The organism is Nonomuraea sp. NPDC004580, from assembly GCF_040609855.1.
Taxonomy (GTDB): domain Bacteria; phylum Actinomycetota; class Actinomycetes; order Streptosporangiales; family Streptosporangiaceae; genus Nonomuraea; species Nonomuraea salmonea.
The window spans coordinates 1-57,671 of the sequence record NZ_JBEXLH010000023.1 but is presented as its reverse complement, the minus strand read 5'-3'; the positions used below and the strand labels follow the sequence as shown (position 1 = coordinate 57,671).

Below are 57,671 nucleotides of genomic sequence, written 5' to 3'. Positions count from 1 at the left end.
CTTGATGCGGTCGGGCACCTGGTAGACCGTGTCGGGCGTGACCGCCTTGGCCTCCAGCGCCGCGGCGGCCGTGATCACCTTGTTGGTGCTGCCCGGCTCGAACACGACGGCGGCGGCCTTGTTCACGAAGCTCTCCGCGGGGGCCTTGCGCCAGTTGTTCAGGTCGAGCTCGGGCGCGTTGGCCATGGCGACGATCTGAGCGGTCCGCACGTCCATGACGATGACGGTGCCGCTGTCGGCGCCCGACTTCTTCACCTGCTCGGCGATGGACTTCTGGGCGGCCCACTGGATGTCGCGGTCGATGGTGAGCCGGACGTTCCTGCCGTCCACGGGCGCCGTCTGCCGGCTGGCGGTCATCGGGATCTGCTGGCCGTCGCGGCCGGTCTCGACGCGCTGCTCGCCGTCGCGGCCGGCCAGCAGCTTGTTCTGGGTACGTTCGACGCCGCCGAGCCCGGTGCCGTCGTCGCCGACGAACCCGATGAGGCTGCCCGCGAGGTCGCCCGCCGGGTAGAGCCTGCGATAGGTCTTCTTCGCCGAGAGCGCCGGGATGCGGGCCTGCATCAGCCGGGTGGCGACGACCGGGTCGACGTCTCTGGCCAGCAACTGGTAGTGGGTGCCCGTCCTGGCGAGCTTGGCGGCGATGTCCTGCTCGCTCTTGCCGAGCTGCTGGGCCAGGATCGCGGCCGCCTTCGCCCTGATGGCCTCCGGCACCTTGGTCGGGTCGATCGACACCTCGCGGGCCTCGACCGTGACGGCCAGGTTGTGGCCGTTGACATCGGTGATCGCGCCGCGCTTGGCCGGGATCGTCACGGTGTGCAGGCGCTGCTTGGCCGCCGCGGCCTCGTACACCTTGGAGTCGAGGCCCTGCATCTGGATGAGCCGGCCCGCGAAGATGGACAGCACGAACGTCATGCCGATCAGGCCGATGTTGATGCGCCTGCGCGGGTTGCCCAGCCGCAGCACGAGCGGCGGGCGCGGCGGCGGGCGCCGCGGTCCCCTGGGCGGCGGCACGTCGGCGCCGCCCCGCGAGCCTCCTGAAGCGCCGCTGCGGGAACCGGGGAGCGGGCCGCGCCTGGCCGTGGCGCCGTCGCGCCCCCGCGCCGCCTCGGGCCGCGCACCCGCCGCCGGCCTGGGGCTCCCCGACGGGGTACGCCGCAACGCGTCCTGCCCCCGCCCCCTGGGGTCCTCATCAGCGGTACGCCGCGTCTTGCCCCCGGCCTGCCCGGCCCCTCTGGCGCCGGCGCCGGGACCCGGCCTGCCCGCCGAACCGCCCGCACGACCACCTGGGCCGCCTGGGCCGCCGGACGAACCGCTCGCACGCCCCCGATCGTCGTCACGCCCCTGCACGCGCCCACGCAGCCGATCGGCATCGTCACGGGGACCGCGCCCACGCGGCCGGTCATCGTCGTCACGGGAGCTCCGGCCACGCGGCCGGTCGTCATCGCGGCCCTGGGCCCCGCGTGACCGCGGGCGCTCGTCGTCGCGGGGACGCCTGCGGGCGCCGGGACGGTCGTCGTCACGGGCGGAGTCACGGGCGGAGTCACGGGCCTGGTCGTCGGCCGGTTCGGGGCGGCGACGGTTGCGGCCGTCGTCCGGGCCGAACGTCTCGCGGCCGAACGGCAGGTCGAGCGGGTCGAGCGGGTCGTCGCGATCGCGCGGCCGGCGCGGCGGGTTCTCCTGCGACGGCGGACGCCCCTCGCCTGAGGAGCTCCCGCGCCCCGAGCCGCGCCCCGAGTCGCGCCCCGAGTCGCGCCCGGCATCACCGCGCGACGCGCCGCCTTGACGTGCCGTCCTTCCGGGCCCGCCCGGCGTACGACGAGCGGCGCCTGGCCCTCCCTGAGAGCCGGCGCCGCCTGCGCCGCGGCCGGGACCCTGCCCCCTGCCGCCTGTTTCCCTCACCGCTGCGGATCCGCCTGGCTCACCTGGTCACCGGCGCTGCTGTAGGCGTTGACCTCGTCCCAGTCGGTGTGCTGGCCCTGCATCTCGGCCAGCTTGGCGATGTTGCCCGGCTGGGTCTTGAGCTGGTATTCCTGGTCGATCTTCTCGTTCTCGCGCTTGGCCACCGCGATCTCCTCGCGCAGCTTGGCGTCGGTGATCGTGTCCTGGGCGAGCATGGTGTTGAGCAGCAGCAGGCTCACCAGGCCGCCACAGAGCAGGCCGACGACGAGCAGCACGAACGGCGTGCGCTGCCGCCGCGCAGGCCCACGGCCGCCCGCGGGACGTGCCGCCGGCGCCTTGACGCGCGTCCGGCCCTTGGCCGCCTCGGGGCGCCCGGTGACGGGCGCCTTCCCTGGAGCCGCGGTCTTGCCCCGCGAAGGAGCGGCCGTCGTGCTCCGCTCGGGCGCCGCGGCCTTGCCGCGTGCGGGCGCGGCCTTGCCCCGCTCGGGAGCAGGCGCCTTGCCCCGCACGGGAGCGGGCGTGCCCCGCTCGGCGGTCGCGCTCTTGCCGCGCACGGGAGCAGCCCCGCGTGTGGGGGCCGGCTTGCCGCGCTCGGGCGCGGGCGCCTTGCCGCGCGCGGCGCCGGGCGTGCCGGCGCCGCCGCCGTCGAGGAGGGCGCGTTCGGCGGCGGCCTCCGCGCGTGCCCGCTCGGCGGCCGAGCGCTTGCCCCCGGCCTCGGGCCGCGTGTCGATTCGGGGCCGCGGCTTGGGCTGCTGCGACACGGCCGACCTGCGGGTGCCCGTCTTGGGCACCGCGCGGCGGACGGGAGCCTCCCGGCCGGTCTCCTGCTCAGTCGTCAACACGGATCCTCTCTGCCGCCCGTAGCCGGGCCGAGGCCGCCCGCGGGTTGCGGGCGAGCTCTTCTTCGCTCGGGAGCTCTGCTCCCCTCGTCAGCAGGCGGAACCTCGGCTGGTGAGCCGGCAGCGGGACGGGCAGCCCGGGAGGGCTGGTGTCCCTGGTTCGCGCCGTGAGGGCCTGCTTGGTGAGCCGGTCCTCGAGTGAGTGGTAGGAGAGCACGACGACTCGCCCACCCAGCGCCAGCGCGTCGAGTGCCGCGGGCAGCGCCGCCTCCAGGGCGGACAGCTCCGCGTTCACCTCGATGCGCAGCGCCTGGAAAGTCCTCTTGGCGGGGTTTCCCCCGGTGCGCCGGGTCGCGGCGGGGATGGCCTCGCGAACGATCTCCGCGAGCCGCTTCGTTGAGGTTATTGCCTCTTTGGCACGTTCTTTGATGATCAGGCCCGCGACACGCTGGGCGAATCTCTCCTCGCCGTAGTCGCGCAGGATGCGGCTCAGCTCGGCGGCGGAGTAGGTGTTGACCACCTCTTCCGCCGTCAGCTCCTGCGAGGTGTCCATGCGCATGTCGAGCGGCGCGTCGTAGGAGTAGGCGAACCCGCGCTCGGCCTCGTCGAGCTGCGGCGAGGAGACCCCGAGGTCGAACAGCGCCGCGTCGATCGTGGTGCGCCCGGCGCGCGCGAGCACGTCGGGCAGGTCTGCGGACGAGGCGTGGACCAGGGTGATGCGGTCGGCGTAGGGGCTCAGCCTGCGGGTGGAGTGTTCGATCGCGAAGGGGTCGCGGTCGATGCCGATCAGGTGCAGCGCGGGATGCGCGGCGAGCAGCGCCTCGGAGTGGCCGCCGAGGCCGAGGTTGGCGTCGACGACGACGGGGGCGGGGCCGGACAGCGCGGGGCCGAGCAGCTCCAGTACGCGGTCGAGCATCACCGGAACGTGACCGCCCTTGGCTACGCTGTCGTCCATCTCCAACCCCCCTCTCGCGTCCTTGCTCGCGGATGACGCGTTCATCGGTCGATCGCCGGTCCTTCCTGGGTCCCCACCCGGCGCCGCCCGGCCAGGTCCCCATCCGCACCCTCTTCGTGGACGCCCGCCATCTGACACCGGGGAAGGTGCATCAGCTGGCGGACAGTGGTTGCGGGTGGAGACCTCGCCGAACGACATCACCGACGGATCGACCGTGGTTCCTACAAGATCCCTGGCAGCACCTCCTCCGACAGTTCGGCGAACGCCTGCTCCTGTGCGCTGAGATAGGTGTCCCAGGCCTGCGCGTCCCAGATCTCCAGCCGGGTGTTGGCCCCGATGACGACGCAGTCACGTTCCAGGCCCGCGTACGCGCGAAGGCCCTGCGGGATCGTGATGCGTCCTTGCTTGTCTGGTTTCTCGTCGGACGCACTGGCGAAGAAGACGCGGCTGTAGTCACGTACCGCCTTGGCGGTGACCGGGGCGGTGCTGAGAGCCTCGGTAATGCGCTGGAACTCCTCCACGGGAAAGACGTAGAGGCATCGCTCCTGGCCTTTGGTGATCACAAGACCCTCCGCCAGCTCCTCACGGTACTTAGCCGGCAGGAACAGCCGTCCCTTGTCGTCCAGACGCGGTTGATGGGTGCCGAGGAACACCGGCCCCACCTCCCGTGCCTCGTGAAGCGCTCAGCGCTGGTGCACCGGGCCCTCCACTGCGCACCACCATACTCCACTTCTCCCCACCGTCAACTGATTCGAACCGTCTTCATCATCGGTTTCCCTTGCGTTACCGCAGGTCAGAGGCATGGGCCGGGGTGGGGGGCGGTGGGGTGGCGGCAACCCCCATGGGCGTGTCGGGGCTTTGAAACGCCGTTCAAATAGGCCCTTCGCGGGGGCGGCGAAGCTCGGCGTGGAGGAAAGTGGGGCGCTTCGCGGGCCACATGGTGGTGCGCCGTGTCACGGGATTCGCACGACCATGCCACAAGAACCGGAACATCACCGGTGTTCCCTGAATATCCACAAATGTCGCTACAGAACCCGCAGCGTCGTAGGGTCGTACAGACAATGGAAAAGGAATGGCATGGCTCCCGCAAAGGCACCGTACCGGGACGGCCGTCGCACTTCTCATGGAGGCCTGGTGGCAGTAACCCATGACGTCCCTCCCCAGCTCGACGAGCTGGTCACCACCGCCCACCGGATCCGGCAGGCCATCGAATCGGTGATCGAGGGCAAGAGCGACGCCGTCCGCCTCACCCTTACCGTCCTGCTCGCCGAAGGTCACCTCCTCATCGAGGACGTGCCGGGAGTCGGTAAGACGATGCTCGCCAAGGCACTCGCCCGCTCCATCGACTGTCCGGTCCGCCGCGTGCAGTTCACCCCCGACCTGCTGCCCAGCGACATCACCGGGGTCAGCGCGTACAACCAGCAGACGCGGGAGTTCGAGTTCAAGCCCGGTCCCGTCTTCGCCAACATCGTCGTCGGCGACGAGATCAACCGTGCCTCGCCCAAGACCCAGTCCGCGCTGCTGGAGTGCATGGAGGAGCAGCAGGTGACGGTGGACGGGCGGACGTACCAGCTCGACGCGCCGTTCATGGTGATCGCCACCCAGAACCCCATCGAGATGGAGGGCACCTATCCCCTGCCCGAGGCGCAGCGCGACCGCTTCACCGCGCGCGTGGCGATGGGCTATCCCGAGCCGACCGCCGAGCTGGAGATGCTCGACGTGCACGGCGGCACCTCACCGCTCGACAAGCTGGAGCCCGTCGCGACCACCGCCGAGGTGCGCGCCCTCATCGAGGCCGTACGCGGCGTCTACGTCTCCCAGCCGGTCAAGAAGTACGCCATCGACCTGGTCGTGGCCACCCGCCACTCCCCCGACCTGCGGCTGGGCGCCTCCCCGAGGTCCACGCTGCAGCTCGTACGCGCCGCCAGGGCGCACGCCGCGCTGGCGGGCCGCGACTACGTCATCCCCGACGACCTGCAGGACCTCGCCATCCCCGTGCTGGCGCACCGCCTGCTGCCCAGCATCGAGGCCCAGGGCCAGCGCCGCCTGCCGGAGCAGGTCGTGACCGACCTCGTCAGGCGGGTCCCGGTGCCGGAGACGCGGGGGGCCTGATGGCCGACATCCAGGACCCGCGCCCGCCGGAAGAGGCGCGGTGAGGGCCGGGCTGCGGGCGCTGACCTCCCGAGGCAGGTCGTTCCTGGCGTCCGGGATCGCGGCGCTGGTCATGGCCGTGCTCCTGGGCGAGAACGACCTGTTCAGGATCGGCGTCCTGATCACGGCGCTGCCGCTGCTGGCCGCGATGGTGGCGGCGCGGACGCGCTACCGGCTGAGCTGCGCCAGGCGGCTGGACCCGGCGCGGGCCGAGGTGGGCGGCGAGGCCACCGTGACCCTGCGCCTCGAGAACGTCACCCGCCTGCCCACCGGCCTGCTGCTCATCGAGGACACGGTGCCGTACGCGCTGGGCGTGCGGCCCAGGTTCGTGCTGGACAGGGTCGAGGCCAGGGGCGTGCGGGAGATCGACTACCGGGTGCGCTCCGACCTGCGCGGGCGCTACACGATCGGGCCGCTGTCGATCCGCATCGCCGACCCGTTCGGGCTGGTCGAGCTGGCCCGCTCGTTCACGATCAGCGACACGCTCGTGGTGACGCCGCAGGTGGTGGCGCTGCCGCACGTACGGCTGTCGGGCGAGTGGACGGGCGGCGGCGACAGCCGTACGCGGAGTGTGGCGGCGGCCGGCGACGACGACGTGGCGCCGCGCGAGTACCGGCAGGGCGACGACCTGCGGCGGGTGCACTGGCGCTCGACGGCCCGCCACGGCGAGCTGATGGTGCGCCGCGAGGAGCAGCAGTGGCAGAGCCGCGGCGCGCTCCTGCTCGACACCCGCAGGCACGCGCACCGGGGCGAGGGCCCGCGCTCGTCGTTCGAGGTGGCCGTCTCCGCGGCGGCCTCGATCGGCGTGCACCTCGCCCGTGAGGGCCTCGGCCTGCGGCTGGTCACCGACCAGGGCGCCGAGCACCTCACCGACCAGGGCCTGAGCCACTCCCTGCTGGACACGCTCGCCGTGATCAAGCACAGCCCGGCCCGCTCCCTGGAGATGGGCGTCTCGGCGCTGCGCCAGGGCGGCGGCGACGGGCTGATCGTCGCCGTGCTCGGCGCGATGGAGCCCGAGGAGGCCAGGGAGCTGGGCAGGCTGCGGCACAGCGGCATCACCGCGGTGGCGGTGCTGCTGGACGTCAGCTCGTGGGAGGGCGGCGACCACGCCGCCGCCGAGAACCAGCGGGCCGTCGAGACGGTGCTCGTCGGGTACGGCTGGCGCATCGTCACCCTGCCCGCGGGCACCTCCATCGCCACCGTCTGGCCGGACGCCGCGGGACGCGGCAGATACGTGCTCGATCCCACGGGAGGGGCGGCATGAGACTGACGATCGCCTCGGGGGTGGCCACGTTCACCGCGGCCGTCCTCCTCTATCCCCTCTTCGCGGGCGGCGCCTGGTTCTGGACCTCGCTCGGCGCGGTGCTGGCCGTGGTCGCGGCGGGCCTGCTGAGCAGCCGCCTGTCGCTGCCGGCGTGGGCGGCGCCGCTGGTCGGGCTGGCGGCCACGGGAGTCTTCCTGACCGTCTCCTTCGCCTCGGAGGAGGCGTGGGCGCTCATCGTGCCGACGAAGGACTCGGTGGCGGAGCTGGCCAGGCTGCTCGGCGTCGGGTGGGCCGACATCCAGCGGTTCGCGGCGCCCGTGCCGGACACCGACGGCATCACGCTGCTGACGTCGGGCGGCGTGGCGCTCATCGCGATCGCCGTGGACTTCCTCGCCGCGCGGCTGCGGCGGGCGGCGCTGGCCGGGCTGCCGCTGCTGGCGCTGGCCACGGTGCCGGCGACGATCCTGACCGACCCGATCAGCTGGCCGGCGTTCATCATCGCCGCGCTCGGGTTCGTGGGGCTGCTCATCTCCGACGGGCGCGAACGGATCGGCCACTGGGGCCGGGCGGTGCTGGTACGGCGGACCCGCGTGGTCAACCCGTCCCAGGGGACGCCGCCGCGTGACACCGCCGACACCAGCGGGCTGCGGCTGTCGGGCAAGCGCATCGGGTTCGCGGCGATCGTGCTGGCCGTGCTGCTGCCGGCGGCGCTGCCCGCGATGGAGCCGGTGTCGTTCTTCAGCTTCGGCGTCGGCGGGCGCGGCTCGGGTCCGGGCAACTCGATCAGCATCCCCAACCCCATCGCCAACCTCAAGGGCCAGCTGCAGCTGCCGGACCGGCGGGTGGTGCTGACCTACACCAACAACGACGACCAGCCCCGCTACCTGCGCATCTACGCGCTCGACACGTTCGACGGGCAGCAGTTCGGCATGACCCAGCCGAAGGGCGCGCCGCAGAACAGGACCGAGAACGGCCCGCTGCCCGCCCCGCCGGGGCTGGGCCGCGATCCCAAGATCAACAATGTGACCACGAACGTCAGGATCAGCGACGAGATCGCGCGGCTGCAGTTCCTGCCGCTGCCGTACCCGCCGCGGCAGATCAAGGTGGACGGTGACTGGCGGGCCGACGTGGACACGCTCATGGTCTTCTCCACCCGCGAGGAGGCCGCCGGCATCGAGTACGACGTCAGCACCAGCGAGCCCCAGCCCACCGCCGACCTGCTGGACGCGACCGACAACACGCCGCCCCAGGTGGACGACCGCTTCCTCGCCCTGCCCGAGAACCTGCCGCCCGGCATCCTGGAGCTCGCCGAGAAGGAGACCGCCGAGGCGAACACCAGGTACGAGGCCGCGGTGATGCTGCAGGAGTTCTTCACCACCGACGGCGGCTTCACCTACAACCTGGAGACGCAGGGCCACAGCAACTCGGCGCTCAGCGACTTCCTGCTGCGCTCGCGCGCGGGCTACTGCGAGCAGTTCGCCGCGTCGATGGCGGTGCTGGCCCGGCTGATCGGCATCCCGTCGCGAGTGGCGATCGGCTACACCGGCGGCACCAAGGTCGGCGACCACTGGGAGGTCGGCACGAACGACTCCCACTCCTGGCCCGAGCTGTACTTCGAGGGCGTGGGCTGGCTGCCGTTCGAGCCGACGCCGTCCGGCGCCGCCGGTCAGGGCAGCGCCCGGGTGCCCGAGTACTCCCGGCCGCGCCCCGAGCCGGCCGCCACCACCAGCGAGCCGTCGCCCGGCGCCACCAGCTCCGAGGCGGACACCCCGCAGGACCCGCAGGCCCGGCGCAACATCCGCGAGCTGGACCGCGAGGGCACCGTCGCGACCGGCACGCTGCCGCCCGACGACTCGATGCCGCTGGCCGGCAAGATCGGCCTCGGGGCGGGCGCGCTGCTGCTCGTCCTGCTGATCCCGGCGGGTCTGCGGCTGCTCTCGCGCAACCGGCGGGTACGCCGCCTCACCTGGAAGGTCTCCCAGCCCTCCGACGAGCTGACCGCCAGGATGGCCGTAAGCCGCGGCCAGAGCACCGTCGCGGCCGTGTGGGCGGAGCTCGACGACGTCCTGTACGACTACGGCATGGCCCGCCTGCCCAGCGAGACCCCGCGGGCGCTGGCCCGGCGGCTCACCCAGCAGTACGAGTTCGACGCCGAGTCCGCCGCTTCCATGACGGCCATCGCGGGCAACGTGGAGCGGGTGCTGTTCGCCCGGGAGCCCGGCAGGATCGCGCCCATGGGCAAGGACCTGCGCAAGGTGCGCCTGGCGCTGGCGGCCACCGTGTCACGCGGGCGGCGGATGCGCGCCGTCCTGATGCCGCCGTCCACACTGCGGCGCATCCGGATGCTCGGCGAGCGCCTGCTCGACGGCTTCGACCTCCTGGAGACCATCCGCCTCCGCCGCACCTCACCCCAGAAGAGCGCCTGACCACGGAACCAGCGACCGCCCGGCCCCGTACGGGGCCGGGCGGTCGCGTCACTTGGGGCGCTGAACCACGACATCGGGCCCGTAGGGGGCCGGGCGGTCGCGCCGCTTGAAGCGCTGAACCAGGGCGTCGGCCGGACCCGTGGGAGGCCGGGCGGTCGCGTCACTCAGGGCGCTGAACCACGGCATCGGCCGGGTCTGCGAGGGCCAGGCGCGTCATGTCACGACTGCGGAGGCGCTGCACCCACTCCCCCTGGACCGCACCGGTCGGGTGGCCGCGGCTCCTGTGCGGCGCGCACCGTGCGGGGTGGGGCGGTGGGCATGCGAGCGGCCGCCCCGTGCCGGGGGCGGCCGCGTCAGCTTGCCTCGCGGGTCAGCGCTCGTCGTGACGACGGCGCCAGCGCTCTTCCATGCGCTCCATGAAACTGCCCCGGTTGCCCCTGCGGGCCTGCTTGCCCGGAGGAGTGGCCGTGCCGGCGGCGGGGGCGGAGTCTCCTCCGAACCCGTTCATCTTTTTCCAGCTGGACAGGCCCCACAGACACGCGGCGAGCATGACCACGAAACCGCCGACGCCGAGCGGGATCAGGCTCATCACCACGCCGACCATCATGATGACGACGCCGAGGGCAAAGCCGATGGAGGCTTTGACCAGGCGACGCTTGTAATGGCTGCGCGGGTCACTGATCCTTACGGTGTTGGCCCACTTCGGGTCCTCGGCGTAGAGGGCCTGCTCGATCTGGTCGAGCAAGCGCTGCTCGTGCTCAGAGAGCGGCACGGCGCCTCCCAAGGACGGCCCCAGGACGGGGAAGACGGCAACGGACGACACGGGGTGTCCGAACCTCGCGGTCGGTTATCCCCAGAATACGAGGCTGTAGACGTAGGCGAAAGCAAACGTCCAACGCAGACCAAACCGGAGGTGACGTCATGGCTCTATTGTGGCCCATCTCGCCTCCCTCTCCCCAAAAACCTGACACGGACGCCCCCAGCAAGTCCTGACATCGAACGTCATGTCTCTATTTCATCAAGCTTGCCACGTACCAGCGACGCGGGGAGCACCGCATCGGGACCGAATCTGCGGATCGCGCGATCCATGGCCTGCTCCGCCTCGCGCCACCCGGTCTCCTTCTCGCCGAGACTGAGCTGCCGGGTGGCCTCGCCGGCCGGTCGGAGGTTCTCCATACGGACCCCCACCAGGCGCAGCCGCACCCGCTGGAGCCCGGCCGCCTCGTACAGCTCGCAGGCTGTGGCGTAAATCACCTGAGCCACGTCGGTCGGCTCACGCAGCGTGCGCGACCGGCTGATCGTGGTGAAATCGGCTCGGCGTAGCTTCACACTTACAGTTCTTCCCACGTGACCGGCCTTACGCATGCGAGCGGCGACCCGCTCCGACAGCCGCAGCAGCTCGCGCTTGATCACGTCGGGATCATCGACGTCGGCGGCGAACGTCTCCTCGTTGCCGATGCTCTTGTCGGGGACGTGGGCGGTCACAGGCCGCTCGTCGCGCCCCCAGGCCAGCGCCGCCAGATGGCCGCCCACCGCCTGCCCCAGCTCGCGCTGGAGGGTGGCGGGCGGGACCTTCGCGAGGTCGCCGACCGTGCGGATGCCGAGGCGTACCAGGGACTGCTCGGTGCGCTCGCCGACGCCCCACAGGGCCGAGACGGGCAGCGGGTGGAGGAAGTCGACCACCTCGTCGGCGGGCACCACCAGCAGCCCGTCGGGCTTGCACTGCTTGGAGGCGAGTTTTGCGATGAATTTGCTGCTCGCCACGCCCACGGAGCACGTGATGCCGTAGCGCTCCGACACCTGCTCCCTGATCATGGCGGCCACCGTCGCGGGCGGGCCGAGCCGCCGCCTCGCCCCTCCCACGTCGAGGAACGCCTCGTCGGACGCGATGGGCTCGACCAGCGGGGTGACGGCGTGGAAGATCTCCATGACGCCCTTGGAGACCTCGGAGTACTTGCCGTGGCTCGGCGGGATGATCGTGGCCTGCGGGCAGAGCCGGCGCGCCCGGCTCATCGGCATCGCCGAGTGCACGCCGAACGCCCTGGCCTCGTAGGTGGCGCTGAGCACGACGCCGCGCCCGGCGGGCGAGCCCACGATCACCGGACGCCCCTTCAGCTCGGGCCGCTCGAGCAGCTCGACGCTGGCGAAGAAGGCGTCCATGTCGACGTGGAGGATCGGGCAGCCGCTGTCATCGCCCCCGGTCCGCGGAGCGGGGCCGATGCCGGTGATCTGCTTGCGAGACACGCCGCCGATTCTATCCGAACAGGCGTTCTACACCGAGGGGAGCGGTCATCGATTCTTCCCTTCCGCGGGCTCAGGTCCGGTGGGCGAGCACGTGCAGCTGCGTCGCGACGTCGCGCAGCACGGGATGGGTGGAGGCGGCCTGCTCCAGCGCGACCAGCGCCTCGGCGGCGCCCGGCTCGCCGTCGAGCAGCCGGCTCGGCACGAGGTCGGCGAAGACGCGTACGCCGTGGATGGAGCCGATCGTGAACCCGGTGGCGCCCAGCAGCTCGGCCAGCGCCTCGGCGGAGAAGCGGCGCGGCGTCGGGTCGCGGTCGCCCCAGGTGCCGCCCGGGTCGCTCAGCACGGCCCTGGCCTCGTCGAACTGCCCGGCCAGCGCCCGGTGGATGGCGCTGGCGACCGGGTTGGCGGCCAGCACGCTGACCGTGCCGCCCCTGCGCAGCAGCCCGGCCACCGCGGTGAGCGCGCTGATCGGGTCTTCGACGTATTCGAGCACGCTGTGGCACAGGACCAGGTCGGCGGCGTCGCGGCTGAGCAGCTCGCCCAGGTCGGCGGCGTCGCCCTGGAGGCCGCGCACGCTCACCCCGCGCTCCTTGGCGCGGCGCTCCAGCGCGGCCAGCGAGTCGGGGCTCGGGTCGACGACGGTGACGGAGTGGCCGAGCTCGGCCAGCGGCACGGCGAACCCGCCGGTGCCGCCGCCGGCGTCGACGATGTCGAGCGACGTCCGCCCGGTGGCCGCCGTGCGCTCGGCCAGCATGGACCGCAACGCGTCCCAGACGACGGCGGTGCGCACCGCCGGGGTCCTGGTGGTGACGCCTTCTGCACGCAACCTCGGCTCGCCTCCCTCTCCGCCGCGGCCGGCGCCCCACGGGCGGCGCCCGGGTCGACCGGGCGGCCGCCGCGGAACGCGGCTCGCGCGTCTCGCGAAACGTGCACTTCGCGGACGGCTTTCTCCATGGACGGGCCCCAGCCTACGCCGTACGCGCGAGCGCCCGCTCCCCCGCTGAAGGACCCAATACCCGAAAGCCGTCACGCCACCGTCTGAGCGGCGCTCAGCCCTGTGGGCGGCGGCCGGGTCATCATCCTGTCGCGGTCAGCCGCGCCCGTGGCCGTCAGCCGGCTCTGTGGCGGCCGCCAGGCCCTTGGGAGCGCGCAGCCGCCACGCCTCCGCCAGCAGCTCGCCCAGCTCACCGGGGTCGACCGCCGCCAGCCGCACGAGCACGATCGCGTGCCCGTCGTAGTGGGGCGTGGTGGTGAACGTGGCGGGCTCCGCGGTCAGGAGCTCGTGCTTGTGCTCCTCGGACGGCACCGGGAGCACCAGCAGGTCGCCCTCCTCCCGCATCCGGGCGAACCACTTTCCGCGCACGTAGAAGGCGGGCGTGCCGTACATGGCGCGCTCGGCGGTCTCGGGCAGCGCGAGCGCCAGCCGGCGTACGTCGTCCTCTGTCATCATGCGGTCACCCTAGCCAGCGGCACCGACGAAAACCCGGCCGCTCACCTGCGAGAACGGGAAAAGGGCGCGTCGCGGCTGGTGACGCGCCCCTTATCCGTACAAACCGGCGTGGTTGGAAACGTACCCCGAACGTGGCCCTCCGGTCCCCCGAAACGGGGTACCTAATGGGTGTCTAAAGGGTGAGGCTTGGCTTGAGTTGCTTGAAGCGCGCCAGCAGCCCGTTGATGAACTGCGGCGACTCGTCGGTGGACAGCTCCCCCGCCAGGTGCACCCACTCGCTGATGACCACGCCCTCGGGCACGCCGGGCATCCACAACAGCTCGTACGTGCCGCCGCGCAGCAGATTACGGTCGACGGCCGGCATCCGGTCGAGTGTCCAGCCCTCGGCGTACGTCGTGATGAGTTCGTCGATGCGCGCGTGGTGCCTGGCGACCCCCTCGACGAGGGCCGAGGTGTATTCGTTGACCGGCGGCTCCTGCCGCTCCACGCGCTCGGCGAGGATCTTCAGCGGATCCTCGTCGCGCAGCTCGGCCTCGAAGAGGATGTCGAGCGCTCTCCTGCGTGCTTTGCCGCGTGCCGACACCTCAGGCCCGGCCGAGGTATTCGCCGCTGCGGGTGTCGACCTTGACCTTCTCGCCGGTGGTGATGAACAGCGGCACCTTGATCTCGGCGCCGGTCTCCAGCGTGGCCGGCTTGGTGCCGCCGGTGGAGCGGTCGCCCTGCAGGCCGGGCTCGGTGTTGGAGATGGTCAGCTCGACGGCGGCGGGCAGGTCGACGTAGAGCGCGGAGCCCTCGTTGAAGGCGACCGTGGCCAGGGTGTTCTCCAGCATGTAGTTGGCCGCGGTGCCGACGGTGCCGGCCGGCACGTTGACCATGTCGTAGGTCTCGGTGTCCATGAACACGAACTCGTCGCCGTCCTTGTACGAGTACTGCATCTCGCGCTTGTCGACGTTGGCCACCTCGACCTTCACCCCGGCGTTGAAGGTCTTGTCGACGACCTTGCCGGAGAGGACGTTCTTGAGCTTGGTGCGCACGAACGCGCCGCCCTTGCCCGGCTTGACGTGCTGGAACTCGACAACGCTCCAGAGCTCACCGCCCTCGAGCTTCAGCACCATGCCGTTCTTGAGGTCGTTGGTCGTCGCCACTCGTTCTTCTCCCGCGTGCGGCCGCTCTAAAGGACGAGCAGCTCCTTGGTCGTCTTGGTGAAGAGTTCCGGCCCGCCCTCACGTGTCACGAGCGTGTCCTCGATGCGAACCCCGCCCCGGCCCGGGAGGTAGACCCCCGGCTCGACGGTGATCGGAACTCGATCCTCTAGTCTACCGGTCCTCGACGGGCCGAGGAACGGCTCCTCGTGGATCTCCAGGCCGACACCGTGGCCGAGACCGTGCCTGAAGTGCTCGCCGTGGCCCGCCCGCTCCACGACCGACCTGGCCGCGAAGTCGACCTCCTTGGCCCCGGCGCCCGGGGCCAGGGCGTGCCGTCCGGCCCGCTGGGCCTCGGCGACGAGGTCGTACAGCTCGCGCTGCCAGGCGGCGGGCGGGCCCAGGCTGACGGTGCGCGTCATGTCGGCGTGGTAGCCCTGGTAGCGGGCGCCGAAGTCGATGGTGACCAGGTCTCCCGCGCGCAGCTCACGGCCGGTGGGGCTGTGGTGCGGCACCGCGCCGTTCTCCCCCGCCGCCACGATCGTGTCGAACGCGGGCTTGTCGGCGCCCAGCTCGGCCATCCGCTGCTCCAGCAGGCGGGCCAGCTCGCGCTCCGTCATGCCGGGCGCGATGCGCGGCGCGACGTCCGCGAACGCCTGGTCGGTGATCGCGCAGGCGGTGCGGATGAGGTCGAGCTCCTGCTCGTCCTTGACCGCGCGCAACCGCTCCACGACCGGCCCGAGCGGCACGAGGCCCTCGCCCAGCCGCAGGTACGTGGCCACGCTCATGCACGCCGCCTCGATGCCCACCCCTCTGGTGCCCTCCTGCGCGCCGGGGCTGGGCGTGAGCAGCCGCGCCGCGACGTCGGCCGCCTCCACCACGGGCAGGTCGAGCGCCCTGGCCGCGCCGATGTAGCGGTTGTCGGTGGCCAGCACCGCGCCGCCGTCGGCGCCCACCAGGACGGCGGCGTTGGAGCTGGCCAGGCCGGTCAGGTAGCGGACGTTGACGGGCGAGGTGACGAGCAGCGCGTGGACCTCGTGGCCGGCCAGCGACTCGGCCAGCCGCGCCCGCCGCGCCGCGTAGTCGAAGGTCATCCCGCCAATCTACGCGCCCCGGGCGGCAAGGACACCGTCCGCACCCCGCCCGTCCCGGACGACGAGGACTCCGCCGCACGTGCCCGCCCAGGGCCAGGGCGGCCCGATCAGCCGGGCGGGGCCGCCACACCGCCCGCACGCGCCCGCCCCGGCCCGTACTGGGCGCGCCCCCCGGGGCGGTGGTCAGCCGCCGGGCAGGCGCCAGTCGCGCATGAATGCGGCGGCCGGGCCGGAGGAGCGCATGTCGCCCTTCTCCTGGGCCCGCAGCAGGTCGCGGTAGACGCCGGCCACGTGGTTGAGCGTCGAGTCCAGGTGGCCTTCGCCGAGCTTCCTCGCGGCCTTCCTGAGCTTCTCGCGGGCCTTGCCGGAGACGCGGGGGTCGATGCCGCCCGCCGCCTCCTGCGCCATCAGGGCCTGGTCGAAGCGCTCGAGCCAGGTGTCGTACCCGCCGGCCGGCTCGGACCTGCCGCCGAGGGTGGCCTTGGGCGTCACGGCCTCGTTCAGCGAGGTGATGTCGTCCTCGCCGATCGTGGCCACGGTCTCCGGCGTGGGGTCGGGGCTGGGCGGCGGCGAGCTGGGCTGCACCTCCTCCAGCGTGTCGGTCGGGACGGCGGTGGGGGTGGTCTCCGCGACCGGCTGCTCCTCGCGCTGTCCCGCGATCGAGACCATGACCACGGTCACGGCCGCGATGACGGCGACGGCGATGCCGATCTGCAGGATCAGCTTGCGGTTACGGGCTCCCGACGGCGGCTCGGGCTCCAGGTCGGCGGCCTGGAAGACGGCGGTGTCACCGGCCCGCGGCGGCACGGAGTAGACCTCGGTGGCGCCGGCCCCCTGCCCGAGCCCGGCCCCGCGCAGCGAGGCCCCGGTCTGCGGCATCCCCCCGGGCACAGGGCCGGGACCGGGTCCGGTCTGAGGCGGGGCGCCGCCGTTGGGCAAGGCGCCGGTCCGGGGCGGGACGCCGCCGTTGGGAAAGGCGCCGGTCTGGGGCGGCGCGGCGGGCTTGGGGAAGGCGCCGGTCTGGGGCGGCGCGGCGGGCTTGGGGCGGGCGATGGCGGCGAGCGTACGCCTGATGGACTCGCCGCTGCCCGGCCGCCTGGCGGGGTCGTCGGCGAGCATGGCGAGCACCAGCCGGTCCAGCTCGGCGGGCACCTCGGCCCTGATGCTGCTGGGCGGCGCCACCTGGCCCCTGGGCGCGTCGTCGTCGAAGGGCGGGCGCCCGCACAGCAGCTCGTAGCAGACGCAGCCGAGCGCGTAGATGTCGCCGGGCGCCTCGGCGGGCTCGCCGGGGACCCGCTCGGGGGCGGCGTAGCGGCCGCTGCCGCGTACGGGCTCGCGCCCGTCCATCCCGAACCCGACGACCTTGAGCACGCCGCTGGCGGCCATCCTGAAGGCGTCGGGGTCGACCTGCGCGTGCACGACGCCGGCCCGGTGCGCGGCGTCGAGCCCGGCGGCGGCCTGCCCGATCAGGTCGCACACCTCGACGATGGTCAGGCTGCCGCGCGCGGCGAGCTCTTCGCCCAGGCTGAGCCCGGTCAGGTGCTCCATGACGAGGAACGGCGCCCCGTCGTGCTCGCCGACGTCCAGGACCATGGCGACGTTGGGATGGATGACCTTGGCGACGGCCTGGGCGTGCTGCCTGAGCACCTCGCGGGTGGCCGGGCCGGCCGCTCTGGCGCCGAGCACCTTGACGGCCACGACCCAGTCGGCCCGCGTGTCGTACCCTCGCCACACCTCGCCCATCGGGCCGCTGCCGATGCGCTCGTCGAGCCGGTACCGGCCGGCGATCAAGGAGGGCGCGCGCTCCGCGTCGGACATATCCCCGCCAAATACTTAGAAATCAGGATTTCCGACTTACCATAGGCCCCCGCGGCCCCCGACGCCCCGGGTACACGCTGCCAGGCCGCGTACGGGCAGGAAAAAGGGGGGCGGTGCACCCGCCCCCCTTCCTCACGGACTCAGGCCGTCGCCGGCTCCGCCACGCGGGTGACGCGCGGCTGGTCGAGCGGCTGCGGCGGCGCGTTGAAGACGGCCGTGTCGAGGCGGCCCTCCGAGCGCGCCACCAGCACCGGGACGACCATCTGCCCGGTCACGTTGGTCGCGGTGCGGATCATGTCCAGGATCGGGTCGATGGCCAGCAGCAGGCCGACGCCTTCGAGCGGCAGGCCCAGGGTGCTGAGCGTGAGCGTCAGCATGACGGTCGCGCCGGTCAGGCCCGCCGTGGCGGCCGAGCCGACCACGGAGACGAACGCGATGAGCAGGTAGTCGCCCACCCCGAGCTGGATGCCGAACACCTGGGCCACGAAGATCGCGGCGAGCGCCGGGTAGACCGAGGCGCAGCCGTCCATCTTGGTGGTCGCGCCGAACGGCACGGCGAACGAGGCGTAGTCGGCGTCCACGCCGTTGCGCTCGACCGAGACCCGCTGCGTCAGCGGCAGCGTGCCGACCGACGAGCGGGAGACGAACGCCAGCTCGATCGCGGGCCAGGCGTTGCGGAAGAACCGGACCGGGCTCACCTTGCCCCAGAAGGCCAGCAGCGCCGGGTAGACGGCGAGCAGCACGATGAAGCAGCCGATGTAGACGCCGGCGCTGAACTTGGCCAGCGGCGCGAGCAGGTCCCACCCGTACGTGGAGACGGCCTTGCCGATGAGCCCGGCGGTGCCGATCGGGGCGAGCCTGATGACCCACCACAGCGCCTTCTGCACCAGCTCCAGGACGGAACGGGCGAGGTTCAGGAACGGCTCGGCCTTGTCGCCGACGGCCAGGGCGGCCGCGCCGAGCACGACGCCGAGGAAGACGATCTGGAGGACCTCGACCTCGGTGAAGGCGGTGACGATGTTCGTGGGCAGGATGCCGGTGACGAAGTCGAGCCAGGTGCCGGCGTGCTCGGGCGCCTTGGCCGCGCCGGTGTCGAGGGTGACGCCCTGGCCGGGGTTGATGAGCAGGCCGAGGCCGATGGCCAGCGCCACCGAGACGGCCGCGGTGATGAGGAACCAGACCAGCGTCTTGGTGGCGAGCCTGGCGGCGCCGTTGACGTTGCGCAGGTTGGCCACGCTGACCAGGACCGCGGTGAAGACCAGTGGCGGTACGGCGAGCTTGAGCAGCTGGACGAAGATCGAGCCGACCTTGGTGAGGGTCTCGGCGAGCCAGGCGACGTCCCAGATCTTGGCGACGAAGCCGAGGGCGATGCCGACGGCGAGGCCCAGCAGCAACTGCAGGGAGAAGGTGAATCTCTTCACGGGGGGATGCCTTCGCATGCGGGCATGCCAGAGGCATGCCGGGGTGAGGGAGTGGACGACAGGGACGAGAGCGGCGTCAGCTACAGAGCGATCCGTGCAGCCGGCACAGATCGATGTGTAGCCGCTCGATGAGCCACACGATCACCACGGAAAACCTCACAGCCCGGCATAACCATCAGAAAATATGGCAAATTCCCCGACGGATTGTGATCTACGCCACGATCTCCTTGATCTGCTCGATGAGCCTGACGCGGTCCTCGTGCGTCTTCGCGATCGGCGCCACGTTCAGGGTGGTCACCCCCGACTCCTTCAGCGCCCGCACCCGGTCGCGCACGAAGCCCTCGCTGCCGATGAGCGAGGTCTTCTCCAGCAGCTCGGCCGGGACCAGCGCGGCGGCCTCGTCCTTCTTGCCCTCCAGATAGAGGTCCTGGATCCGCTCGGCCTCCTTCTCGTAGCCGTAGCGCCTGGCCAGGTCGTTGTAGAAGTTGCGGCCCTTGGCGCCCATGCCGCCGATGTAGAGGGCGGCCATCGGCCGGCCGAACTCGCGCAGCCCCGCCACGTCGTCGCCGATCGCCAGCGTGGCGTGCGCTACGACGTCGAGCTCGCCCAGCTCGGGGTCGCGCTTCGCCCTGCCCGCGGCCAGCGAGGCGCCCCAGACGTCGGCGGCCTTCTCGGGCAGGTAGAAGATCGGCTCCCAGCCCTCGGCCAGCTCGGCGGTCAGCTCGACGTTCTTGGGGCCGATGGCGGCGATCATGATGGGGATGCGGGGGCGTACGGGGTGGTTGATCAGCTTGAGCGGCTTGCCCAGGCCGGTGCCCTGGCCGGGCGGGAGCGGCACGGTGTAGTGGCGGCCGTCGTACTGGACGCGCTCGCGCCGCCAGACCTGGCGGCAGATCTCGATGACCTCCCGCGTACGCCCGAGCGGCGCGGTGTACGGCACCCCGTGGAAGCCCTCGATCACCTGCGGCCCCGACGCGCCGAGCCCCAGCGTGAACCGCCCGTCGGAGACGTAGTCGAGCCCGGCGGCCGTCATGGCGAGCAGCGTCGGCGTGCGCGAGTAGATCGGCAGGATGCCGGAGGCGATTTGCAGCCGCTCGGTCCTGGCCGCGATGTAGCCCATCTGGCTGACGGCGTCGAAGGAGTAGGCCTCGGCCACGAACACGATGTCCAGCCCGGCCTTCTCGTAGTCGGCCAGCTCGGCCACCGACTCCTTGAAGCCGCCCGCGTAGTTGAGTGCCATACCGATGCGCATTCAGGGCTCCCACTGACCGAATGATGTTCTGTTGAGACGGCACCATGCTATCGCGCCGGTGCGCCGGGCCGGAGCGGCTAGCCTGGATCAGGTGCTGAAGCGGGTCGTCATCGTCGTCTCCGTCGCGGTTTCCGCGGCCCTGGCGGGCCATCGGCTGATCCCGGCGCTGGGTGGGTTCACCCCCGTCCTGGAGAGCCTGCTGCCGTGGATGGGCCTCGCGGTGCCGCTGCTGCTGGCCTTCGCCGCCCTCGCCCGCTCGACCGGGGCGGTGGCCGCCGCGCTGCTGCCCGGCCTGATCTGGGCCGCCATGTTCGGCTCCACGCTGCTGCGCACCCCGCCTGGCGGTCCCAGCGACCTGGCCGTGGGCACCGTCAACGTGGGGGTGACCAACAACGCCTCGGGCGAGGCCGTACGCGCCATCGCCAAGGACCTCGACCTGCTGGCCGCACAGGAGCTGACCAGGGGCGGCCCGGCGGCCAAGCAGCTCAACAAGATGTTCAAACACCACTACGCGGTCAGCACGGTCGGGCTGTGGAGCCGCTACCCGCTCAGCGAGACCAAGCCGCTCGACGTCGGCATGGGCTGGCCGCGCGCCCTGCGGGCGGTCGTGACCACCCCCAAGGGCAAGGTCACCGTCTACGTCATGCACCTCGCCTCGGCCAGGCCGGGCCACACGACCTCGCGCGACGTCTCGCTGGCCAGGGCGCGCGAGCTCGTCGACGCCGACCCGAGCAAGCGCATCCTGCTGCTCGGCGACCTCAACACCGCCACCACCGACCGGGGCATGAGCGGCCTGACGCCGCCGCTGACCGACGCGCAGAGCGAGGCGGGCGACGGGTTCGGGTTCACCTGGCCGGCCGAGTTCCCGATCACCAGGCCCGATCACATCCTCTACCGCGGCATGACGGCGACCGAGGCGGGCGTGGCGCCCGCCACGGGCAGCGACCACCGGGCCGCGATCGCCTCCCTGCGCTTCTAGGAGCGGGGCAGCAGCCGTTCCAGGTCGGCGGGCGTGTCGATGTCGGACGGGTCGCCGTGCCCGTCGCACGGCACCTCGGTGACCAGCTCGGGATGAGCCTTCAGGTACGCCCGCGCCCCCACGTCGCCCACGGCCAGCTCCGCCACCCCGGCGAAGTGCGCACGGGCGATCAGCACCGGGTTGCGGCGCCGCCCGCCGTACGTGGCGACCGCCAGCCCCGCACCCGAGCCGATCAGCGCGCGCACCGCGCCCGGCCCGATCAGCGGCTGGTCCACCAGCGCCACCACCACCGCCTCCGCCTGCGCGGGCAGCGCGGACAGCCCGGCGCGCAGCGAGGAGCCCATGCCGCTCGCCCAGCCGGGGTTGCGCACGGTCACCGCGCCCCGCACCTGCACCGTGGCCGCGCCCAGCACGACCACGACGGGATGGCAGCCGCCCTCGGCCAGCAGCCGCACGCCACGATCGACGAGCCGCTCACCGGCGTACTCGACCAGCGCCTTCGGCCGCCCGAGCCGCGACCCCTCGCCCGCGGCCAGCAGCAGCCCGGCCACCCGCGCGTCCTTCACGGCGTCTCGTGGTGGATGCGGCCCTCCGTGGTGGTCAGCGGCCGGCCAGAGCCGCCCCAGCGCAGCTGGATCAGCTCGGCGGCGATCGACACCGCGGTCTCCTCGGGGGTGCGGGCGCCGAGGTCGAGCCCGATGGGCGAGCGCAGCCTGGCCAGTTCGTCCTCGGTGAGCCCCGACTCGCGCAGCCGCGCCATGCGGTCGTCGTGGGTGCGGCGCGAGCCCATGGCGCCGATGTAGCCCGCGTTCGTGCGCAGCGCCACCTCCAGCAGCGGCACGTCGAACTTGGGGTCGTGGGTCAGCACGCAGATCACCGTACGCTCGTCCACCTGCACCGAGGCGAGGTAGTCGTGCGGCCACTTGACCACGACCTCGTCGGCGTCGGGGAAGCGCTTGGCGGTGGCGAAGACCGGCCGCGCGTCGCACACGGTGACGTGGTAGCCGAGGAACTTGCCCACCCTGGCGACGGCGGCGGCGAAGTCGATCGCCCCGAACACCAGCATCCGCGGCGGCGGCGCGAACGACTGCACGAACACCGCGAGGTCGTCCAGCCGCCGCTCCCCCTGACCGCCGTAGTGCCGCAGGCCGGTCAGGCCCTGGGCGAGCATGCCGCGGGCGTCGTCGTCCACGGCCGCGTCGAGGCGCTCCAGGCCGAGGCCGCCGGTGGCGTGGTCGGGCCAGATGATCCGGCGGGCGCCGACCTGGCCGGGCCCCGAGACGACGGTGGCCACGGCGACCGGCCGGTGCTCCTGCACCGCCGCCGCGATCTCGCCCAGCTCGGGGAAGGTCTCGATCGAGACCGGCTCGACGAGGATGTCGATGATGCCGCCGCAGGTGAGGCCGACGGCGAAGGCGTCGTCGTCGCTGACGCCGTACCGCTGCAGCAGGGGCGCGTCGGCCTCGGCCGCCAGCTCGAAGACCGCGCCCTCCACGCAGCCGCCCGAGACGCTGCCGACCACCTCGTCGCCGCGCACCGCCATGGCGGCGCCGGGCTGCCGCGGTGCGCTGCTCCAGGTGCCCACCACGGTGGCGAGTCCGAACTTGTGCCCAGACCGCCACCACTTCATGATCTCCGGCAGCACGTCACGCATGGGCGAGCCTTTCGCTGAGTCGCTCGTACGCGGCCAGGCTGTGCCCGGCCACCAGGTCGTCGAGGTGGGGCAGTGCGGCCCGCATGCCGCCCGTGAGCGGCTGGTAGTCGTCATACCCCTTGTGCGGGTTGACCCAGATCACCCGGTGCGCCTGCCGGGCGAGCCGGCCCATCTGGGTGCCCAGCAACGCGGGGTCGCCACGCTCCCACCCGTCGGAGGCGATCACCGCGATCGCGCCCCTGGCGCTGTAACGGCCGAGGAACTCCTTCAGTTCCGCACCGAGCCGGGTACCGCCGCTCCAGTCGGGGATCACCTTGGACACCTCGTTGAGCGCCGTCCCGGGGTCACGGTGGCGCAGCTCGGCGGTGATCGGGGTGAGCCTGGTGCCGACCGAGAAGACCCTGGTGGCCCTCGGCTCGGTCCTGACCAGCGCGTGGGCGAAGCGCAGCAGCGTCTCGGCGTACGGGGCCATCGAGCCGCTGACGTCCACGAACAGCACGACCTGGCGCGGCCTGGTGGTGTGCCTGCGGCGGCGGAGCCTGGCCACGTCGCCCTTCCTGAGCGCGTCGCGGACGGTGCGGCGCTGGTCGAGGCCGCCCCTGCGGGCGGGCTCGAACCGGCGCGAGCGGCGCCTGGCCCGGCCGCGGCTCAGCAGGGCGAGCATGCGGTGCACCTCGGCCCGCTCGGCCTCGCTCAGCCGGGCCACGTCGCGGTGCCGCAGCACCTCGGCCCTGCTGGCGACGGCGGGCGCCTGCGTGCCGTCGTCCTCGCCGTCCTCGCCGTCCTCGCCGCCCTGGTCGCCGTCGTGCGCGGCCAGGTGGCGGGTGACGGTCGCGGTCGCCGTACGGGTGAGCGCGGCCTTGTGGCCCCCGAAGTACGCGGCGAAGCAGCGGTCGTAGCGGGGCAGGTCGTCGGGCCCCGCGCACAGCGTCAGCCGCCCGGCCCAGTAGACGGCGGCGGGATCGGTCAGGTCGAGGTGGCCGAGTGCTCCGAGCAGGTTCTGGGTGCGTTCGTGGTCGGCCGCGACGCCCGCGGCGCGCAGCGTCCTGGCGAACCCGGTCAGGGTGGCGACCAGCTCACTCATGGCCGGGCAGCACCTTGTCCAGTAGCCCGTTGCCCAGCACCGCCGCGACGTCCTCCCGGTATTTCAGCGCCGCGCCGAGCGTGGCGGCGGCCCTGCCGGGGTCGAGCTCCCTGGCGCCCAGCGTCAGCAGCGCCTCGGTCCAGTCGAGCGTCTCCGCCACGCCCGGCGGTTTGACCAGGTCCGCCTGCCGCAGCCGGCCGGCCGCCCGTGCGACCTGCGCGGCCAGCGTCTCGGTGCAGGCGGGCAGGCGGCGCCGCAGGATCGCGACCTCGCGCTCGAAGCCGGGATGTTCGAGCCAGTGGTAGAGGCAGCGCCGCTTGAGCGCGTCGTGCACCTCGCGCGTCCTGTTGGAGGTCACCACGACCACCGGCGGGGCCGCGGCCCTCACCGTGCCCAGCTCGGGGATCGAGATCGTGAAGTCGGAGAGCACTTCGAGCAGGAACGCCTCGAACTCGTCGTCGGCCCGGTCGATCTCGTCCACCAGCAGCACGCTCGGCTGCGTCTCGATGGCCTTCAGCAGCGGCCTGGCGATGAGGAAGCGCCGGTCGTAGATCTCGCCCTCCAGCCGGCCGACGTCGGTGACCCCGGCGGCCTCCGCGGCCTTGAGGTGCAGGAGCTGGCGGGCGAAGTCCCAGTCGTACAGCGCCTGGGCGGCGTCGAGCCCTTCGTAGCACTGCAGCCTGATGAGCGGCGCGTCCAGCAGCGCGGCCAGCGTCTTGGCCAGCTCGGTCTTGCCGACCCCCGCCTCGCCTTCGAGGAAGAGCGGCCGGCCCATGCGCAGGGCCAGGAAGGCGGCCGTGGCCAGCCCTTCGTCGGCCAGGTAGGAGTGCCGGTCGAGGAGCTCGATCAGCTCGTCGGGCGACTCGATGTCCGTTGCCCTGATTGTCCGCCGCAGCACGCCTTCAGGCTACGTCGCCACCGCGCTCCAGGCGATGGCCGACGCGGATCATCGCGACTCGCGCGCCTCGCCACGCTCTCTGATCAGGGCCTCCAGCTCGGCGGTGGCCTGGCGGGCGCGCGCCTTCTCGGAGCCCTGGATGCCCATCGCCCCGATCGTGCGCCCGTCGGAGAAGTCGATGCGCGGCCAGGGGTCGCCCACCAGCAGCGTCACCTCCAGGACCTCCGGCCAGGTGTAGCGGTGGGTGCGGACGGCGTTGACGATCGTGACGCCCTCGTCGTCGGCCTCGACCCTGACCCGGCCGAGCAGGTGCAGCACGTACGCCACCGCGCACCCGAACGCCACGATCGCCACCCGGTCGGCGATCTGGAACGGCGGCGCGATGAGCACCGCCATCACCACCGCCCCCACCACGATCAGCGCGGCGAAGCCGTAGGCGACGACGCGGGCCCGGCGCGGACGCCAGGTGACGGGCAGGGGCGGAGGGCATACGGGCTCTGGCACGAAGGGAAACCTATCGCAGCCCGGCCTCGGTGACGCGGAGCCGGCGCAGCAGCAGGGCGGTCTCAAGGGCGGCGACGGCTGACTCGTACCCCTTGTCCTCCTTGCTGCCGGGCAGGCCGGAGCGGTCGATCGCCTGTTCCATCGACTCGCAGGTGAGCACGCCGTTGCCGATCGGCGTCCCCTCGTCCAGCGAGATCCGCGTCAGCCCGGACGTCACCGAGTCGCAGACGTAGTCGAAATGGGCGGTCTCCCCGCGGATGACCGCGCCCAGGGCCACCACCGCGTCGCACTGCCGCGCCAGCGCCTGGGCGACCACCGGGATCTCCAGCGACCCCGGCACCCGCACCACGGTCGCGCCGGCGCCGCTGTCGTCGCACGCCCGCAGCGCCCGCGCCACGAGCTGGTCGGTGATAGCGGCGTGCCAGCTCGCCGCCACCACGCCCACCGTCAGCCCCGACGCGTCCGGCGCGCTCGCGACCGGCCGTCCTTCCCCGCTCATGACGCCTCCGAGATGTCGTGGCCGAGCCGTTCGCGCTTGGCCGTGAGATAACGCTCGTTGTACGGGTTCATCGCCACCGGCATCGGCTCCCTGCCGACGACCTTGATGCCGTAGCCGTCCATGCCCTTGAGCTTGGCCGGGTTGTTGGTGAGCAGCCGGACCGACTTGACCCCGAGGTCGGCCAGGATCTGGCCGGCGTTGGAGAACTCCCGCGCGTCGACCGGCAGCCCCAGCTCGACGTTGGCGTCGACGGTGTCGCTGCCGTTGTCCTGCAGGCTGTACGCCTTGAGCTTGGCCAGCAGCCCGATCCCTCTGCCTTCGTGCCCGCGCAGGTAGACGACCACACCGCGGCCCTCGCGCGCGATGGCCGCCATGGCGTTGTCGAGCTGCACGCCGCAGTCGCAGCGCAGCGAGCCGAACACGTCGCCGGTCAGGCACTCGGAGTGAGCTCTGACCAGGATGTTCTCACCGCCGGTCAGGTCGCCGAACACGAGCGCGACGTGCTCGCCGCCATCGAGGGCGCTGGCGTAGCCGTAGGCCCGCCACATCCCGTACGCGTTGGGCAGCCGCGTCTCGGCGACCCTGGTGACCATGCTCTCGGCCCGCCGCCGGTGCTCGACGAGCTGCTCGATGGAGACCAGCGCGAGGTCGTGCTCGTCGGCGAAGCGGCGCAGCTCGGGCAGCCTGGCCATGGTGCCGTCGTCGTTGACCACCTCGGCCAGCGCCCCGGCCGGCGACAGCCCGGCCAGCCTGGCGAGATCGACCGCCGCCTCGGTGTGGCCGCGCCTGGCCAGCACCCCGCCCTCGTGGTAGCGCAGCGGGAAGACGTGGCCGGGCCGCACGAGCTCGTTCGGCTCGGTGGCCGAGTCGGCGAGCGTGCGGATGGTCCTGGCCCGGTCGGCCGCCGAGATGCCGGTGGTGACGCCGTCGCGGGCGTCCACGGTGATCGTGTACGCCGTGCGCATGCGCTCCTTGTTGTGGAAGACCATGAGCGGCAGGCCCAGCCTGTCGAGCTCCTTGCCCTCCATGGCCACGCAGATCATGCCGCTGGTGTGCCTGATCGTGAACGTGCACAGCTCGGGCGTGGCCTTCGAGGCGGCGAAGATGAGGTCGCCCTCGTTCTCGCGGCTCTCGTCGTCCACGACGACCACCGGCTTGCCGTTGCGGATGTCGTCGATCGCGCGCTCGATCGGGTCGAGCTTGATGTCGCTCATCGGGCCACTCCCTCGGGGGCCGCTCCCCCGGTCACCGGCACGCTGAGCGGCGCGGATCGAGACTCCCGCAGCCACTTGACGAACCCGACCACCACCAGGACGAAGAACACGCCGTAGACGGCGCCCGAGACCACCAGCCCCGAGCTGAACGCCAGCGGCACCCCGACCAGGTCGACCGCCAGCCACACGATCCAGAAGTCCACCAGCGCCCGGCCCTGCGCCCAGGTCGCGAGCGCGCTGCCGACGAAGATGTAGGCGTCGGCGGCCACCAGGACCGCGCCCTCCGGCAGCGGCACGTGCGCGCCCCACGACAGGCCCGTCACCCAGAACACCACCGCGACCGCGATGGTGCCCACCACCGCGACGGCGACCAGCAGCAGCCGCTCCCACCGTTCGCCCTGCCTGATCGCCAGCCGCCTGCCGTCCTGGGTGCCGCGCCGCCAGGCGTACCACCCGTAGATCGCCAGGCCGGCGAACAGCACCTGCTTCAGCGCGTTGCCGGTGACGTGCGCGCTGATCGAGGCGATCAGCAGCAGCACCGCCCCGGCGAACTGCACCGGCCACGTCCACATCGACTTGCGCATCGCCAGCACGACCGTGGCCAGGGCGGCGATGTTGCCCACCAGGTCGGTCCACAACACATGCGTGCCGAATATCTCGAATCCGGCCTCAGCCCAGCTCACTTGCGGCCCACCAGCCTCTCCACATACTTCGCGATCACGTCGACCTCGATGTTCACCACGTCACCCACCTGGCGCTCGCCCATGGTCGTCAGCTTGAGCGTGGTCGGGATCAGGCTCACGCCGAAGCTTTCGTCGTCAACCGTGGTGACCGTCAGGCTGATTCCGTCGATCGCGATCGAGCCCTTCTCCGCGACGTACGGGCTGAGCGCGGGCGGCAGCGTGAAGCGCAGGTCGTCCCAGCTCTCGCCGGGCTCGCGGGACAGCAGCACGGCCGTGCCGTCCACGTGGCCCTGCACGATGTGGCCGCCGAGGCGCTGGTCGGCGCGTACGGCGCGTTCGAGGTTCACCGCCGAGCCCGCTTCCAGGCCGCCCAGGGAGCTGCGGTCGAGCGACTCCCTGATCACGTCCACGGTGAACACGTCGTCCTTGACCTCGACCACGGTCAGGCACACGCCGTTGACCGCGATGGAGTCGCCGTGCCCCGCGTCGGAGGTGACCAGCGGGCCGCGCACCGACAGCAGCGCGCCGCCGCCCGCCTGGTCGATGGCCGTCACTTCGCCCTTTTCCTCAATGATTCCGGTGAACATCTAGCGCTCCTCGCCTGGTTGCCGGTGGGTGGGGACGGGCCTGGCGATCAGCCGCACATCCGGCCCGATTACGGAAATGTCGTCAAAGGCCAGGCGGTGGAGCTCGCCGATCGTGCCCACCCCGGCCGTGCCCAGCGCGGCCCTTCCCGAGCCGAGCAGCGCGGGCGCCACGTACGCCACCACGCGATCCACCAGCCCCTCGCGGACGAACGACCCGGCCAGCGCGGGGCCGCCCTCCAGGAACACGCTCACCACCTGCCGCGCGGCCAGTTCCTTGAGCAGGGCCCGCAGGTCGAGCCCCGCGTCATGGCGGGGCAGGCGCAGCAGGTCGGCCTTGAGGCCGGTGTCCACGTCGTCGGCCACGGCGATCAGCGTGGGCGCCCGGTCATCGAGGACCCGCGCCGACGCGGGCGTCCGCGCGTCCGGATCCACGACCACCCGAAGCGGCTCCTTCCGGACACCGCTCGGGCCGGCCGCACCGCTGGGACCTGACGCACCGGCCGGGCGGGCCGTCAGCTGGGGGTCGTCGGCCAGCACCGTGCCGATGCCGGCCATGATCGCGTCGGAGGCGGCCCGCAGGCGGTGCACGTCGGCCCGCGCCTCGGGCGAGGTGATCCACTGGCTGGTGCCGTCCTCGGCGGCCGACCTGCCGTCCAGCGTGGCGGCGAACTTCCACGTGACGTGGGAACGCCCGAGCCGTACGAAGGTCAGCCACTCCTCGTTGACCCGCTCGGCGGCCTCGGCCAGCACCCCTGAGGTGACGGCCACGCCGTGGGCACGCAGCCGCGCGGCGCCGCCCGCGGCCTTGGGGTTGGGGTCGGGGACCGCGATCACGACGCGGGCCACGCCCGCCTCCAGCAGCGCCAGGCTGCACGGCCCGGTGCGGCCGGTGTGGTCGCAGGGCTCCAGTGTCACGTACGCGGTGCCGCCCCGCGCTCGCTCTCCCGCCTGCGCCAGGGCGACGACCTCGGCGTGCGGGCCGCCCGCGTACGCGTGGAAGCCCTCGCCGGCGACCTGCGCTGCGGCGTCGAGCACGACGCAGCCGACGACGGGGTTGGGGGTGGTGCTGCCGTGTCCACGACCGGCCAGTTCGACGGCGCGCGCCATGTGCGCGGCGTCCTGCTCGGGTATCTCCACCCGGGTCTCCTACTCGCCAGTAGCTCCAAGCCACGGCGGGCCCCGGGGGATCTTTCGCCGAGACGCATGCCATGCGTCACGGCAGGCGCCCGGCTGGGACACCGGACACCTCGCGCGCTTCCTCCCATCCGGACTTTAACCGTCGGTCCCGGAATTTCACCGGGTCAACCGGCCGATGGCATCGGCCGGGTCGCGGACTGTCACCGCCGGTTCGGACTTTCACCGACCCCGGAGCACGCTAGCTCTCTTTCGCTACCAGTCTGCCACGTCCTTCACAAAGCACGCGACCGCCCCTCATCTTTTGAGCAAGCGCTCGTTCAAGCGGCCATCAGGCGGCGGGCCCTGCGCGCCGCCGGGCTGTGCAGGACGTGCCCGGGGACCAGGCCGAGCCCGGTGTGCAGGGTGCGCAGCGTCGCCGTCGCCCACAGGTCGCCGACCGGCGTGGCGGGCAGCCCGTACAGGCGCCTGGCCCAGCGCGGCAGGGTGGCGAACGACAGCAGCGTCAGCGCGGGCAGCGCCGGCTTGAGCGGCGTGAGCAGCAGCGGGAGCGGGGCGTTCAGCGACATGCGCAGCGGATGGGACGCCTCGGGCACGAACCGCAGATACGGGCGCTCTGCCTCGATGTAGTCGCGCAGCTCCGCCACCGACCCCGGCACCTCGTCCGCGGCCAGCCCCACGACCTCGGCGGCGCGCCGCCACTCCGCCACGAACGCGTCCGCGTCCTCGTCCGACAGTCGCACCCCCGCCCTGCGGGCCACGGACAGGTACGAGTCGACCTCGCCCACGTGCACCCATCGCAGCGCGTCGGGCTCGTCGAGGCGGTAGGTCTCACCGGTGTCCGGGTCGTGGGCGGTCAGGCTGGCGTGGATCTTCCGCACCCGGCGGCCGGCCCGCTCGACCTCCGCGTGCGTCCCGTACGTACGCACGCGGACGAACTCGGTCGTCCGGACGAACCGGGACCAGGCCTCGTTCGGGTCCATGAGTGCGGAGTTCTGCAGCACCCCGCGCATCGCCCTGGGGTGCAGTCCCTGCATGAGCAGCGCCCGGATCCCGCCCACGAGCAGGATGGGCTCCCCCATCACCCGCCACGTCACCGAGCGGGGCCCGAAGATCCCATAGTCGCTCATAAGTGAAGAATTACCCAGGTGACAGACATTTCATGTCACTTCACGATGAACAACCATGGGCATGACCCCACACTCCGGCCACCGCACGGGGACGCGGCGCGAGATCGTGGCGCGAGATCGTGGCGCGGGGACGTGGCGCGGGAACGTGGCGCGGGGACGTGGCGCGGGGGGGCGTCTCAGGAGGTGGCGCGGTCGGCGGCGGCGCGGAGCTCGTCGATGGCGGCCACCGGGTCGGAGGCGCCGTAGACGGCGCTGCCCGCCACGAACACGTCGGCTCCCGCCTCGGCGCACCGGCCGATGGTGTCGGCGTCGACGCCGCCGTCGACCTGCAGCCAGACCCGGCCGCCGTGCCGGGTGACCAGCTCACGGGCCCGCCGCACCTTCGGCAGCACCACGTCGAGGAACTTCTGCCCGCCGAACCCCGGCTCGACGGTCATCAGCAGCAGCATGTCGATCTCGGCGAGCAGGTCTTCGTACGGCTCGACGGGCGTCGCCGGGTTGAGCGCCAGCCCGGCACGGGCCCCCAGGGACCGGATCTCCCTGAACGTCCGGATGGGCGCCTTGGCCGCCTCGGCGTGGATGGTCACGCTGCCCGCCCCTGCCTCGGCGTACTGCGGCGCCCAGCGGTCGGGGTCGGCGATCATGAGGTGGCAGTCGAGCGGCGTGTCGGTCGCCTTGCGCAGCGCCTCGACCACCGGCAGCCCCAGGGTCAGGTTGGGCACGAAGTGGTAGTCCATCACGTCGACGTGCAGCCAGTCGGCATTGGGGACGGCGGCGGCCTCATCGGCGAGCCTGGCGAAGTCCGCGGCGAGGATGCTGGGCGAGATCTGTACGGCCATGATGCCCCAAGTCTAGTGACCCCGCCCGTGCCCGCCGCCCCCGCCGCTCCGGGCCCCCGCGCTCACCGCGGGCTCGGCGGTGGCCGCCGGCTCCATCAGCCCCAGCCGGATGAACAGCACCGGCGCCCCGAGCTGCACCCACAGCGCGAGCACCGCGAACGCCACGAAGGTGGACGCGCCGCTCTCGGGCAGCACTTCGCGCTCGGCGTACCAGATGGCCACCGACACCACCGTGCCCAGCACCCAGCGGCCGGCCCGCAGCCCGAGCGGCCCGCCCGCATCGAACCACCCGATCCGGTACATCACCGACGTCCCCGCCAGCGTCCCGAGCAGCACCCCTGACATCACGACGACGGTGTCCAGGCTCTCGGGATCGACCATCCCGGCCGCGCTCCAGCCCGCGGGCACGGCCCAGTCCCCGTACGGCGCGCTGGCCAGCGCCGCCACCCCCAGCAGCACTCCCGACGCCGCCACGGAGGCGCACAGCTGCACCCACAGTGCCTGCCGCCGCCACCAGAGCGTCGCCGGCCGCTCCACCCGCAAGACGACCACCAGCACCACGACCCCGAGCGCCACCCCCACCACGACGTCGGAGATGAAGTGGACCCCCAGGTAGACCCGGCTCAAGCACACGAGCGACATGATCACCACCGCGACCCACCACGCCCACGGCCGCCCGACCGCCACCGCCAGCCGCCCCATCCCCGCGGTGCCGACCTGCGCGTGCCCAGAGGGCAACCCGAAGCTCTCCTCGACGGAGAACGCCCGGATGCCGGGATCGATCCAGTAAGGCCGCGGCTGATGCAACGCCAGCTTGCCGATGGCGTTGGTCCCCGCGGCCACCATCACCGTGAACCCGAGCCGCAACGCCAACGCCGGATTGACACACCAGTACAGAACCGGCAGGACGAGCAGAAAGAACGTGTTGGTGCCGAACACCGACACCAGCTCCATCACCGGCCTGACGACATCCGGCCAGCCCTGAAGCCAGGCGATCGGCCCGAGCTCCGCCCTATGAAGATCGTCCAGAAAGTCCACGCCGCCGATCGGACCACACCTCCACCCCCACCGCCACACAACTCCCCCACACTCCCCGGATTCGCCCGCCCTAGCCTCTGCCCCGCCGCCACCCGGCGACACGTCGCAGATGTTCACACGCGGACGAACGCGCAGGCCCGAGCAGGTGTTCAGGCCCAGGCGACCACACACGCCCGGGCGGGCGTCCAGGCCGAGCGGACGCGCGGGCCCGGGCGAGCGCACACGCCCGGGCGGGCGCTCAGGACGGCTGGGGCTTTTTGCGGAGGAGGGCCAGGAACATGGCGTCGGTGCCGTGCCTGTGGGGCCAGAACTGGGCGTGCGGGCCGTCGCCGAGACCCTCGACCTCGGGCAGGTAGTCGCGGGCGTCGAGTTGCTCGACGTCGTCGCGGCGCGCCAGCAGGTCGCCGACCACGACCCGGGTCTCGGCGAGGTGCGGCGAGCACGTCACGTACGCCACCACACCACCGGGACGCACGGCGTCGAGCGCGGTGCCGAGCAGGCGCCGCTGGAGTCTGCCCAGCTCGGCGATGCCGGCGGGGTCGCGCCGCCACCGCGCCTCGGGACGCCGCCGCAGGGCCCCGAGCCCCGTGCACGGCGCGTCGAGCATCACCCGGTCGAACACGCCGGGCCGCCACGCGGGCTCGGTGCCGTCGGCGGTGACCACCGAGGCGTCCTTGGTGGTCTCCCAGACCAGCCGCGCCCGGTGCTGCTGCACGTCGGCGGCCAGCACCCGAGCCCCACCGGGAAAGGCCACCCCTCTCCGTGACGAGGCGAGCGACTCTCCGGACGAGGACGCGCCCGGGGCGCGCGCTTCATCGGCGAGGCCGGCCAGGTCGCCGTGGGTGGCGATGGCGTCGAGTAGCCCCGCCTTGCCTCCGGGGCCGGCGCACATGTCGAGCCACAGCTCGTCCCCGTCGCCCTCGACGGGCACCCGGGTCAGGGCCAGGGCGACGAGCTGGCTGGCCTCGTCCTGGACGGCGGCGCGCGTCTCGGCGACCGCGTCGATGCCGCCGGGGTCGCCTTCGCGCAGGTAGGCCGCGTACGGCGAGTAGCGGCCCGGCAGGGCGCCCACGCCTTCGAGCTCCTCGGCAGACGAGCGCCCCGGCCGGGCGACCAGGGTCACCAGGGGCCGGGCGTTGTCGGCGTCGAGCAGGTCGGGCATCTCGCCGGGCGCGCCGAGGGCGTCGCGGAAGGCGGAGACGATCCACCGGGGATGGCCGTAGGCGATGGCGAGATGACCCACCGGGTCGTCGGCCGGGTCGGGCGCGACGATGGGCAGCCATTCGTCGAGCGTCCTGGACCCGATCTTGCGCAGCACCGCGTTGACGAACTTGGCCGCACCGGCGCCGATGCGCAGGCGTACCAGATCGACGGTGGTGCCGACGGCGGCGTGCGGCGGCACGCGCATGCGCAGGAGCTGGTGGGCGCCGATGCGCAGAGCGTCGCGTACGTCGGGGTCGGGCGCCCGGTCGCTGCACACCTCGATGATCGCGTCGTAGGTGCCGAGCCCGCGCAGCGTGCCGTAGGCCAGCTCGGTGGCGAGTGCGGCGTCGCGCCCCTTGATGCCCCGGTCGCGGAGCAGGCGTGGCAGCAGCAGGTTGGCGTACGCGTCGCGTTCGTCCACCGCGCGTACGACGTCGTAGGCGGCGTTACGGGCGGGATCACGCGTCGGCCGGCGCGGCCCGCGCGCCCGGTTACCGCCGCCGGACCCCTGATGCCCCCTGGTCTTCATGCCCACGAACCCTCACTCACGCCCGGCACAGCACCCCGTAGGGACCCTGTCGAGAACCCCGTCGGAAACAACGCGCCCGGCCACCGCCCGCGCACCGAACCGACCGCCGCCCACACGGACGGCCGAAGGGCCGCGGGAACCGCCGGCCCAGGCCGCTGTCACTGAAAGGTCTCCTTGCCTTCGAGGCGCACCCCGCGGGCCCACTCCCCCGCCCCCATCAGCCGCTTGCCCTGGGGCTGCACCTCGCCCAGCTCAATCGCGCCGGTGGCGGTGCCGACGAGCACGCGCGCCTTGGTGGCGGCCAGCTCACCGGGGGCGAGCTTCTCGCCGGACACCGGGCGCACGGGGCCGAGCTTGATCCGCTGGCCGCGGAACTCGGTCCACGCGCCCGGGTTGGGCGTGCAGGCGCGGATCAGCCGGTCGACGTGCATGGCGGGCTTCGTCCAGTCGACGCGGGCGTCGGAGACGGTGATCTTGGGAGCGATGGTCACGCCGTCGGCGGGCTGGGGACGCGGCTCGAGCGTGCCGTCCTCGATGCCGTCGAGGGTGGCGGCGAGCAGCCCCGCCCCGGAGACCGACAGCCGCTCCAGCAGCGCGCCGCTGGTGTCGGAGGTGCGGATCTCCTCGGTGACGACGCCGTAGACGGGCCCCGCGTCGAGCTCCTTGACGATCTGGAAGGTGCTGGCCCCGCCGATCTCGTCGCCGTGCAGGATCGCGTGCTGCACGGGCGCCGCGCCGCGCCAGGCGGGCAGGATCGAGAAGTGCAGGTTGACCCAGCCGTGCTCGGGCACGTCGAGGGCGCTCTGCGGCAGCAGCGCGCCGTAGGCGACGACGGGACAGCAGTCGGGCTCGTACGAGCGCAGCTGGTCGAGGAAGGCCGGATCGCCGGCCTTCTGCGGGCGCAGCACCTCGATGCCGGCCTCCTCCGCGAGCTCGGCGACCGGGGAGGGGTGGACCTTGCGCCCCCGGCCCGACTGCGCGTCGGGACGGGTGACGACCGCGACGACGTCGTGCCGTGGCGAGTCGATCAGGGTGCGCAGGGACGGCAGTGCCGTCTCGGGTGTGCCCGCGAAGACCAGACGCATGCTGTCAGAGTGCCTTTCCGCCGGTGGCGTGGGGCGAGAACTTGACCACCGGCGCGGCCAGCCCGCTCCACTCGGCCTCGCGCACGGCCTTCATCGCGAGCTTGCGCTGCTTGGGGTCCATGCGGTCGATGAACAGGATGCCGTCGAGGTGGTCGGTCTCGTGCTGGAAGCAGCGCGCCATCATGTCGGTGCCCTCGAGCGTGACGGGCTCGCCGTGCATGTTGAGGCCCTTGGCCACGGCGCGCACCGCGCGCGGGGTGGGGAACGACAGGCCGGGGAAGGACAGGCAGCCCTCCTCGCCCTCTTCGTCGAGGTCGGACGACAGATCGAGGTCGGGATTGATGAGGTGGCCGAGCTGCTCGTCCACGTAGTAGGTGAACACCCGCAGGCCCACGCCGATCTGAGGGGCGGCGAGACCGGCGCCCGGGGCGTCCATCATCGTGTCGGTCAGGTCTTTGACCAGCTTGCGCAGCTCCTTGTCGAAGTCGACGACCGGGGCCGCCGGGGTGCGCAGCACCGGATCTCCGAACAGCCGGATGGGCTGGATCGCCAAGGGGGTCACTCCGTTCTCATGCGTGGATCAGCCCAGTTTAGTGCAGGTGCGGGCGTCACCGGGGGCCGTGCGTCCTGGCGTGCTCCAGCGTCCTGGCCTTCAGCGCGGCCTTGCGCGCCGCCTTGACCACGGCGGGGTCGTCGTGGGCGGCGGCGAGCATGTCGAGCACGGCGACGGTGTCGGGGTGGCCGACGGCGGGCATCTCGCCGATCAGCTTGATGAGGTCCTCGCCGGGCTCCGGCGGGTCGAGGCGGCCGGCGGCGGGGCTGGACAGGTGCATGAGGGCCGCCAGGGAGTCGACGGCGATCCAGGTGTGGTCCTCGGGGCTGAGCGCGGGCGCGGGCAGATCGCGGATGTGCAGCCAGGAGGCGGCGTAGCGGCGCGTGAGCGGGTGGTCGAGCGCCTGCCTGACAGGGGCCTCGGCCTCGGGCCCCAGCTCCTCCATGATGGCCCCGACGGCGCCGCGCTGCCCTGCGGTGCCGGACGCGGCGATCTCGATGAGGTCGCGGGCGGCGGACTCGGGCGAGCGGCGCTCCAGCCACCCGGCCACCGCGCTCTGGGTGGCGCTGCCCCTGACCATCGCCTCGACGAGCTCGGCGGCCGACAGGTCGGCGAACACCTCGACCTCGGCGGTGGTCGGCGCGTCGTGGCCCTCGCGCAGCAGGTCGCGGCGGATGGCCCACACCCCGAGCGGGGTCAGCGCGGTGCGCCCCGCCGGCGTCTGCTCGACCAGCCCGCAGTACGCCAGCAGCGAAAGCGCCTCCAGCAGCTCGGCCGGCAGCGCGGCGGCGATCTTACGCATCTCGGCGGGGCCGGGCGCGCAGGCGACCTCGTGCGACTGCAGGATGCCGCGGGCCAGGTTGGCGGTGGCGACGCCCGAGCGTACGGAGTATATGGTGGCGAGCATCTCGGCCAGGTGGCCGTCGACCACGGCAGAACCGGTCAGGCCGTCGTCGGCGCGGTCGAGGACGTCCATGACGACGCCGTCCCAGAACTCCAGCGTGGCCTCGACCGTCAGCTGCATCGACAGCGGGCCGCGGGTGGCCTGGCCGCCGAGGATCTGCAGCAGGCCGGTGTTGACGGCGACGACCCAGATGAGGCGCAGGCGCGTGAGCGGGACGCCGAGGTGCGCGGCGGCCGCGGCGGCGTCGGCCGCGCTCAGGTGGCCGTCGGCGCCGACCTTGCGGGTGCCCGTCCAGGTGGTCAGCCGGATGGCGTCGGCCACCAGCGGCACCGTGGGCACCGCCGCGGCCAGCTCGGCGTCCGGCGCCGGCAGGACCGGCGGGAACGTCAGGGCCTCACGCTCCTCCGGGGTCTCCTCAGGGGGCCGTGGAGGCACGGCGGCCTGCTCATCGATCAGCTTGCGCAGCTCGGCGAGGTCGAAGACGTTGTTTGCCACCCACGAAACTTACTGCACACCGGTCACATGAGCGTACTCAACGGATGGCTCGGGACCGGGCCTTGAACGCGGCCTTGCGCGCGGCCTTGGCGACCGTGCCGTCGGGGATGGAACGTCCGAGCAGCTCCAGCACTTCGACCACGTCGGGGTGGTCGACCCGCCACATCTCCTCGATCAGATGGGCGGGCGGGCCAGAGGCGGCCATGTTCTCGGCGAAGATCTCCGGATCGGCCTCGGCGGCGGGCATGGCGAGGGCCAGCATGTCGACGCTGACCCACAGCAGCTCGTCCTGCGTGAGGGGCGGCGCGGACAGCTTACGGGCCGCCAGCCAGTGAATGGCGTGCGGGCGCAGCTCCTGGTCCTCCAGGTAGCCGCGGACGGCGGGCTCGGCCTCGGGGCCGAGCCGGTCGACGATGGTGATGGCGATGCCGCGCGCCACGGCGGGTGCTCCGGAGGCGGCGGCCAGCAGCTCGCCGGCGGCCTCGACCGGCACCCGCCCCGCCAGCCAGCGGTCGATGTCGGCCTCGGCCAGCTCGGTGGGCACGCCTTCGAGCAGCCCTTCGATGAGCCCGAGCGCGTCGGCCTCGGCCAGGTCGGGTGCCTCGGGCGCCTCGACGCCGACCGACAGGTAGTGCTCGCGCAGCGCCCAGACGGCCACCGGGGTCAGCTCGGCGGTGTCGCCGGTGACGCGCAGCAGGCCCGTCCACTCCAGCCGGTCGAGCACGGCGGGCAGGTCGATCGCGCGGTCGCCGGCGATCTCGTCGAGGTAGTCGCCGATCACCGTGACAGGCACCCGGGTCTGCAGCCGGTAGAGCATGTCGAACAGGTCGTAGAGGCCCTCGTCGAGCTCGGGAGAGCCGGTGACGGCGCCGCCGGTGTCGTGGTCGAGCAGGTCGGCGACGCGCCGGGCCCACGCGGCCAGCGGGTCGCCGTCGCCGGTCAGCGGCTGCTCGGCCAGCATGGGGACGGCGGGCAGCGCGGCCCGCAGCTCCTCGGGCTCGGCGAGACGTACGGCGGGCAGCGGCGTGCAGGCCGGGCAGTCGCAGGGCGCCTCGCCGAGGTCGGGCAGCTCGCCGGACGGGATGGCGATCGACTGCTCGAGCGACTCGGGGCCGATGGAGCTGAACAGGCTCTTGGCCATGCCGAAGTTCGCCGGGTCGGCGAGCGCCTCCGGCATGCGGGGCTCGATGTCGTCGAGCCTGGAACGCATGGCCGCCGCCGTCTCGGCGCTCACCTGACCGGCCTCGCTGAGGTAGTCGACGAGCATGCGGGCGGCGGCGACGGTCTCGGGCGCGCTCTCGGGCGGAGCGATGACCTTGCGGGGATAGATGGACAGCAGCAGCTCGTCGAAGGTCTCGGGAGTGAAGTCGCGAAGTTCGTTGACGTTGAGGTAGTCGCTGGCGTAGTCGCAGAGCAGGCGGACCTCGTCCGCGTCCACTTCGACGTCCCGCGTGCGCCCCCAAGCACGCAGGTCGTCGATGGCTTGGTTCACCCATTCGATCGACACAGGGGCACGCTAACGGCTGGCCAACGGATGAGCGAATCGGGGAAACGGGCTAAATCAGGTCGAGGGGGTCGACACTCACCCTCACGACATCCGGCGTCTTGCGCGCCGCGCGTACGCCGCTGGCGCCCTTGAGCGCGGCCGACAGCGCCGCGCCGCCCGCCCTGGGCACCCGGATCATGGCGCGTTCCTGCCCGTCGTCATCGACCGGTACGGGGCCGAGCACCTGGGCTTCGGACGGCAGGCGGGCCTCGTCGATCATCTGCCTGACCGCGCTGGCCGGGCCGGTGAGCGTGGCCATCCGCACCGCCGGCGGGAACCCCAGCTCCGCCCGGTCGGCCAGCTCGCGCTCGGCGTGGGTGACCGGGTCCCAGCGCAGCAACGCCTGTACGGCCGGCAGCGCCGCGTCGCCCAGCACCACCAGCTCGGCCCCGGGACGCAGCAGCGCGGCGGCGTTCATCCAGCGGCGTACGGTCTCCTCCCCCGCCCGCAGGTCGGCCCGCCCGAGCAGGGCCCAGCCGTCCAGCAGCACCGCGGCCGTGTAGCCGCCCTCCGCCACCGGCTCCGCCCCCGGGGTGGCGACGACCAGGGCGCGGGCGGCGGGCACCGCGGCCAGCACGCCGTCCCTGCCCGACGTGCGCACCTGCACCGACGGGAACGCCCTGCCCAGCTCCTCCGCCGTCCGCCTGGCGCCGGTGACCACCGCGCGCAGCCTGGGGCTCCCGCAGGACGGGCAGCGCCAGTCGGCGTCGACCCGGCCGCACCAGCGGCAGTAGGGCGCCGCGTGCCCGCCGCGCAGCGCGAGCGGCCCGTGACAGCGCGGCCCTTCGACCGCCTCACCCGCCTGCCGAGCGGGCTCCTGCAAGGTGGTGCCGAGCCGCGGCGCGGCCTGCTGCGCCGGGAACGTGCCCTGCCCGTGCGGCGGGACGTCCTGGGTGCTCCTGGTAGGCGGCAGGACGCAGCGGGCCGGGGCACGGCAGTGGCGGCAGGCCAGCGCGGGCAGGTAGCCGCGCCTCGGCACCTGCACCAGCACGGGGCCGCCGTCCAGGCCGTGGCGCAGGGCCCGCCAGGCGATGCTGGGCAGCCGGGCCTGCCGGGCGGCCTGGTCCTTGGCCAGCTCGGCGTCCTCGCCCGCCGGGCGCACGCGCGGGGCGAGGCTCCTGATGGTCGTACGGGCCGCCGCGATCGGCCTGGCCCAGCCGCTCGCGACGAGCTGGGTGGCCTCGGCGGTACGCGCGTAGCCGCCCATCAGCATGCCCGCGCTCGCCCGGTGGGCGCGCAGGCCGAGCACCTCGCGGGCGTGCGGGTAGGGGGCGAGCCGCTCGGCGTGCAGGTCATCTCCGTCGTCCCAGATCGCCACCAGGCCCAGCTCGGCGACCGGCGCGAACATGGCCGCCCTGGTGCCCACCACCGCGCGTACCTGGCCCCTGAGCAGCCGCAGCCACCGCCGGTAGCGCTCGGCGGGGCCGAGGTCCGCGGTGAGCGCCACGTGGGCACCGGGGCCGAGCACGCGCAGGAACGCGGCGTCGGCCAGCGCGACGTCCTTGCCGTCGGGGACCACGACGACCGCTCCCCTGCCGCCGTCGAGGGTGGCCCGCACGGCTTCGGCGATCGGGTCCGCCCAGCCGATGGCGCCGGGCAGCGCCGACCACACGGCCCGCGGTGCGCGGCCGTCACGCAGGGCGGCGAGGAAGGAGGGCCCTGCCGGGTACGCGTCCCAGGCGCTCGGGGAGGGCGCCTGCGGGCGCTCCTCGGGCGGGACGGGCTTGGGCTCCTCGCCTTCGGCCCGCGCGTGCCGGGGCGGGACGGCCAGGCGGAGCACGTCGGTCAGGGTGCCCGCGTACCGGTCGGCCACGGCCCTGGCCAGACCGGCGATCTCGGGGGTGAGGACGCGCTCGGGCGACACGACGCGTTCGAGCGGGGTGAGCCTGCCCTCATGGTCGCTCTTGGGGACACGTTCGAGGAGGAAGCCGTCGATGAGCTTGCCCGCGAACCGCACCCGCACGCGCACGCCGGGCTCCGCGGTCTCGTGCAGCTTGGCCGGGACGAGGTAGTCGAAGGGCCGGTCGAGGTGCGGCAGCGGGCTGTCGACGACCACCCTGGCCACGGGGTTCTCGGGGGCGGGGAGCACCGCTCCCCTGGTGTCCTTCTCGGACGCCGGGGGCCGCACGGCTTCGAGCGGCAGGAGGGCGTCGTCGGAGGAGTCGGTCACGAACAACGTCTACCAGACCCCCGGCCATGACCACCCCACCGGAACGCCGGCCCGTCCGGCACACCGGAGACGCACGCGGGGACCTCGCCACTACGGCGGGTGCCGGGCGTGCGCGGGCCGCCTCGCTGTTCGGCGGCGCGAAAAACACCAAGCGGTGCCGCCCGCATCCCTGAGAGAGGCGGGCGGCACCGATCGGCTCGCAGCGAACGGCCGGCGGCGTGAAGCCGGCCGGTGACGGGTCAGAGACCGGCGGCGGTCCTCAGGGCCTCGGCGCGGTCGGTGGACTCCCAGGAGAAGCCCTCGCGGCCGAAGTGCCCGTAGGCGGCGGTCTCGGAGTAGATCGGACGCAGCAGGTCGAGGTCGCGGATGATCGCGGCAGGACGCAGGTCGAAGACCTGCAGCACGGCCTCCTGGATCTTCTCCACCGCCAGCTTCTCGGTGCCGAAGCACTCGACGAACAGACCGACCGGCTGAGCCTTGCCGATCGCGTACGCCACCTGCACCTCGCACCGGTCGGCCAGCCCGGCGGCCACGACGTTCTTGGCCACCCACCGCATGGCGTAGGCGGCGGAACGGTCGACCTTGGACGGGTCCTTGCCGGAGAACGCACCGCCACCGTGGCGGGCCATGCCGCCGTAGGTGTCGATGATGATCTTCCGGCCGGTGAGCCCGGCGTCGCCCATCGGGCCGCCGATCTCGAAGCGGCCGGTCGGGTTGACCAGCAGGCGGTAGCCCTCGGTGTCGAGCTCGAGGTCGGCGAGCACGGGGTCGACCACGTGCTCCTTGATGTCGGGGGTCAGCATCTCCTTGAGGTCGATCTCGGCCGCGTGCTGCGTGGAGACGACCACGGTGTCGAGGCGGACCGGCGTGTCGCCGTCGTACTCGATCGTGACCTGCGTCTTGCCGTCGGGGCGCAGGTAGGGCACCGTGCCCGACTTGCGCACCTCGGACAGGCGCTGGGCCAGCCGGTGGGCCAGCGTGATCGGCAGCGGCATCAGCTCGGGCGTCTCGCGGCAGGCGAAACCGAACATGAGGCCCTGGTCACCGGCGCCCTGGCGGTCGAGCTCGTCGCCGTCACCGGCCACCCGGTGCTCGTAGGCGTCGTCGACGCCCTGGGCGATGTCGGGCGACTGCGCGCCGATGGACACCGACACGCCGCACGAGGCGCCGTCGAAGCCCTTGTGGGAGGCGTCGTAGCCGATCTCCAGGATCTTCTCCCGGATGACGCCGGGGATGTCGACGTAGGTCTCGGTCGTGACCTCGCCTGCGACGTGGACCTGGCCGGTAGTGATCATCGTCTCGACCGCGACCCGGCTCTTGGGGTCGTCTTTGAGCATGGCGTCGAGAATCGCGTCACTGATCTGGTCGGCGATCTTGTCCGGGTGGCCCTCGGTGACCGACTCGGAGGTGAACAGGCGACGTGACAACTCAGTGGCTCCTCATGCAGCGGCTGCTGACGGATGTGAGGCCCGGGACCAATGGGCATGGCCGGGCCTCGCCGAAGTCTAGCCCTACCTGGTGCCCTGCGGCGAAACCGTCCACGATCTGTCTCCCATCACAGTTCGGGTAAAGGGTCGGGCGGCAGCGTCTCCGGCGCGAAGATCTCCGCGTCCGCAGCCGAGATCACCGCCGCGTACTCCTCATCAAACTCGAACACCATCGAGCCAAGCTCGAGAGCGTTGCCCGGCAGGATGGGGCCGAGCCTCGTGTGCCGCGGAAACTCCGCGAACACCGACACGGGACGATCGGTCCTCAGCGTCCTCGTCGCCAGCACGGAGATGGCCCCACGCGTGACCACGATCAGAAAGTTCCCCGTCCCCGCCGGCCCCGAGGAGAAGGCGGGAAAGAGGTAATGAATCTCCCCTTGGTCACCCAGCAGCGTCCTACAACGATCTCTAACAGCGGAACCCACCGGCATTCCATCCCCCTTTGCCCCAAGTATCCGCAGGCGTGCGGGGGTGTTGCAACAGGTGATCGAGTAGTGGGATCTGCACACTTTGTACGCCCTACAACCTCCACATCCCCTTACCCCCACCCGTCTCCAGGGACTTGCCAGTCTCGTCAGACCCAGGAGCCCGACGGCACGTGAGAGTGGTCGAGGGCAAGCGGAAGGCGACCACCCACCGCCGCAGAAGCGGGGACGGTGGCAGGCGGTTCACGAGGCTCCAAACGGCGCCCATCCACCGCCACGCCACAGAGGCACAGGGCGGGTGACGGGCGGTCAGGTCAGCGAGAGGGGGCCACGCCCACACCCAGCCCAGGGGCCGCAGGCGACGCGGCACAGGCAAGAGGGCGATCACCGGCCCCGGAAGGGCGAGGGCCGGTGGGTTCAGGAGGGGCCGGGGGCGACCGCCGACCCGTAGGGCGGGAGAGGCCGGGGGCGACCGCCAGACCGCAGGGGTCAGGAGAGGCGGGTGGCGACCAGGTCCCAGACGGTGTCGGCGAGGTCTTCCTTGGGGCCGAACGGCACGTCGACCGGCTCTCCGCCGGCCACCAGCACCGTGGCCGCGTTGCCGGCCGTGCCGAAGGCCAGCCCCTCGCCGACCTGGTTGACGACCAGCAGATCGCAGCCCTTGCGGGCCAGTTTGGCCTGTCCGTTGGCGAGCACGTCGTGCGTCTCGGCGGCGAATCCGACGATCACCTGCGGCCCGGCACCGTGCCCGGCCGCCTTTTCCTGCCCCGCGCCGATCCCGGGCGTGTCGCCCCTGACCAGCTCAGCCAGCTCAGAGGGCGCGCCATCCGAGGGCCGCACCGCTTCACGCGCCGCACCCCCACCGGACGCCCCGGCCCCATCGGACCCCGGCGAAGCCCCACCAGGCGAGGCGACCGCAGCCTCCGCCTCAAGAGACGACCCGCTTTCAGAGGGCGCCCAGGGCGCGGCGGACGAACCACCCTCAGCGGGCGTCCCGGATGCGGTGGGCGGGCCAGACCTGGCCTGGCGGCGGCGGTCGCCCAGCTCCGCGAGGATGTCGGGGTTCTTGACGAGGTGGATGGCCTCGGGTTCGCCGTCCGTTTTCTTGATCTTGGTGTCATGGCGCGCGGCGGGCCGGAAGTCGGCGACCGCGGCGGCCATCACCACCACGTCGGCGTCGGCGGACGCGGACAGCACCGCGTCGCGCAGCTCGGCCGCCGACTCCACGCGGAGGACGGCGGCCCCGGCGGGGTCGGGCAGCGAGACGTTGGCCGCCACGAGCGTCACCTCGGCCCCCCGAGCGACGGCGGTGCGGGCCAGCGCGTAGCCCTGCAGCCCGGACGAGCGGTTGCCGATGTAGCGGACCGGGTCGATGGCCTCGCGGGTGCCGCCGGCGGAGACGACGACCTTGCGCCCGGCGAGGTCGAGCGGCCGCCCCCTGGCGACCCGCAGGCAGACCTGGAAGATCTCGTCAGGATCGGGCAGCCGTCCAGGACCGGTGTCGGCACCGGTGAGCCGCCCGGAGGCAGGGTCGATCACGACGGCGCCCCGCGAGCGCAACGTGGCGACGTTGGCGCGGGTGGCGGGATGCTGCCACATCTCGGTGTGCATCGCGGGCGCGAACACGACCGGGCAGGTGGCCGTCAGCAGCGTGTTGGTGAGGAGGTCGCCGGCCAGCCCGTGGGCGGCCCTGGCGAGCACGTCGGCGGTGGCGGGCGCGACCACGACGAGGTCGGCGCTCTTGCCGATGCGTACGTGGGGCACCTCGTGGACGTCGTCCCACACCTCGGCCGAGACCGGGTTGCCCGACAGGGCGGCCCAGGTGGGCGCGCCCACGAACTTCAGCGCCTCGCGGGTCGGCACGACCCGCACCTCGTGCCCCGACTCGGTGAACAGGCGCAGCAGCTCACACGCCTTGTAAGCGGCGATGCCGCCGCTGACGCCCAGGACGACCTTCATCGAAGGGGTCAGACCGCGCCTTCGATGGGCTCGGCGTTGAGCAGGCCCTCGGAGACCTCACGCAGCGCGATGGACAGCGGCTTTTCCTGGGCGTGCGTCTCGACCAGGGGACCCACGTATTCCAGCAGGCCCTCGCCGAGCTGGGAGTAGTAGGCGTTGATCTGGCGAGCGCGCTTGGCGCCCATGATCACCAGGGAGTATTTGCTGTCGACGATGTCGAGCAGCGCGTCGATCGGCGGGTTGGTGATGCCCTCCGCGGCCGGGGTGGTGCCTGCCACGATTGTCAGACCTCTCGGTTGGTGGTTGTCGTGACCCCCTGAGGGTCAGTCATCAAGGCTATCAGCCGATGGCACACGTCTTGGACGTTCGTGTTGACGAGCGTCATGTCGAACTCGTCCTCGGCGGCCATCTCGATGCGCCCGGCCTCCAGCCGGCGGGCGATGACCTCTTCAGGCTCGGTGCCGCGCCCGCGCAGCCGCTTCTCCAGCTCCTCCCACGAGGGCGGGGCCAGGAAGACCAGCAGCGCCTCCGGCATGCTCCTGCGCACCTGCCTGGCGCCTTCGAGGTCGATCTCGAGCAGGGTGGGCACGCCCTCGGCGAGCTTCTTCAGCACCGGGTCGCGGGGGGTGCCGTAGCGGTTGCCCGCGAACTCCGCCCACTCCAGCAGCTCGCCCGCCTCGACCAGCCGGTCGAACTCGGCGCCGTCGACGAAGAAGTAGTGGACCCCGTGCACCTCGCCGGGCCGGGGCCTCCTGGTGGTCACCGAGACCGACAGCCACACCTCGGGGTGTGCCCGCCGGAGCTCGGCGACTACCGTGGACTTGCCGACGCCCGACGGCCCCGAAAGGACCGTCAGCCGCCGCTCGCTCAAGGGCAGGAAACCGACCTCCGCTCCTGGCCCGACCGCCTCGTGGGCACTGACATCGCCGGACCAGGACCTCTCGGTCACTTCCTACCCCCCGTTGAACCCGCGTTTCCGTGTGGAACAGAGATTAGCTCTCGTTGCCACCGAACTCGCGCTCGAGGGAGGCCCTCTGGTTCGCGCCGAGACCCCGCACGCGGCGGGACTCGGCGATGGCAAGCCGCTCCATGAGCTGCTTGGCGCGGACCTTGCCCACGCCGGGGAGCGATTCCAGCAAAGCCGAGACCTTCATCTTGCCGATGACGTCGTCGGTCTGCCCATCCTTGAGCACCTCAGCCAGAGAAACCGCGCCATGCTTGAGCCGGTTCTTGACCTCGGCACGCTCTTTACGGGCCTTGGCAGCCTTCTCCAGGGCTGCGGCGCGCTGCTCAGGGGTCAGGGGAGGAAGAGCCACGCCGGGTCACCTCGAATTTCTGTCGATGTACTCGGACGGGAAGGGAAACTAGCTGGTCATCGCCCCCTAAGCAACGTCAAGAGCAGTTTCTCTCGCGACAAAATCCACTTCATCACTCTCCGTGATCGTAAAATCACCTTGAGCTGATCAAATCGCCCTCACATCCGCCTACACGCGTCGGCTCACGCCGGTGTCGCGAAACGCAACAGTGATCGATTCCGAGCCACCCTCCGATGTCCGAAACCCTTGCCACACCTGGGCCGAAACCCATTCCGGCGATCTTGCGCGCGGCTCGCACGGATGCCTTATGATCTTGTGAGCGGGGCACTCCCGCGCCCTCGGCGCACTGTGCTCACAGACCGTCATCCTGCCCTGTGCGACACCCGGTCCGGCGACGCCGCGTCACCGCACGGGGGTCAGGAGGCGCGGCGCAGCGAGGCGGCGATCGCGGCGGCCGCCGCTCCCGGGTCGGGCGAGCCCGTGATGGGCCGGCCGATCACGAGCAGGTCCGCGCCGTCGGCGAGCGCCTGCTCCGGGGTGGCCACGCGCTTTTGGTCCTGGGTGTCGGCGCCCGTGGGCCGCACGCCGGGCGTGATGAGCGTGATGCCGTCGCCGACCTCGGCGCGTACGCTCGCGACCTCGTTGGGCGAGCACACCAGCGCGGTGGCGCCCGCCTCCACCGACAACGCTGCCAACCGGCGTACGGCGTCGTCGGCCGGGCCGGCGATCCCGATGCGCTCGAGATCGGCCTCGGTCAGCGAGGTGAGCACGGTGACGGCGGCGATCTGGGTGTGCGGCGCACACTCGACGGCCGCCCTGATCATCGCGGGCCCGCCGGCGGCGTGCACGGTGAGGATCGAGGGCCGCAGCCGCGCCACGGCCTTGGCGGCACCGGCGACGGTGTTGGGGATGTCGTGCAGCTTGAGGTCGAGGAAGACGCGCACGCCGCTGGCGCCGCGCACGGAGGCGATGACGTCGGGCCCGTAGCGCAGGTAGAGCTCGAGGCCGACCTTGACGGTGCTGACGTGGGGGGTGACGAGGGCGGCCCACTGTGCGGCGGTCTCCAGGTCGGGTGCGTCGAGAGCGACGGCGATGGGTGCGGGGGTCAAGGGCGTCAAGACGTGCTCTCCAGGCGCTCGGGAGTCAAGGCGTGCTCTCCTCGGTGTCTACCAACAGGTGCCGGGGTGCGCTCCCCGGCGGGCGGTGGGCCAGGCCGACGGCGTCGGCCAGCCGCTGGAAGCCGCGAGCCCTCAGGAGGTCCTCAAGCTCGCGTTCGATGCGCAGGCAGGCGTAGGGGTCGTGGAAGAGCGCCGTGCCCACTCCGACGACGCAGGCGCCCGCCAGGACCAGCTGGAAGGCGTCCCTGCCGGTCATCACGCCGCCGATGCCGATCAGCGGCACGCCGGGCAGCGCCGCGTGGACCTGCCAGACGCACCGTACGGCCAGCGGCAGGATGGCCGGGCCCGACAGGCCGCCGGTGACGGCGGCGAGCGAGGGACGCAGGGCCTCGGTGTCGATGGCCATGCCCAGCGGGTTGTTGATCATGGACAGCGCGTCGGCCCCCGCGTCCACGCAGGCGCGGGCGACGGAGACGATGTCGGCCACGTCGGGGGCGAGCTTGGCGACGACGGGCACGTCGTAGCGCATGATCGAGCGCACGGAGGCGATGACCTCGGCGGCGGCGCTGCCCTCGCGGGCGAAGACGCGCCCGCGGTCCTCCATGTTGGGGCAGGAGAGGTTGACCTCCAGCGCGGTCACGCCGGGCGCGTCGGCGAGCCTGCGGGCCAGCTCGGAGTATTCGGCGACGGTGCCGCCGCCGATGGAGACGATGGTCTTGATGCCGCGCTGGGCCAGCCAGGGCAGCTCGCGTTCGAGGAACGCGTCGATGCCGGGCCCCTGCAGCCCGACGGCGTTGAGCATGCCGGAGGGCGTCTCGGCCATGCGCGGCGTGGGACGGCCCGCGCGGGGCGCCATGGTGATGGAGCGGGTGGTCAGGGCGCCGAGCCGGTGCAGGTCGAAGAACTGCGCCAGCTCGCGCCCCGAGGAGGCGCAGCCGGCGGCCGTGGTGATGGGGTTCGCCAGCTCCACGTGCGCCAGAAAAGTCCGCATATCAACTGACATGTCGTGCACCGCCCCCGGGGGCGCCCAGCGCGTCGAACGGGATCGTTCCCACGTCCTCGAAGCGCACCCGCTCCCCCCGGAACACCGGCCCCTCGGCGCACGCCCTGACCATCCTGGTCGAGCCGTCGTCGCCGATGACGGGCAGCACGCACGTCATGCACACCCCGATGCCGCAGGCCATCGCCTCCTCGACGGCCACCTGCACCGGGATGTCGAACTCCATCGCCACCGCCGTCACCGCCCGCAGCGTCTCCATGGGCGCGCAGGCGTAGACGACGTCGGCCCGCGTGTCGGCGATCACCGACGGCAGCGCGTCGGTGACCCTGCCGCGCAGGCCGAGCGAGCCGTCCTCGGTCGTCAGCGTGGTCGTCTCGGCCATCCTGCGGGCCCGCATCGCCCCGAACACCCGCTCGGCCCCCGCTCCCCCCAGCACGAAGTCGACCCGGCAGCCGCGCGCCAGCAGCGCGTCGGCCAGCGGGAACAGCACGGCCGAGCCGTATTCGGCGCCGACCAGCACGCAGTGGACCGGGTCGCGGGGCAGCGGGAACGGCCGCCCGAGCGGCCCGACCAGGTCGAGCGTGTCACGGGCGCGCCGCTCCGCGAGCCAGGCCGTGCCGGGACCGCGCGTGGTGAAGACCAGCTCGACCGTGCCGCCGTAGTCGGACTTCACGTCGTGGATGGACAGCGCGCGGCGCGTCACCATCGAGGTGTACGCCCCGCCGACCGCCACGGAGACGAAGTGGCCGGGGCGGTAACGCTCGGCGATGCCGGGCGCCACCACCGTCAGCGCATGGTAGGCGTCGACCCGGCGCGTCGTCAGCACCGTGCCCGTCACCTGCACCGGTGTACCGGCCAGTCGTCTTCACCTCCCGTGGCGGGGTCAGCCCCTGATTGCCTGCGCGTGCTCCTGCAGGGACCGTACGCCCACATCCCCGCGTACGATCGCCTGGATGCCCGCCGCCGCGGCGGCCAGCCCCGACACCGTGGTGATGCACGGGATGCCGCGCAGCACGGCGGCCGTGCGGATCTCATAGCCGTCGAGCCGCGGCCCCGACTGCCCCGGGCTGCCGAAGGGCGTGTTGACGATCAGATCGACCTCGCCGTCGAGAATGGCCTGCACGCTCGTGGGCTCACCTCCGGGACCCGCTCCCTCGCTGTGCTTTCGCACGATCTTGGCATGGACGCCGTTGCGGCGCAGCACCTCGGCGGTCCCCTCGGTGGCGAGGATCTCGAATCCGAGATCCGCCAGCGCCTTCACAGGGAAGATCATCGCACGCTTGTCCCTGTTGGCCACGGATACGAACGCGCGTCCCTTGGTCGGAAGCTCGCCGTAGGCCCCGGCCTGCGACTTGGCGAAGGCGATGCCGAAGAACTCGTCGATGCCCATGACCTCGCCGGTCGAGCGCATCTCGGGCCCGAGGACGATGTCCACGCCCCTGAACCGGTTGAACGGCAGCACCGCCTCCTTGACCGCGATCGAGGAGTCGAGCGGCAGCGTGCCGCCGTCGCCCGTGGCGGGCAGCATGCCCTCGGCGCGCAGCTCGGCGATCGACGCGCCGAGCATCACCCGGGCCGCCGCCTTGGCCAGCGGCGTGGCGGTGGCCTTGGACACGAACGGCACCGTACGGCTGGCGCGCGGGTTGGCCTCCAGGACGTACAGGACGCCGGCGGACATGGCGTACTGGACGTTGAGCAGCCCCCGCACGCCGACCCCCTGGGCGATGGCCCTGGTGGCCTCCCTGATGGCGGTGATGTCGGCGCTGCCCAGCGTAATGGGCGGCAGCGCGCACGCCGAGTCGCCGGAGTGGATGCCGGCCTCCTCGATGTGCTCCATGACGCCGCCGAGGAACAGCTCCTCGCCGTCGTAGAGCGCGTCCACGTCGATCTCGATGGCCTCGTCCAGGAACTTGTCGATGAGCACCGGGTGACCGGCGCCCTCCGGCTGCTCCTGGGCCGCCATGTAGCCGGTGAGCGTCTCCTCGTCGTAGACGATGGCCATGCCGGCTCCGCCGAGCACGTAGGAGGGCCGCACGAGCACGGGGTAGCCGATCTCGCCGGCGATCTCGCGCGCCTCGGCGACGGTCAGCGCGGTGCCGTGCTTCGGCGCGGGCAGCCCTGCCTCGGCCAGCACCCGCCCGAAAGCGCCGCGCTCCTCCGCGAGGTGGATCGACTCGGGCGAGGTGCCGACGACCGGCACGCCGGCGTCCTTGAGCGCCTGGGCCAGACCGAGCGGCGTCTGCCCGCCGAGCTGCACGATGACGCCCACGACCGGGCCGGTCTGCTGCTCGGCGTGGACGACCTCCAGGACGTCCTCCAGGGTGAGCGGCTCGAAGTAGAGCCGGTCGGAGGTGTCGTAGTCGGTCGAGACGGTCTCGGGGTTGCAGTTGACCATGACGGTCTCGAACCCGGCCTTGGACAGCTCGAACGAGGCGTGCACGCACGCGTAGTCGAACTCGATGCCCTGGCCGATGCGGTTGGGCCCGGAGCCGAGGATGATCACCTTGCGGCGCTCGCCGTAGGGGACCTCGCTCTCCTCGTCGTAGGTCGAGTAGAGGTAGGGCGTCTTGGCGGAGAACTCGGCGGCGCAGGTGTCGACGGTGTTGTAGACCGGCCGCAGCCCGAGCGCGTGACGCAGGTCGCGCACCCGCGCCTCGTCGATGCCGCGAATCTCGCCGATCTGCACGTCGCTGAACCCGTGGCGCTTGGCCCGCTCGAGCACCTCGGCGGTCAGCTCGGGCGCCTGCGCGACGGCCTCCGACTCCTCGTGCAGCAGGAAGAGCTGGTCGATGAACCAGGGGTCGACGCTGGTGGCCTCGTACAGCTCATCGGGCGTGGCGCCGGCCCTGATGGCCTGCTGCATCGTGCGCAGGCGGCCGTCGTGGGGCATGCGGCAGGCGGCCAGCAGCTCGTCCTTGCCCGCCACGTCGCCGGCCCAGGTGAAGGAGGAGTCCTTCTTCTCCAGCGAGCGCAGCGCCTTCTGCAGCGCCTCGGGGAAGGAGCGGCCGATGGCCATGGCCTCGCCGACCGACTTCATGTGCGTGGTGAGCGTCGGGTCGGCGCCGCGGAACTTCTCGAACGCGAAGCGCGGCACCTTCACCACGATGTAGTCGAGCGTCGGCTCGAAGGAGGCCGGGGTCTCCTTGGTGATGTCGTTGGGGATCTCGTCGAGCGTGTAGCCGATGGCCAGCTTGGCGGCGATCTTGGCGATCGGGAAGCCGGTGGCCTTGGAGGCCAGCGCCGACGAGCGCGACACCCGCGGGTTCATCTCGATGACGATCATGCGCCCGGTCCGCGGATCGACCGCGAACTGGATGTTGCAGCCGCCGGTGTCCACGCCGACCTCGCGGATGACCGCGATGGCGACGTCACGCATGTTCTGGTATTCGCGGTCGGTCAGGGTCAGCGCGGGCGCGACGGTGACGCTGTCGCCGGTGTGGACGCCCATCGGGTCGATGTTCTCGATGGAGCAGACGATGACGACGTTGTCGGCCTTGTCGCGCATGACCTCCAGCTCGTACTCCTTCCAGCCGAGGATCGACTCCTCCAGGAGCACCTCGGTGGTCGGGGACGCGTCGAGCCCGGCGCCGGCGATGCGCCGCAGGTCGTCCTCGTCGTAGGCGAAGCCGGAGCCGGCGCCGCCCATCGTGAACGAGGGCCGCACGACGACCGGGTAGCCCAGCTCGCGGGCCGCGGCCAGGCACTCGTCCATGGTGTGGCAGATGGCCGACCTGGCCGACTCGGCGTTGAGGCCGTGCTCGCGGGCGACCTTGGCGACGATCTCCTTGAACCGCTCGCGGTTCTCGCCGGCCTGGATGGCGTCGAAGTCCGCGCCGATCAGCTCGACCTCGTACTTCTCCAGCACGCCCGACTCGTGCAGCGCCACGGCCGTGTTGAGCGCGGTCTGGCCGCCCAGCGTGGGCAGCAGCGCGTCGGGCCGCTCCTTGGCGATGATCTTCTCGACGAACTCGGGGGTGATCGGCTCGACGTACGTGGCGTCGGCGAACTCCGGGTCCGTCATGATGGTCGCGGGGTTGCTGTTGACCAGGATGACGCGGAACCCCTCGGCCCGCAGCACCCGGCACGCCTGGGTGCCTGAGTAGTCGAACTCGCACGCCTGGCCGATCACGATCGGCCCAGAGCCGATCACCAGGACCGACCTGATGTCCTCACGCTTGGGCACGGCTCATGACCTCGCAGAACTCGTCGAAAAGATAGGCAGCGTCGTGCGGGCCCGCGGCGGCCTCTGGATGGTATTGGACGCTGAAGGCGCGCCCGTCGATGAGGCGCAGCCCCTCCACGCAGCGGTCGTTGAGGTTGACGTGGGTGACCTCGGCCGGCCCGAACGGGGTCTCGAACGGCCCGTCGAGCGGCGCCTCGACCGCGAACCCGTGGTTGTGGGCGGAGATCTCCACCTTGCCGGTGCGCACGTCCTGGACCGGCTGGTTGACCCCGCGGTGGCCGTAACGCAGCTTGTACGTCGGCAGCCCGAGCGCCCGCCCGAACAGCTGGTTGCCGAAGCAGATGCCGAAGAACGGCACCCTGGCCTCCAGCACCTTGCGCAGCGCGGTGACGTCGGCCGTGGCGGGGTCGCCAGGGCCGTTGGAGAAGAACACGCCGTCGGGCTTCACCGCCATGATCTGCTCGAACGTGGCGTCGGCCGGCAGCACGTGCACCTCGCAGCCGCGCTCGGCCATGCGCTGCGGGGTCATGCCCTTGATGCCGAGGTCGACGGCCGCGACCGTGAAGCGCCTGGTCCCGAAGGCCGGCACGACGTAGGTCTCGCCGGTGGCGACCTCGCGCGCCAGGTCGGCGCCCTCCATGCCGGGCGACTGCCTGACCCGCTCGACCAGCTCCTCGACCGGCGCGTCGGGGGCGCTGAAGATGCCGGCCCGCATGGCGCCGCGCTCGCGCAGGTGGCGGGTGAGCGCGCGGGTGCCGGAGATCGCGATCCCGACCACGCCCTGCTCCTTGAGGTAGTCGTCGAGCGAGCGGGTGGCCCGCCAGCTCGAGACGACCCTGGACGGCTCGCGCACGACGTAGCCGGCCACCCAGACGCGGCCCGACTCGGGGTCCTCGTCGTTGACGCCGGTGTTGCCGATGTGGGGCGCCGTCATGGCGACGATCTGCCGGTGGTAGGACGGATCGGTCAGGGTCTCCTGGTAGCCGGTCATGCCGGTGTTGAAGACCATCTCACCGAACGTCTCGCCTTCGGCGCCGTACGGAGATCCGTGGAAGACGCGGCCGTCTTCCAGGACGAGCACCGCTGTGTTCAAACCAGCTTCCCTTCGAGTACGGTCGGCCTGCCGCGCAGGAACGTGGCCACTACCCGGCCGGGCAGTGTCATCCCCTCGTAGGGGGTGTTCCGGCTCTTGGACGCGAAGGCGGACGGGTCGACCTCGGTGCGTACGGACGGGTCGTACAGCGTGATGTTGGCCGGCTCGCCCACGGCGAGCGGCCTGCCCTGACCGGCGAGGCGGCCGATGCGGGCGGGCACGACGGACATGCGCTCGGCGACGGCCGCCCAGTCGAGCAGCCCCGTGTCGACCATGGCGGCCTGCACGACGCAGAGCGCGGTCTCCAGTCCGACCATGCCCATGGCAGCCGCGCTCCACTCGGTCTCCTTGTCCTCGACCGGGTGGGGCGCGTGGTCGGTGGCCACGATGTCGATCGTGCCGTCGGCCAGCGCGGCGCGCAGCGCCTCGACGTCGGCGCGCGTGCGCAGCGGCGGATTGACCTTGTAGATGGGGTTGTAGGCGCCGACCGGCGACTCCTCCACGAGGTCGTCGGTGAGCAGCAGGTGGTGGGGGGTGACCTCGGCGGTGACGTTCCAGCCCTTGGACTTGGCCCAGCGCAGGATCTCGACGGAGCCGGCGGTGGAGACGTGGCAGACGTGCAGCCGGGAGCCGACGTGGGCGGCCAGCAGGCAGTCGCGGGCGATGATCGCCTCTTCTGCGACGGCGGGCCAGCCGGTCAGGCCGAGCCGGCCGGAGACGACGCCCTCGTTCATCTGGGCGCCCTCGGTCAGCCTGGGCTCTTGAGCGTGCTGGGCGACGACGCCGTCGAACGCCTTGACGTATTCGAGCGCGCGGCGCATGAGCACCGCGTCGTCCACGCAGCGGCCGTCGTCGGAGAAGACCCGGACGCGGGCGGCGGAGTCGGCCATCGCGCCCAGCTCGGCGAGCTGCCTGCCCTCCAGGCCGACGGTGACGGCGCCGACGGGGTGCACGTCGCAGTGGCCGAACTCGCGGCCGAGCCGCCACACCTGCTCGACCACGCCGGCGGTGTCGGCGACGGGCGAGGTGTTGGCCATGGCGTGCACGGCGGTGTAGCCGCCGCGGGCGGCCGACTGGGTGCCGGTCTGGACGGTCTCGGCGTCCTCGCGGCCCGGCTCGCGCAGGTGAGTGTGCAGGTCGACGAGGCCGGGCAGCGCGACGGCGCCGGCGCCGTCGACGACCTCGTCACCTTGAAGCCCTGTGCCGATCTCCGCGATCACGCCGTCGGCGATGCGGAGGTCCACGGGCTCGCCGCCCAGGATCCTGACGTTTCTGATGATCATGCGGTTTCTCCCCCGAGCAGCAGGTACAGGACGGCCATGCGGATGGTCACGCCGTTGGCGACCTGTTCGACGATCGTGGAGCGCGCCGAGTCGGCCACCTCGGCGGCGATCTCCATGCCCCGGTTCATCGGGCCTGGGTGCATGACGATGGCGTCGTCCGGCATCTTGGCGAAGCGGTCGCGGTCGAGGCCGTAGCGGCGGGAGTATTCGCGCTCGCTCGGGAAGTACGCGGCGTTCATCCGCTCCTTCTGCACCCGCAGCATCATCACCACGTCGGACTTGGGCAGCACCGCGTCGAGGTCGTAGGAGACCTCGCACGGCCAGCTGCCGACCGAGACGGGCAGCAGCGTGGGCGGGGCGACGAGGGTGACCTCGGCGCCGAGGGTGTCGAGCAGCAGCACGTTGGAGCGGGCGACCCTGCTGTGCAGCACGTCGCCGACGATGGTGACCTTGCGGCCCTCGAGGTTACCGAGGCGGCGGCGCATGGAGAAGGCGTCGAGCAGCGCCTGGGTGGGGTGCTCGTGGGTGCCGTCGCCGGCGTTGACCACGCTGCCGTGGACCCAGTTGGCCAGGCGGTGCGGCGCGCCGGACGCGCCGTGGCGGATGACGACCGCGTCGGCGCCCATGGCCTCCAGGGTCAGCGCGGTGTCCTTGAGCGACTCGCCCTTGGACACGCTGGAGCCCTTGGCCGAGAAGTTGATCACGTCGGCCGACAGCCGCTTGGCGGCCGCCTCGAAGGAGATCCTGGTGCGGGTGGAGTCCTCGAAGAACAGGTTGACGACCGTGCGCCCGCGCAGCGTGGGCAGCTTCTTGATGGAACGTTCCGAGAGGCTCGCCAGCTCCTCGGCGGTGTCGAGGATGAGCAGCGCGTCGTCCTTGGCCAGGTCTCCGGCGGAGATGAGGTGCCGCTTCACCGGGAGCCCTCCTTCATGAGGAGGACGGCGTCGCGACCGTCGGTCTCCTGCAGGTAGACCTTCACCTTCTCGCTCTTGGCGGTGGGCAGGTTCTTGCCGACGTAGTCGGCGCGGATGGGCAGCTCGCGGTGGCCGCGGTCGACCAGCGTGGCGAGCTGCACGGCCGTGGGGCGGCCGATGTCGTTGAGCGCGTCGAGCGCGGCGCGCACGGTGCGGCCGGAGTAGAGGACGTCGTCCACGAGCACGACGACCTTGCCGTCGATGCCGCCGGAGGGGACCTCGGTGTGGCCCAGCGGGCGCACGGGGCCGCGGCGCAGGTCGTCGCGGTACATCGTGATGTCGATCGAGCCGACGGGGATCTTCAGCCCCTCGAACTGCTCGATGCGCTCGCCGAGCCGGCGCGCCAGCGTGGCGCCGCGGGTGGGGATGCCGAGCAGGACGACGTCGCCGCCGCCTTTGGTGCGTTCGAGGATCTCGTGCGCGATCCGGGTCAGCGCCCGGTGGATGTCGGGGGCTTCGAGAACCGCCCGGGAGTCCTTCTGGGCAGGCTCCCTGGTATCGGGTTCTGCGGACATGGCGAAGCTCACCACCTTTCCCGCCTCACGGGACGGGTCTTAAAAGGGTGTTGGTCGGGACACACAGTACCAGGGGCCACCAGCCACAACACGAGGCCCCTCCCCCTGCGCGATCTCCCTGATCAGGTAATTTCCCCGCCCGCGCCCGTGTCGGAGCGGCCCGCGCGGGGCACGTGACCCGGGCGCGGCGGCGGGCCGGCGGGCGTGAGTACCGCCGCCGGGAGGGGATAGAGCAGAGATGACCTTTCATGTGGACAGCGAGGTCGGCCGGCTGCGGCAGGTCCTGCTGCACAAGCCGGACCTGGCGCTGAAACGGCTGACCCCCACGAGCAAGGACGCCTTCCTCTTCGACGACGTGCTGTGGGTGCAGCGGGCGATCGAGGAGCACGAGGAGTTCCAGCAGGTGCTCACCAGCCGCGGCATCCGCGTCCACCTGCTTTCCGACCTGCTCCAGGAGACCGTCGAGATCCCCGAGGCGCGCAAGCACATCCTCGACGCCGTCGTGGACGAGCGCTGGCTCGGCCCGGTCGCGATCGACGACGTGCGCAACACCCTCGACGGCATGGACGCGGCGACCCTGCAGATGTATCTGACCGGCGGCATCACCAAGCGGGAGCTGGTCGCGCTGGGCTGCGACCCCAAGGCTCTGACCTTCCACACCACGGCCGACGACGACTTCGTGCTGCCGCCGCTGCCCAACCACCTGTTCACCCGCGACACCTCCTGCTGGATCTACGACGGCGTGTCGATCAACGCGATGAAGAAGAAGGCCCGCATGCGGGAGACGGTCAACATGGAGGCCGTCTACATGTACCACCCGACGTTCGCGGACGGCTTCAACCGGCCAGGGCAGGGCGGCTACCACTGCTGGATGCCGGGCAGGGCCGCCGCGCCCGCCACCATCGAGGGCGGCGACGTACTGGTCATCGGGAGGGGCGCGGTGCTGGTCGGGATGAGCGAGCGCACCCAGCCGCAGGCGGTCGAGATGCTGGCGCAGCGGCTGTTCAGGGCCGGCTCGGCGAGCCGCATCGTGGCGCTCGACATGCCGAAGGCGCGCGCGTTCATGCATCTCGACACCGTGATGACGATGCTGGACGTGGGGGTGTTCACCAAGTACGCGGGCCTCGGCATGCTGCCGGCGTACACGATCGAGCCCGGGGAGACGTCCAAGGAGCTCAAGGTCACCGACCACCCCCCTGAGGACATGCACAAGGCGATCGCGCACGCGCTCGACCTGCCGGACATCACAGTCCTGACGGCCACCCAGGACGTCTACGCCGCCGAGCGGGAGCAGTGGGATGACGGCTGCAACGGGCTGGCGCTGGAGCCCGGCGTGGTCGTGGCCTACGAGCGCAACGCCACCACCAACAACTACCTGCGGGACAACGGCATCGAGGTGATCACGATCAGGGGCAGCGAGCTCGGCAGGGGGCGCGGGGGGCCGCGGTGCATGAGCTGCCCGCTCGAACGTGACGCCGTCTAGGGGGGAACACCGACCGATGGGCGACGATCTGCGCAACCGCAGCTTCCTCAAGGAGCTGGACTTCCCGCCCGGCGAGTTCGGCCGGCTGGCGGCCACCTGCCGTCCCAGGCGCCCTGCTCCAGGCCGAAGGACATGATCCGCTGCCGGCCCTC

The 57,671-nt window shown here is 72.2% G+C and carries 52 protein-coding genes and 1 riboswitch (1 of these 53 running past the window's edge); of the genes, 5 read left to right on the top strand and 47 right to left on the bottom strand.

Going from position 1 to position 57,671, the window contains the following annotated elements; genetic code table 11:
* From ABZW11_RS23610 to mraZ, 4 genes are all read right to left on the bottom strand, one after another.
* Nucleotides 1–1,158, bottom strand: the 5' portion of a protein-coding gene (locus ABZW11_RS23610) for a penicillin-binding protein 2 (RefSeq protein ID WP_355420661.1). The gene continues 768 nt to the left of window position 1, outside the view; only the first 1,158 of its 1,926 coding nucleotides appear in the window; its start codon is at nucleotides 1,156–1,158; the stop codon falls past the left edge of the window.
* Between the two features lie 737 nt (nucleotides 1,159–1,895).
* Complete coding sequence (locus tag ABZW11_RS23605; RefSeq protein ID WP_355420658.1) at nucleotides 1,896–2,738, bottom strand: hypothetical protein; 843 nt, start codon at nucleotides 2,736–2,738, stop codon at nucleotides 1,896–1,898.
* Nucleotides 2,728–3,693 (bottom strand): 16S rRNA (cytosine(1402)-N(4))-methyltransferase RsmH, encoded by a 966-nt coding sequence (gene rsmH / locus ABZW11_RS23600; protein ID WP_355420655.1) that lies wholly within the window; start codon nucleotides 3,691–3,693, stop codon nucleotides 2,728–2,730. Before rsmH ends, ABZW11_RS23605 begins: the two co-directional genes overlap by 11 nt.
* Before the next feature lie 221 nt (nucleotides 3,694–3,914).
* Nucleotides 3,915–4,346, bottom strand: coding sequence for a division/cell wall cluster transcriptional repressor MraZ (gene mraZ / locus ABZW11_RS23595; RefSeq protein ID WP_345401317.1), 432 nt, complete (start codon nucleotides 4,344–4,346; stop codon nucleotides 3,915–3,917).
* A 481-nt stretch (nucleotides 4,347–4,827) separates the two neighbouring features.
* Here mraZ and ABZW11_RS23590 point away from each other — a divergent pair, with 481 nt between their 5' ends.
* Genes ABZW11_RS23590 through ABZW11_RS23580 form a run of 3 tightly spaced genes read left to right on the top strand, consistent with a single transcriptional unit; the run spans nucleotide 4,828 to nucleotide 9,534 of the window.
* Nucleotides 4,828–5,805, top strand: a complete 978-nt coding sequence (locus tag ABZW11_RS23590; RefSeq protein ID WP_355420652.1) for a MoxR family ATPase — start codon at nucleotides 4,828–4,830, stop codon at nucleotides 5,803–5,805.
* 40 nt (nucleotides 5,806–5,845) lie between these two features.
* Entirely contained in the window at nucleotides 5,846–7,108 is a 1,263-nt protein-coding gene (locus ABZW11_RS23585) for a DUF58 domain-containing protein (protein WP_355420649.1), read from the top strand.
* On the top strand, nucleotides 7,105–9,534 hold the full coding sequence (locus tag ABZW11_RS23580) for a DUF3488 and transglutaminase-like domain-containing protein (RefSeq protein WP_355420646.1): 2,430 nt from the start codon (nucleotides 7,105–7,107) through the stop codon (nucleotides 9,532–9,534). Before ABZW11_RS23585 ends, ABZW11_RS23580 begins: the two co-directional genes overlap by 4 nt.
* Before the next feature lie 370 nt (nucleotides 9,535–9,904).
* Here ABZW11_RS23580 and ABZW11_RS23575 read toward each other — a convergent pair whose 3' ends face one another.
* The 10 genes from ABZW11_RS23575 to ABZW11_RS23530 form a co-directional block, all read right to left on the bottom strand.
* Nucleotides 9,905–10,306, bottom strand: coding sequence for a DUF3040 domain-containing protein (locus ABZW11_RS23575; RefSeq protein WP_355420644.1), 402 nt, complete (start codon nucleotides 10,304–10,306; stop codon nucleotides 9,905–9,907).
* Between the two features lie 230 nt (nucleotides 10,307–10,536).
* Nucleotides 10,537–11,778 (bottom strand): DNA polymerase IV, encoded by a 1,242-nt coding sequence (gene dinB / locus ABZW11_RS23570; RefSeq protein ID WP_355420641.1) that lies wholly within the window; start codon nucleotides 11,776–11,778, stop codon nucleotides 10,537–10,539.
* A gap of 70 nt (nucleotides 11,779–11,848) precedes the next feature.
* Nucleotides 11,849–12,604 carry a methyltransferase domain-containing protein gene (locus ABZW11_RS23565; protein ID WP_355420639.1) on the bottom strand — a complete coding sequence of 252 codons (756 nt, stop codon included), beginning with the start codon at nucleotides 12,602–12,604 and terminating at the stop codon, nucleotides 11,849–11,851.
* A gap of 264 nt (nucleotides 12,605–12,868) precedes the next feature.
* Nucleotides 12,869–13,228: an MmcQ/YjbR family DNA-binding protein gene (locus ABZW11_RS23560; RefSeq protein ID WP_355420636.1), complete on the bottom strand. Its 360-nt coding sequence runs from the start codon at nucleotides 13,226–13,228 to the stop codon at nucleotides 12,869–12,871.
* A 172-nt stretch (nucleotides 13,229–13,400) separates the two neighbouring features.
* Complete coding sequence (gene nusB / locus ABZW11_RS23555; protein WP_355420633.1) at nucleotides 13,401–13,811, bottom strand: transcription antitermination factor NusB; 411 nt, start codon at nucleotides 13,809–13,811, stop codon at nucleotides 13,401–13,403.
* Nucleotide 13,812: 1 nt separating this feature from the next.
* Nucleotides 13,813–14,373, bottom strand: a complete 561-nt coding sequence (efp, locus tag ABZW11_RS23550) for an elongation factor P (protein ID WP_355420631.1) — start codon at nucleotides 14,371–14,373, stop codon at nucleotides 13,813–13,815.
* A 26-nt stretch (nucleotides 14,374–14,399) separates the two neighbouring features.
* Entirely contained in the window at nucleotides 14,400–15,464 is a 1,065-nt protein-coding gene (locus ABZW11_RS23545) for a Xaa-Pro peptidase family protein (RefSeq protein WP_355420629.1), read from the bottom strand.
* Between the two features lie 183 nt (nucleotides 15,465–15,647).
* Nucleotides 15,648–17,282, bottom strand: coding sequence for a serine/threonine-protein kinase (locus ABZW11_RS23540; protein WP_355420626.1), 1,635 nt, complete (start codon nucleotides 17,280–17,282; stop codon nucleotides 15,648–15,650).
* A 140-nt stretch (nucleotides 17,283–17,422) separates the two neighbouring features.
* Nucleotides 17,423–18,703, bottom strand: a complete 1,281-nt coding sequence (locus ABZW11_RS23535) for a dicarboxylate/amino acid:cation symporter (protein ID WP_355420623.1) — start codon at nucleotides 18,701–18,703, stop codon at nucleotides 17,423–17,425.
* A gap of 211 nt (nucleotides 18,704–18,914) precedes the next feature.
* Nucleotides 18,915–19,955 (bottom strand): LLM class F420-dependent oxidoreductase, encoded by a 1,041-nt coding sequence (locus ABZW11_RS23530; RefSeq protein WP_355420620.1) that lies wholly within the window; start codon nucleotides 19,953–19,955, stop codon nucleotides 18,915–18,917.
* Nucleotides 19,956–20,046: 91 nt separating this feature from the next.
* Here ABZW11_RS23530 and ABZW11_RS23525 point away from each other — a divergent pair, with 91 nt between their 5' ends.
* Nucleotides 20,047–20,934 carry an endonuclease/exonuclease/phosphatase family protein gene (locus ABZW11_RS23525; RefSeq protein WP_355420617.1) on the top strand — a complete coding sequence of 296 codons (888 nt, stop codon included), beginning with the start codon at nucleotides 20,047–20,049 and terminating at the stop codon, nucleotides 20,932–20,934.
* Here the strand turns inward: ABZW11_RS23525 and ABZW11_RS23520 are convergent.
* The 33 genes from ABZW11_RS23520 to pyrR form a co-directional block, all read right to left on the bottom strand.
* On the bottom strand, nucleotides 20,931–21,485 hold the full coding sequence (locus tag ABZW11_RS23520) for a nucleotidyltransferase family protein (RefSeq protein ID WP_355420805.1): 555 nt from the start codon (nucleotides 21,483–21,485) through the stop codon (nucleotides 20,931–20,933). The genes ABZW11_RS23525 and ABZW11_RS23520 overlap by 4 nt on opposite strands.
* An 11-nt stretch (nucleotides 21,486–21,496) precedes the next feature.
* The gene (locus tag ABZW11_RS23515) at nucleotides 21,497–22,588 is read right to left on the bottom strand and encodes an XdhC/CoxI family protein (RefSeq protein ID WP_355420614.1); all 1,092 of its coding nucleotides are present in this window, start codon (nucleotides 22,586–22,588) and stop codon (nucleotides 21,497–21,499) included.
* Nucleotides 22,581–23,672: a VWA domain-containing protein gene (locus tag ABZW11_RS23510; RefSeq protein WP_355420611.1), complete on the bottom strand. Its 1,092-nt coding sequence runs from the start codon at nucleotides 23,670–23,672 to the stop codon at nucleotides 22,581–22,583. The genes ABZW11_RS23515 and ABZW11_RS23510 overlap by 8 nt, the downstream gene beginning before the upstream one ends.
* Complete coding sequence (locus ABZW11_RS23505) at nucleotides 23,665–24,570, bottom strand: MoxR family ATPase (protein ID WP_355420608.1); 906 nt, start codon at nucleotides 24,568–24,570, stop codon at nucleotides 23,665–23,667. The genes ABZW11_RS23510 and ABZW11_RS23505 overlap by 8 nt, the downstream gene beginning before the upstream one ends.
* 48 nt (nucleotides 24,571–24,618) lie before the next feature.
* A complete protein-coding gene (locus tag ABZW11_RS23500; protein WP_355420605.1) occupies nucleotides 24,619–25,074 on the bottom strand; it encodes a PH domain-containing protein in 456 nt (151 codons plus the stop codon).
* Between the two features lie 10 nt (nucleotides 25,075–25,084).
* The gene (ribH, locus tag ABZW11_RS23495; RefSeq protein ID WP_355420602.1) at nucleotides 25,085–25,573 is read right to left on the bottom strand and encodes a 6,7-dimethyl-8-ribityllumazine synthase; all 489 of its coding nucleotides are present in this window, start codon (nucleotides 25,571–25,573) and stop codon (nucleotides 25,085–25,087) included.
* Complete coding sequence (locus ABZW11_RS23490) at nucleotides 25,570–26,787, bottom strand: bifunctional 3,4-dihydroxy-2-butanone-4-phosphate synthase/GTP cyclohydrolase II (protein WP_355420600.1); 1,218 nt, start codon at nucleotides 26,785–26,787, stop codon at nucleotides 25,570–25,572. The genes ribH and ABZW11_RS23490 overlap by 4 nt, the downstream gene beginning before the upstream one ends.
* Entirely contained in the window at nucleotides 26,784–27,470 is a 687-nt protein-coding gene (pnuC, locus tag ABZW11_RS23485; RefSeq protein WP_355420597.1) for a nicotinamide riboside transporter PnuC, read from the bottom strand. Before pnuC ends, ABZW11_RS23490 begins: the two co-directional genes overlap by 4 nt.
* The gene (locus ABZW11_RS23480; RefSeq protein ID WP_355420594.1) at nucleotides 27,467–28,057 is read right to left on the bottom strand and encodes a riboflavin synthase; all 591 of its coding nucleotides are present in this window, start codon (nucleotides 28,055–28,057) and stop codon (nucleotides 27,467–27,469) included. The genes pnuC and ABZW11_RS23480 overlap by 4 nt, the downstream gene beginning before the upstream one ends.
* On the bottom strand, nucleotides 28,058–29,194 hold the full coding sequence (gene ribD / locus ABZW11_RS23475; protein ID WP_355420591.1) for a bifunctional diaminohydroxyphosphoribosylaminopyrimidine deaminase/5-amino-6-(5-phosphoribosylamino)uracil reductase RibD: 1,137 nt from the start codon (nucleotides 29,192–29,194) through the stop codon (nucleotides 28,058–28,060).
* Nucleotides 29,195–29,304: 110 nt separating this feature from the next.
* Nucleotides 29,305–29,435, bottom strand: a riboswitch (FMN riboswitch).
* A 76-nt stretch (nucleotides 29,436–29,511) separates the two neighbouring features.
* Nucleotides 29,512–30,321: an oxygenase MpaB family protein gene (locus ABZW11_RS23470; protein ID WP_355420589.1), complete on the bottom strand. Its 810-nt coding sequence runs from the start codon at nucleotides 30,319–30,321 to the stop codon at nucleotides 29,512–29,514.
* A 176-nt stretch (nucleotides 30,322–30,497) separates the two neighbouring features.
* Nucleotides 30,498–31,160, bottom strand: a complete 663-nt coding sequence (gene rpe / locus ABZW11_RS23465; protein ID WP_355420586.1) for a ribulose-phosphate 3-epimerase — start codon at nucleotides 31,158–31,160, stop codon at nucleotides 30,498–30,500.
* A 12-nt stretch (nucleotides 31,161–31,172) separates the two neighbouring features.
* Entirely contained in the window at nucleotides 31,173–32,198 is a 1,026-nt protein-coding gene (locus ABZW11_RS23460; RefSeq protein ID WP_355420583.1) for a phosphatase PAP2 family protein, read from the bottom strand.
* Between the two features lie 238 nt (nucleotides 32,199–32,436).
* Nucleotides 32,437–33,930 (bottom strand): transcription antitermination factor NusB, encoded by a 1,494-nt coding sequence (locus ABZW11_RS23455; RefSeq protein ID WP_355420581.1) that lies wholly within the window; start codon nucleotides 33,928–33,930, stop codon nucleotides 32,437–32,439.
* 158 nt (nucleotides 33,931–34,088) lie between these two features.
* A complete protein-coding gene (fmt, locus tag ABZW11_RS23450) occupies nucleotides 34,089–35,015 on the bottom strand; it encodes a methionyl-tRNA formyltransferase (RefSeq protein WP_355420579.1) in 927 nt (308 codons plus the stop codon).
* 4 nt (nucleotides 35,016–35,019) lie between these two features.
* Nucleotides 35,020–35,568: a peptide deformylase gene (def, locus tag ABZW11_RS23445; protein ID WP_355420576.1), complete on the bottom strand. Its 549-nt coding sequence runs from the start codon at nucleotides 35,566–35,568 to the stop codon at nucleotides 35,020–35,022.
* 55 nt (nucleotides 35,569–35,623) lie between these two features.
* Entirely contained in the window at nucleotides 35,624–36,967 is a 1,344-nt protein-coding gene (locus tag ABZW11_RS23440; protein WP_355420573.1) for a hypothetical protein, read from the bottom strand.
* 37 nt (nucleotides 36,968–37,004) lie between these two features.
* The gene (locus ABZW11_RS23435) at nucleotides 37,005–38,474 is read right to left on the bottom strand and encodes a hypothetical protein (RefSeq protein ID WP_355420570.1); all 1,470 of its coding nucleotides are present in this window, start codon (nucleotides 38,472–38,474) and stop codon (nucleotides 37,005–37,007) included.
* A 49-nt stretch (nucleotides 38,475–38,523) separates the two neighbouring features.
* On the bottom strand, nucleotides 38,524–40,641 hold the full coding sequence (locus tag ABZW11_RS23430) for a primosomal protein N' (protein WP_355420803.1): 2,118 nt from the start codon (nucleotides 40,639–40,641) through the stop codon (nucleotides 38,524–38,526).
* A gap of 281 nt (nucleotides 40,642–40,922) precedes the next feature.
* Entirely contained in the window at nucleotides 40,923–42,110 is a 1,188-nt protein-coding gene (gene metK, locus ABZW11_RS23425; protein ID WP_355420567.1) for a methionine adenosyltransferase, read from the bottom strand.
* A 128-nt stretch (nucleotides 42,111–42,238) separates the two neighbouring features.
* Complete coding sequence (locus ABZW11_RS23420; RefSeq protein ID WP_355420565.1) at nucleotides 42,239–42,601, bottom strand: hypothetical protein; 363 nt, start codon at nucleotides 42,599–42,601, stop codon at nucleotides 42,239–42,241.
* A 483-nt stretch (nucleotides 42,602–43,084) separates the two neighbouring features.
* Nucleotides 43,085–44,554: a bifunctional phosphopantothenoylcysteine decarboxylase/phosphopantothenate--cysteine ligase CoaBC gene (gene coaBC, locus ABZW11_RS23415; RefSeq protein WP_355420563.1), complete on the bottom strand. Its 1,470-nt coding sequence runs from the start codon at nucleotides 44,552–44,554 to the stop codon at nucleotides 43,085–43,087.
* 8 nt (nucleotides 44,555–44,562) lie between these two features.
* On the bottom strand, nucleotides 44,563–44,832 hold the full coding sequence (gene rpoZ, locus ABZW11_RS23410) for a DNA-directed RNA polymerase subunit omega (protein WP_043638590.1): 270 nt from the start codon (nucleotides 44,830–44,832) through the stop codon (nucleotides 44,563–44,565).
* Nucleotides 44,833–44,837: 5 nt separating this feature from the next.
* Nucleotides 44,838–45,431: a guanylate kinase gene (gmk, locus tag ABZW11_RS23405; RefSeq protein ID WP_355420800.1), complete on the bottom strand. Its 594-nt coding sequence runs from the start codon at nucleotides 45,429–45,431 to the stop codon at nucleotides 44,838–44,840.
* 115 nt (nucleotides 45,432–45,546) lie between these two features.
* A complete protein-coding gene (gene mihF / locus ABZW11_RS23400; protein ID WP_020541698.1) occupies nucleotides 45,547–45,870 on the bottom strand; it encodes an integration host factor, actinobacterial type in 324 nt (107 codons plus the stop codon).
* Nucleotides 45,871–46,286: 416 nt separating this feature from the next.
* Nucleotides 46,287–46,979 carry an orotidine-5'-phosphate decarboxylase gene (gene pyrF / locus ABZW11_RS23395; RefSeq protein ID WP_355420797.1) on the bottom strand — a complete coding sequence of 231 codons (693 nt, stop codon included), beginning with the start codon at nucleotides 46,977–46,979 and terminating at the stop codon, nucleotides 46,287–46,289.
* A 34-nt stretch (nucleotides 46,980–47,013) separates the two neighbouring features.
* A complete protein-coding gene (locus tag ABZW11_RS23390; protein WP_355420560.1) occupies nucleotides 47,014–47,991 on the bottom strand; it encodes a dihydroorotate dehydrogenase in 978 nt (325 codons plus the stop codon).
* Entirely contained in the window at nucleotides 47,981–48,832 is an 852-nt protein-coding gene (locus ABZW11_RS23385) for a dihydroorotate dehydrogenase electron transfer subunit (protein WP_355420557.1), read from the bottom strand. Before ABZW11_RS23385 ends, ABZW11_RS23390 begins: the two co-directional genes overlap by 11 nt.
* A 39-nt stretch (nucleotides 48,833–48,871) precedes the next feature.
* Nucleotides 48,872–52,171, bottom strand: a complete 3,300-nt coding sequence (gene carB / locus ABZW11_RS23380; protein WP_355420555.1) for a carbamoyl-phosphate synthase large subunit — start codon at nucleotides 52,169–52,171, stop codon at nucleotides 48,872–48,874.
* The gene (carA, locus tag ABZW11_RS23375; RefSeq protein WP_355420554.1) at nucleotides 52,158–53,264 is read right to left on the bottom strand and encodes a glutamine-hydrolyzing carbamoyl-phosphate synthase small subunit; all 1,107 of its coding nucleotides are present in this window, start codon (nucleotides 53,262–53,264) and stop codon (nucleotides 52,158–52,160) included. The genes carB and carA overlap by 14 nt, the downstream gene beginning before the upstream one ends.
* A complete protein-coding gene (locus ABZW11_RS23370; protein WP_355420552.1) occupies nucleotides 53,261–54,547 on the bottom strand; it encodes a dihydroorotase in 1,287 nt (428 codons plus the stop codon). The genes carA and ABZW11_RS23370 overlap by 4 nt, the downstream gene beginning before the upstream one ends.
* Nucleotides 54,544–55,461, bottom strand: coding sequence for an aspartate carbamoyltransferase catalytic subunit (locus tag ABZW11_RS23365; RefSeq protein ID WP_355420549.1), 918 nt, complete (start codon nucleotides 55,459–55,461; stop codon nucleotides 54,544–54,546). Before ABZW11_RS23365 ends, ABZW11_RS23370 begins: the two co-directional genes overlap by 4 nt.
* Nucleotides 55,458–56,036: a bifunctional pyr operon transcriptional regulator/uracil phosphoribosyltransferase PyrR gene (pyrR, locus tag ABZW11_RS23360; protein WP_355420546.1), complete on the bottom strand. Its 579-nt coding sequence runs from the start codon at nucleotides 56,034–56,036 to the stop codon at nucleotides 55,458–55,460. Before pyrR ends, ABZW11_RS23365 begins: the two co-directional genes overlap by 4 nt.
* Before the next feature lie 238 nt (nucleotides 56,037–56,274).
* Between pyrR and ABZW11_RS23355 the strand changes: the two genes are divergently transcribed.
* Nucleotides 56,275–57,519: an arginine deiminase gene (locus ABZW11_RS23355; protein WP_355420543.1), complete on the top strand. Its 1,245-nt coding sequence runs from the start codon at nucleotides 56,275–56,277 to the stop codon at nucleotides 57,517–57,519.
* Nucleotides 57,520–57,671 lie beyond the last annotated feature (152 nt).

What these genes read in the sequence shown, in the direction of transcription:
- ABZW11_RS23355 (WP_355420543.1), top strand. Translation starts at nt 56,275, where the DNA reads ATGACCTTTCATGTGGACAGCGAGGTCGGCCGGCTGCGGCAGGTCCTG.
- ABZW11_RS23515 (WP_355420614.1), bottom strand. Translation starts at nt 22,588, where the DNA reads ATGCGTGACGTGCTGCCGGAGATCATGAAGTGGTGGCGGTCTGGGCAC.
- ABZW11_RS23545 (WP_355420629.1), bottom strand. Translation starts at nt 15,464, where the DNA reads ATGACCTTCGACTACGCGGCGCGGCGGGCGCGGCTGGCCGAGTCGCTG.
- rpe (WP_355420586.1), bottom strand. Translation starts at nt 31,160, where the DNA reads ATGGCCGTACAGATCTCGCCCAGCATCCTCGCCGCGGACTTCGCCAGG.
- pyrR (WP_355420546.1), bottom strand. Translation starts at nt 56,036, where the DNA reads ATGTCCGCAGAACCCGATACCAGGGAGCCTGCCCAGAAGGACTCCCGG.
- rsmH (WP_355420655.1), bottom strand. Translation starts at nt 3,693, where the DNA reads ATGGACGACAGCGTAGCCAAGGGCGGTCACGTTCCGGTGATGCTCGAC.
- ABZW11_RS23455 (WP_355420581.1), bottom strand. Translation starts at nt 33,930, where the DNA reads ATGAAGACCAGGGGGCATCAGGGGTCCGGCGGCGGTAACCGGGCGCGC.
- ribH (WP_355420602.1), bottom strand. Translation starts at nt 25,573, where the DNA reads ATGAGCGGGGAAGGACGGCCGGTCGCGAGCGCGCCGGACGCGTCGGGG.
- ABZW11_RS23370 (WP_355420552.1), bottom strand. Translation starts at nt 54,547, where the DNA reads ATGATCATCAGAAACGTCAGGATCCTGGGCGGCGAGCCCGTGGACCTC.
- ABZW11_RS23480 (WP_355420594.1), bottom strand. Translation starts at nt 28,057, where the DNA reads ATGTTCACCGGAATCATTGAGGAAAAGGGCGAAGTGACGGCCATCGAC.
- ABZW11_RS23470 (WP_355420589.1), bottom strand. Translation starts at nt 30,321, where the DNA reads ATGAGCGACTATGGGATCTTCGGGCCCCGCTCGGTGACGTGGCGGGTG.
- ABZW11_RS23420 (WP_355420565.1), bottom strand. Translation starts at nt 42,601, where the DNA reads ATGCCGGTGGGTTCCGCTGTTAGAGATCGTTGTAGGACGCTGCTGGGT.
- fmt (WP_355420579.1), bottom strand. Translation starts at nt 35,015, where the DNA reads ATGCGTCTGGTCTTCGCGGGCACACCCGAGACGGCACTGCCGTCCCTG.
- ABZW11_RS23530 (WP_355420620.1), bottom strand. Translation starts at nt 19,955, where the DNA reads ATGCGCATCGGTATGGCACTCAACTACGCGGGCGGCTTCAAGGAGTCG.
- ABZW11_RS23560 (WP_355420636.1), bottom strand. Translation starts at nt 13,228, where the DNA reads ATGATGACAGAGGACGACGTACGCCGGCTGGCGCTCGCGCTGCCCGAG.
- ABZW11_RS23490 (WP_355420600.1), bottom strand. Translation starts at nt 26,787, where the DNA reads ATGAGCGACATCAAGCTCGACCCGATCGAGCGCGCGATCGACGACATC.
- ABZW11_RS23390 (WP_355420560.1), bottom strand. Translation starts at nt 47,991, where the DNA reads ATGTCAGTTGATATGCGGACTTTTCTGGCGCACGTGGAGCTGGCGAAC.
- ABZW11_RS23580 (WP_355420646.1), top strand. Translation starts at nt 7,105, where the DNA reads ATGAGACTGACGATCGCCTCGGGGGTGGCCACGTTCACCGCGGCCGTC.
- coaBC (WP_355420563.1), bottom strand. Translation starts at nt 44,554, where the DNA reads ATGAAGGTCGTCCTGGGCGTCAGCGGCGGCATCGCCGCTTACAAGGCG.
- ABZW11_RS23510 (WP_355420611.1), bottom strand. Translation starts at nt 23,672, where the DNA reads ATGAGTGAGCTGGTCGCCACCCTGACCGGGTTCGCCAGGACGCTGCGC.
- ABZW11_RS23540 (WP_355420626.1), bottom strand. Translation starts at nt 17,282, where the DNA reads ATGTCCGACGCGGAGCGCGCGCCCTCCTTGATCGCCGGCCGGTACCGG.